The sequence below is a fragment of the Bacillus sp. AP8 genome (assembly GCF_000321185.1).
GTDB lineage: Bacteria > Bacillota > Bacilli > Bacillales > DSM-1321 > Bacillus_AD > Bacillus_AD massilioanorexius.
This window is the reverse complement of the sequence record NZ_CAPG01000034.1, coordinates 115,343-173,013: the sequence shown is the minus strand read 5'-3', so window position 1 is coordinate 173,013 and position 57,671 is coordinate 115,343. Positions and strand designations below refer to the sequence as shown.

52 protein-coding genes (2 of these 52 running past the window's edge) are annotated in these 57,671 nt (G+C 33.5%); 35 read left to right on the top strand and 17 right to left on the bottom strand.

Annotated features, from left to right (window positions below):
* On the top strand, nt 1-372 hold the end of the coding sequence (locus BN349_RS23680; protein ID WP_019241947.1) for a DUF2157 domain-containing protein. Its footprint begins 717 nt before the window's first position; the window shows 372 of its 1,089 coding nt (coding positions 718-1,089); its start codon lies off the left edge, out of view; the stop codon is at nt 370-372.
* Nucleotides 353-898 (top strand): GDYXXLXY domain-containing protein, encoded by a 546-nt coding sequence (locus BN349_RS08905; RefSeq protein ID WP_019241946.1) that lies wholly within the window; start codon nt 353-355, stop codon nt 896-898. Before BN349_RS23680 ends, BN349_RS08905 begins: the two co-directional genes overlap by 20 nt.
* A 128-nt stretch (nt 899-1,026) precedes the next feature.
* Here the strand turns inward: BN349_RS08905 and BN349_RS08900 are convergent, their stop codons facing one another.
* Nucleotides 1,027-1,476, bottom strand: coding sequence for a chemotaxis protein CheX (locus BN349_RS08900; RefSeq protein ID WP_019241945.1), 450 nt, complete (start codon nt 1,474-1,476; stop codon nt 1,027-1,029).
* Nucleotides 1,477-1,961: 485 nt separating this feature from the next.
* Here BN349_RS08900 and BN349_RS08890 point away from each other — a divergent pair, with 485 nt between their 5' ends.
* The 4 genes from BN349_RS08890 (at nt 1,962) to BN349_RS08875 (ending at nt 7,525) form a co-directional block, all read left to right on the top strand.
* Nucleotides 1,962-5,627, top strand: coding sequence for a dynamin family protein (locus BN349_RS08890; protein ID WP_019241943.1), 3,666 nt, complete (start codon nt 1,962-1,964; stop codon nt 5,625-5,627).
* Nucleotides 5,628-5,652: 25 nt separating this feature from the next.
* Nucleotides 5,653-6,486 (top strand): sulfurtransferase, encoded by an 834-nt coding sequence (locus BN349_RS08885; RefSeq protein ID WP_019241942.1) that lies wholly within the window; start codon nt 5,653-5,655, stop codon nt 6,484-6,486.
* A gap of 296 nt (nt 6,487-6,782) precedes the next feature.
* Entirely contained in the window at nt 6,783-7,244 is a 462-nt protein-coding gene (locus BN349_RS08880) for a hypothetical protein (protein WP_019241941.1), read from the top strand.
* Nucleotides 7,232-7,525, top strand: a complete 294-nt coding sequence (locus tag BN349_RS08875) for a DUF2653 family protein (protein WP_019241940.1) — start codon at nt 7,232-7,234, stop codon at nt 7,523-7,525. Before BN349_RS08880 ends, BN349_RS08875 begins: the two co-directional genes overlap by 13 nt.
* A gap of 433 nt (nt 7,526-7,958) precedes the next feature.
* On the opposite strand, the gene BN349_RS23675 is transcribed toward BN349_RS08875, so the two are convergent.
* A complete protein-coding gene (locus BN349_RS23675) occupies nt 7,959-8,708 on the bottom strand; it encodes an FTR1 family iron permease (RefSeq protein ID WP_269719696.1) in 750 nt (249 codons plus the stop codon).
* Between the two features lie 293 nt (nt 8,709-9,001).
* Between BN349_RS23675 and BN349_RS08865 the strand changes: the two genes are divergently transcribed.
* Nucleotides 9,002-9,874 carry a 5'-3' exonuclease gene (locus BN349_RS08865; protein WP_019241938.1) on the top strand — a complete coding sequence of 291 codons (873 nt, stop codon included), beginning with the start codon at nt 9,002-9,004 and terminating at the stop codon, nt 9,872-9,874.
* A 216-nt stretch (nt 9,875-10,090) separates the two neighbouring features.
* Here BN349_RS08865 and BN349_RS08860 read toward each other — a convergent pair whose 3' ends face one another.
* From BN349_RS08860 to BN349_RS23670, 3 genes are all read right to left on the bottom strand, one after another.
* A complete protein-coding gene (locus BN349_RS08860) occupies nt 10,091-10,807 on the bottom strand; it encodes a hypothetical protein (protein ID WP_019241937.1) in 717 nt (238 codons plus the stop codon).
* 88 nt (nt 10,808-10,895) lie between these two features.
* The gene (locus tag BN349_RS25875; protein ID WP_026089247.1) at nt 10,896-11,165 is read right to left on the bottom strand and encodes a DUF4176 domain-containing protein; all 270 of its coding nucleotides are present in this window, start codon (nt 11,163-11,165) and stop codon (nt 10,896-10,898) included.
* A 745-nt stretch (nt 11,166-11,910) separates the two neighbouring features.
* Nucleotides 11,911-12,525: a hypothetical protein gene (locus BN349_RS23670; protein WP_019241935.1), complete on the bottom strand. Its 615-nt coding sequence runs from the start codon at nt 12,523-12,525 to the stop codon at nt 11,911-11,913.
* Between the two features lie 569 nt (nt 12,526-13,094).
* Here BN349_RS23670 and BN349_RS08840 point away from each other — a divergent pair.
* The 4 genes from BN349_RS08840 to BN349_RS08825 all read left to right on the top strand — a co-directional run bounded on the left by BN349_RS08840 (nt 13,095) and on the right by BN349_RS08825 (nt 15,477).
* Entirely contained in the window at nt 13,095-13,328 is a 234-nt protein-coding gene (locus tag BN349_RS08840) for a glutaredoxin family protein (protein ID WP_019241933.1), read from the top strand.
* A 362-nt stretch (nt 13,329-13,690) separates the two neighbouring features.
* The gene (locus tag BN349_RS08835; protein ID WP_019241932.1) at nt 13,691-14,176 is read left to right on the top strand and encodes an NUDIX hydrolase; all 486 of its coding nucleotides are present in this window, start codon (nt 13,691-13,693) and stop codon (nt 14,174-14,176) included.
* 233 nt (nt 14,177-14,409) lie between these two features.
* Nucleotides 14,410-14,598, top strand: coding sequence for a hypothetical protein (locus BN349_RS08830; protein ID WP_019241931.1), 189 nt, complete (start codon nt 14,410-14,412; stop codon nt 14,596-14,598).
* Between the two features lie 228 nt (nt 14,599-14,826).
* The gene (locus tag BN349_RS08825; protein WP_019241930.1) at nt 14,827-15,477 is read left to right on the top strand and encodes a CPBP family intramembrane glutamic endopeptidase; all 651 of its coding nucleotides are present in this window, start codon (nt 14,827-14,829) and stop codon (nt 15,475-15,477) included.
* Nucleotides 15,478-15,821: 344 nt separating this feature from the next.
* Here BN349_RS08825 and BN349_RS08820 read toward each other — a convergent pair whose 3' ends face one another.
* The 4 genes from BN349_RS08820 to BN349_RS08805 form a co-directional block, all read right to left on the bottom strand.
* Nucleotides 15,822-16,265: a DUF6262 family protein gene (locus BN349_RS08820; protein ID WP_019241929.1), complete on the bottom strand. Its 444-nt coding sequence runs from the start codon at nt 16,263-16,265 to the stop codon at nt 15,822-15,824.
* Nucleotides 16,265-18,145 carry a tyrosine-type recombinase/integrase gene (locus BN349_RS08815; protein ID WP_019241928.1) on the bottom strand — a complete coding sequence of 627 codons (1,881 nt, stop codon included), beginning with the start codon at nt 18,143-18,145 and terminating at the stop codon, nt 16,265-16,267. Before BN349_RS08815 ends, BN349_RS08820 begins: the two co-directional genes overlap by 1 nt.
* The gene (locus BN349_RS08810; RefSeq protein WP_019241927.1) at nt 18,132-19,376 is read right to left on the bottom strand and encodes a tyrosine-type recombinase/integrase; all 1,245 of its coding nucleotides are present in this window, start codon (nt 19,374-19,376) and stop codon (nt 18,132-18,134) included. Before BN349_RS08810 ends, BN349_RS08815 begins: the two co-directional genes overlap by 14 nt.
* Nucleotides 19,377-19,694: 318 nt before the next feature.
* On the bottom strand, nt 19,695-21,605 hold the full coding sequence (locus BN349_RS08805; RefSeq protein WP_019241926.1) for a heavy metal translocating P-type ATPase: 1,911 nt from the start codon (nt 21,603-21,605) through the stop codon (nt 19,695-19,697).
* 443 nt (nt 21,606-22,048) lie between these two features.
* Here BN349_RS08805 and BN349_RS08800 point away from each other — a divergent pair, with 443 nt between their 5' ends.
* Nucleotides 22,049-22,318: a DUF6123 family protein gene (locus tag BN349_RS08800; protein WP_019241925.1), complete on the top strand. Its 270-nt coding sequence runs from the start codon at nt 22,049-22,051 to the stop codon at nt 22,316-22,318.
* Between the two features lie 53 nt (nt 22,319-22,371).
* On the opposite strand, the gene BN349_RS08795 is transcribed toward BN349_RS08800, so the two are convergent.
* From BN349_RS08795 to BN349_RS08785, 3 genes are all read right to left on the bottom strand, one after another.
* Nucleotides 22,372-23,295, bottom strand: a complete 924-nt coding sequence (locus tag BN349_RS08795; protein ID WP_019241924.1) for a DMT family transporter — start codon at nt 23,293-23,295, stop codon at nt 22,372-22,374.
* Complete coding sequence (locus tag BN349_RS08790) at nt 23,288-23,698, bottom strand: reverse transcriptase-like protein (protein ID WP_019241923.1); 411 nt, start codon at nt 23,696-23,698, stop codon at nt 23,288-23,290. The genes BN349_RS08795 and BN349_RS08790 overlap by 8 nt, the downstream gene beginning before the upstream one ends.
* A gap of 257 nt (nt 23,699-23,955) precedes the next feature.
* Complete coding sequence (locus BN349_RS08785; RefSeq protein WP_019241922.1) at nt 23,956-24,648, bottom strand: queuosine precursor transporter; 693 nt, start codon at nt 24,646-24,648, stop codon at nt 23,956-23,958.
* A 567-nt stretch (nt 24,649-25,215) separates the two neighbouring features.
* Here BN349_RS08785 and BN349_RS08780 point away from each other — a divergent pair.
* From BN349_RS08780 to BN349_RS08770, 3 genes are all read left to right on the top strand, one after another.
* Nucleotides 25,216-25,887: a ribonuclease H family protein gene (locus BN349_RS08780; protein ID WP_019241921.1), complete on the top strand. Its 672-nt coding sequence runs from the start codon at nt 25,216-25,218 to the stop codon at nt 25,885-25,887.
* Nucleotides 25,884-26,087, top strand: coding sequence for a zinc-finger domain-containing protein (locus BN349_RS08775; RefSeq protein WP_019241920.1), 204 nt, complete (start codon nt 25,884-25,886; stop codon nt 26,085-26,087). Before BN349_RS08780 ends, BN349_RS08775 begins: the two co-directional genes overlap by 4 nt.
* Before the next feature lie 77 nt (nt 26,088-26,164).
* Complete coding sequence (locus BN349_RS08770; RefSeq protein ID WP_019241919.1) at nt 26,165-27,172, top strand: HD-GYP domain-containing protein; 1,008 nt, start codon at nt 26,165-26,167, stop codon at nt 27,170-27,172.
* Nucleotides 27,173-27,443: 271 nt separating this feature from the next.
* Here the strand turns inward: BN349_RS08770 and BN349_RS08765 are convergent, their stop codons facing one another.
* Nucleotides 27,444-27,704, bottom strand: a complete 261-nt coding sequence (locus BN349_RS08765) for a DUF2573 family protein (RefSeq protein ID WP_019241918.1) — start codon at nt 27,702-27,704, stop codon at nt 27,444-27,446.
* 115 nt (nt 27,705-27,819) lie between these two features.
* Between BN349_RS08765 and BN349_RS08760 the strand changes: the two genes are divergently transcribed.
* Both BN349_RS08760 and BN349_RS08755 read left to right on the top strand, forming a co-directional pair.
* Nucleotides 27,820-28,623 carry an aminoglycoside N(3)-acetyltransferase gene (locus tag BN349_RS08760; RefSeq protein WP_019241917.1) on the top strand — a complete coding sequence of 268 codons (804 nt, stop codon included), beginning with the start codon at nt 27,820-27,822 and terminating at the stop codon, nt 28,621-28,623.
* Nucleotides 28,624-28,767: 144 nt separating this feature from the next.
* On the top strand, nt 28,768-30,927 hold the full coding sequence (locus tag BN349_RS08755; RefSeq protein ID WP_019241916.1) for a type IA DNA topoisomerase: 2,160 nt from the start codon (nt 28,768-28,770) through the stop codon (nt 30,925-30,927).
* Between the two features lie 281 nt (nt 30,928-31,208).
* Here the strand turns inward: BN349_RS08755 and BN349_RS08750 are convergent, their stop codons facing one another.
* Nucleotides 31,209-31,745 carry an NADPH-dependent FMN reductase gene (locus BN349_RS08750; protein WP_019241915.1) on the bottom strand — a complete coding sequence of 179 codons (537 nt, stop codon included), beginning with the start codon at nt 31,743-31,745 and terminating at the stop codon, nt 31,209-31,211.
* A gap of 411 nt (nt 31,746-32,156) precedes the next feature.
* Between BN349_RS08750 and trhO the strand changes: the two genes are divergently transcribed.
* A complete protein-coding gene (gene trhO / locus BN349_RS08745) occupies nt 32,157-33,107 on the top strand; it encodes an oxygen-dependent tRNA uridine(34) hydroxylase TrhO (RefSeq protein ID WP_019241914.1) in 951 nt (316 codons plus the stop codon).
* 222 nt (nt 33,108-33,329) lie between these two features.
* Complete coding sequence (gene mntR / locus BN349_RS08740) at nt 33,330-33,758, top strand: transcriptional regulator MntR (protein WP_019241913.1); 429 nt, start codon at nt 33,330-33,332, stop codon at nt 33,756-33,758.
* 107 nt (nt 33,759-33,865) lie between these two features.
* Here mntR and BN349_RS24825 read toward each other — a convergent pair whose 3' ends face one another.
* Together BN349_RS24825 and metA are read right to left on the bottom strand one after the other, a co-directional pair.
* Nucleotides 33,866-34,708, bottom strand: coding sequence for a hypothetical protein (locus BN349_RS24825; protein WP_019241912.1), 843 nt, complete (start codon nt 34,706-34,708; stop codon nt 33,866-33,868).
* A gap of 172 nt (nt 34,709-34,880) precedes the next feature.
* Nucleotides 34,881-35,789, bottom strand: coding sequence for a homoserine O-acetyltransferase MetA (gene metA / locus BN349_RS08730; protein WP_019241911.1), 909 nt, complete (start codon nt 35,787-35,789; stop codon nt 34,881-34,883).
* 195 nt (nt 35,790-35,984) lie between these two features.
* On the opposite strand from metA, the gene BN349_RS08725 reads away from it, so the two are divergent.
* The 16 genes from BN349_RS08725 (at nt 35,985) to BN349_RS08655 (ending at nt 56,003) form a co-directional block, all read left to right on the top strand.
* Nucleotides 35,985-37,679 (top strand): formate--tetrahydrofolate ligase, encoded by a 1,695-nt coding sequence (locus BN349_RS08725; RefSeq protein WP_019241910.1) that lies wholly within the window; start codon nt 35,985-35,987, stop codon nt 37,677-37,679.
* Between the two features lie 13 nt (nt 37,680-37,692).
* Nucleotides 37,693-38,217, top strand: a complete 525-nt coding sequence (locus tag BN349_RS08720; RefSeq protein ID WP_019241909.1) for a hypothetical protein — start codon at nt 37,693-37,695, stop codon at nt 38,215-38,217.
* Nucleotides 38,218-38,308: 91 nt separating this feature from the next.
* The gene (locus BN349_RS08715) at nt 38,309-38,791 is read left to right on the top strand and encodes a glutathione peroxidase (protein ID WP_019241908.1); all 483 of its coding nucleotides are present in this window, start codon (nt 38,309-38,311) and stop codon (nt 38,789-38,791) included.
* Between the two features lie 253 nt (nt 38,792-39,044).
* Nucleotides 39,045-40,004 carry a methyl-accepting chemotaxis protein gene (locus BN349_RS08710; protein ID WP_026089245.1) on the top strand — a complete coding sequence of 320 codons (960 nt, stop codon included), beginning with the start codon at nt 39,045-39,047 and terminating at the stop codon, nt 40,002-40,004.
* The gene (locus BN349_RS26875) at nt 39,907-40,188 is read left to right on the top strand and encodes a CZB domain-containing protein (RefSeq protein ID WP_081591208.1); all 282 of its coding nucleotides are present in this window, start codon (nt 39,907-39,909) and stop codon (nt 40,186-40,188) included. Before BN349_RS08710 ends, BN349_RS26875 begins: the two co-directional genes overlap by 98 nt.
* 1,137 nt (nt 40,189-41,325) lie before the next feature.
* The gene (gene allB, locus BN349_RS08705; protein WP_019241907.1) at nt 41,326-42,708 is read left to right on the top strand and encodes an allantoinase AllB; all 1,383 of its coding nucleotides are present in this window, start codon (nt 41,326-41,328) and stop codon (nt 42,706-42,708) included.
* A gap of 190 nt (nt 42,709-42,898) precedes the next feature.
* Nucleotides 42,899-44,311 (top strand): NCS1 family transporter, encoded by a 1,413-nt coding sequence (locus BN349_RS08700; RefSeq protein ID WP_019241906.1) that lies wholly within the window; start codon nt 42,899-42,901, stop codon nt 44,309-44,311.
* Nucleotides 44,312-44,617: 306 nt separating this feature from the next.
* On the top strand, nt 44,618-45,388 hold the full coding sequence (locus tag BN349_RS08695) for an IclR family transcriptional regulator (RefSeq protein WP_019241905.1): 771 nt from the start codon (nt 44,618-44,620) through the stop codon (nt 45,386-45,388).
* Between the two features lie 652 nt (nt 45,389-46,040).
* Nucleotides 46,041-46,865, top strand: a complete 825-nt coding sequence (locus BN349_RS08690) for a transketolase (RefSeq protein WP_019241904.1) — start codon at nt 46,041-46,043, stop codon at nt 46,863-46,865.
* A 1-nt stretch (nt 46,866) separates the two neighbouring features.
* Complete coding sequence (locus BN349_RS08685) at nt 46,867-47,814, top strand: transketolase family protein (RefSeq protein WP_019241903.1); 948 nt, start codon at nt 46,867-46,869, stop codon at nt 47,812-47,814.
* Nucleotides 47,815-47,858: 44 nt separating this feature from the next.
* Nucleotides 47,859-49,292, top strand: coding sequence for a four-carbon acid sugar kinase family protein (locus BN349_RS08680; protein WP_019241902.1), 1,434 nt, complete (start codon nt 47,859-47,861; stop codon nt 49,290-49,292).
* Between the two features lie 22 nt (nt 49,293-49,314).
* The gene (locus tag BN349_RS08675; protein ID WP_019241901.1) at nt 49,315-51,048 is read left to right on the top strand and encodes a thiamine pyrophosphate-binding protein; all 1,734 of its coding nucleotides are present in this window, start codon (nt 49,315-49,317) and stop codon (nt 51,046-51,048) included.
* 88 nt (nt 51,049-51,136) lie between these two features.
* Nucleotides 51,137-52,027, top strand: coding sequence for a TIM barrel protein (locus tag BN349_RS08670; protein ID WP_232423537.1), 891 nt, complete (start codon nt 51,137-51,139; stop codon nt 52,025-52,027).
* Between the two features lie 293 nt (nt 52,028-52,320).
* Nucleotides 52,321-53,565, top strand: a complete 1,245-nt coding sequence (locus BN349_RS08665) for an allantoate amidohydrolase (protein ID WP_019241899.1) — start codon at nt 52,321-52,323, stop codon at nt 53,563-53,565.
* Nucleotides 53,566-53,580: 15 nt separating this feature from the next.
* A complete protein-coding gene (locus tag BN349_RS08660) occupies nt 53,581-54,837 on the top strand; it encodes an ArgE/DapE family deacylase (RefSeq protein WP_019241898.1) in 1,257 nt (418 codons plus the stop codon).
* Nucleotides 54,838-55,133: 296 nt separating this feature from the next.
* The gene (locus BN349_RS08655; protein ID WP_019241897.1) at nt 55,134-56,003 is read left to right on the top strand and encodes a class II fructose-bisphosphate aldolase; all 870 of its coding nucleotides are present in this window, start codon (nt 55,134-55,136) and stop codon (nt 56,001-56,003) included.
* A 998-nt stretch (nt 56,004-57,001) separates the two neighbouring features.
* Here the strand turns inward: BN349_RS08655 and BN349_RS08650 are convergent.
* Nucleotides 57,002-57,671, bottom strand: partial view of a nucleobase:cation symporter-2 family protein gene (locus BN349_RS08650; RefSeq protein ID WP_019241896.1) — the 3' portion only. Its footprint extends 677 nt past the window's final position; 670 of the gene's 1,347 nt are visible here — the last part of the coding sequence; its start codon lies beyond the right edge, outside the window; its stop codon occupies nt 57,002-57,004.

Sequence of the window (57,671 nt, the reverse complement as noted above, 5' to 3'; positions counted from 1 at the left end):
TTAGCAGGAACGGGAGCCTATATACGTAGTTTTAAAGTGTTTGGCCACCTTCTGCACGGTGTTTATGGAATATCTCTTACGTTTGCAGGTGTTTGGAATTTAGTGTTCTTACATGATACTGCAGAAGTAATAGCTATTACATTTGCTATATTGTATGGACTGTTTATTATTTGGCTAGTAAGGCAAGGAAATATAATATCTATCTTACTTTTATGCTCGTTAATATTTAGATTTTATATTGATTTTTCATATGATTTCTTACCGAAGAGTCTTTTTTTCATAGTAGGTGGAATTATATTGCTATTATTCGGATTTTGGTTTGAAAGAAGTAGGAGAGGAGAGGGACATAACCATGAAATCAAGCCTTTTTAAATTTTTGATTACTTTATTCGTTCCTCTTCTCATTCTATTAGGAATGATCGTTAAACCTATTTTTTCCTCATTGTACGGTGAAACAATTGTTTTAAAGACATTACCGCTTGATCCTACTGATCTTTTTTATGGAGATTATGTTACTTTAAATTTGGAAATTAGCGAAGTTTCTGCTGAAAAAGTCAGCAGTGAAGTAGTACATGAGTTGAGGAAAAATCAAGATGACCATTTTTGGGGACCAACCAAGCAGATAAAAGTTTATACATTATTAACGAAAAAAGAAGATGTTTATGAGGTTGATCAAGTATTATTAAAAAAACCAGAAAAGGGATTGTATATTAAAGGAAAGATACCAGCTTATCATTATAGTACTGAACTCCCCTATTATCACATAGATTATGGAATAGATCGTTATTATATTGAAGAAAATACGGGTGAAAAGATTGAAAAGCAATCGCAAACAGGGGATGTAAAGGTGGTTATTAAGCTAGCTAATGGATATGGCTTAATTAAGGAATTGCAGTAGAATCATGTCATGGTTCTTAAATAGCATACGATAAGTGAAACGGATCTTACGTTTCACTTTTTTTGATGTCAATTGCCAATGCACGAGATTTAACTTAGAAAAAGATGTCTATACAGAACGATTGAAAGTTATTCTAACATTAAAATAATCGTAAAGCTTCCAACGGTCGCAAAATACAGAGGAACTGACAAAGCTGAGTTAAAGTGAAATTTGTGTGAGTAATTATTGAGTAAAGCTGGAGGTGTTATATCCATTTGAATCCCTTCAATTGCGGCTATGGTTGCTAAATTACCTGCAATCATATTACCAAGCTCACCAGTAAAGGACTCTAACAGTTCTCCTTGTAGGCTCATTCCATACATGACTTCTCCAATATTGCTAAAGGTACTTTCATTACCATCAATAATGATGCGACCATTTATCGTACCTGATAACTCAATTAAAACACCAAGTTTTACAAGTAGCAAAGATTGTTGAATAATAGATGGTTTCATAATATCAAGTGAATCCGGAATAATGGATTTAACTGACTCTATAGTTCCTTTTAATAAAGTAGCGGAATAAGTATTAATCGCCATAATTATGCCTCCGAATGTATTCTTATTCATATAATAGCAAAATATAAGACTAAACTACTAGATAAAAATAAAACAAATTACATTAAAACACAATTTTTTTAAAATTGTAAGTCTTTATAAACAAATCTGTCATGATTTGTTTCGAATTGTTTAAAAAATATTTTCAAAATTGTCATTGATAATGATTCTCGTTTTTGATAGTATAAAGATAACGATAATCGTTCTCAACGGAGACGTATGGAAGGGTGATTGCAATGGTTTCACTTTTTGTAATTGGTACGGTTTCAGTATACTCATTCGTAATGGTACATGTTTTAAGAAATGTTGCTAAATCAACACATGTTGTAAAATAAAAATCAAACAAAGCATTAACTACTAATCTAGGCCAGGTAAATTCTTACCTGGTTTTTTGCATTATTGTAGGAAAGAAAGCAAAAATGTTTTACAATAATAGAAAATAATAGGGAAACAAGGGGAATGGTTCAATGATTAAAACAGCAACGAATCATACAAGAATGTTAATGTCGTTAGCGGGATTGTATCAAACATTCGTACAAAATAAGGATGAAGAAAATAGTAATAAGATGAAGCAATTGATAAAAAAAGCTGAAGAACATGAAGTTCAGCTAGCTTTTTGTGGACATTTTTCTGCTGGAAAGTCGAGCATGATCAATTATCTAATGGGTAGTCAAATTTTACCCTCAAGTCCAGTGCCAACCAGCGCGAATATTGTAAAGGTTAAACAAGGAAAAGAAGCAGTTAAAGTGCATTTCTTTGATGGAACGTATACAGTATTCGAAGGCTCACATGATATGAAAGATATCAAAGCATATTGTAAAGAAGGAGAGCAAATAAGAGCGATAGATATTTACTCTGATCATTTTCCTTTACCAAAGGATTGTGCTGTTTTAGATACACCAGGTATTGATTCAACTGACGACGCTCATCGTGTATCAACAGAGTCTACATTACACTTAGCAGATATTGTTTTGTATGTAATGGATTATAATCATGTACAATCTCAAGAAAATTTTTTATTTGCTAAAAAGATGAATGAGGCTGGAAAGAAATTATACTTAATTATTAATCAAATTGATAAACATGATGAAAGTGAACTAAGTTTTGGACAGTTCAAAGATTCGGTTGCAAATGCATTTGCACAATGGAATATTTCACCAGAAGGAATCTTCTATACTTCATTAAGAAATTTTGAAATAGAAGATAATGAAATTGAAGTAGTGAAACAATTTATACATGAAAAAATTGCTTTTGAAAGAGAACATTTACAGAAGTCGATTATAACTTCTGCAAAACAATTAGCCAATGATCATATACATTTTTTACAAGAAGAGTATGCTGAAGAAATTGATCATGCGCATACCACTTTATCACAGTATAAAGATGATGAATTATCAGAAATAATGAAAAAGTTAGAAGAATACACATTAAGTAAACAACAGATGTTATCATTCCCTGAAACTTTTTATTTAAAAAGAACAGATGACTTAGATGAGTTATTAAAAAATGCATACTTACTTTCGGCAGAAAGTCGAGATTTAATAAAATCGTACTTAGAATCTCAGCAGGAACAATTTAAAGTTGGACTTTTGTTTTCTAAAAACAAAACTGAAGCAGAAAAAGCAGCTCGTGAACAGGCATTAATGTCCGAATTAGAAAATAGAACGAAAACTCAATTAGAATGGCATATTAAAGAATTTGCTAGTCAAAGTGTAAAACAAGCAGGTGTGAGTGATTCGTCATTAGAATTTCTGGCTCAGGAAATGAGTATATCATTTACGAAAGACGATATTAAAAATATCATTTCTAAACAAAGTGATATTTCTGGAAAGTATGTCTTAATATTTAGTGAGAAAGTATCAGATTTTATAAAAAATATCGCAAAAAAACAAATGTTAGAATTCTTACAATCATTAAAAGAAGCAATAAAAATCGACCAGGATGAAAGATTGTCTAATCTTGAAAAAGAAACTGAAGAAATTAGACAAGTGGGAGAAGCACAAAGTCTTTTACAGAAAGTAGCAAAAGATCGAGAAGAAAGACAAATGAAGCTCGAAGCAATACTTTCATTAGAGAAGGAGCAAGATGAGGCAAAATATACAACAATTCTTTCCCAAATCCATCAGGACGAGAAGAATAAACAGATTACAGTTGAGATGAAAAAAACGATAGAATTAAATGACTCAAAAGATTTTATTGTTAATGATGATCAAAATGTAACGATAACTGAATTAGAAGGTAAAGATGGTCTTGAGAAATGGAGTAAGAAACTTCAAACGTCTGCTGAATTACTAAAGGAGGTTAATGGATTTACTAGTGTAGTTCAGGAATTGAAAGAAAAAGCCGAAAGAATGCAAAATCAAACATATACTATTGCTCTGTTTGGGGCTTTCAGTGCAGGGAAATCATCTTTTGCTAATGCTTTATTTGGTGAAAAAGTACTTCCAGTATCACCAAATCCTACTACAGCAGTTATTAATAAAGTTATGGCACCAGGTGCTTCTCAAGAGCACCGTACAGCAAAGATTCAATTGAAAACAGCAGAAATGTTGCTAGAAGATGTGAAAATTGCTTGTAAAGCATTGAATTTTTCACCGGACAGTCTAGAGGATGCTTATCGATTCGGTGAAAATGTTCAGGAAAAAGCTACTACAGTAGTAGGAAAAGAAAAAGCACATTTATCTTTCATTCTAGCTTTTTATAAGGGATATGAGTCATTAAAAAATCAATTAGGCCAAAGCTTTATTGTAGAATATGAAGAATTTACTCAATTTGCAGCCGATGAATCTAAATCATGCTTCGTCGATGAAATCTCTCTTTATTTTGATTGCGAATTAACTAGAAAAGGAATAGTTCTAGTTGATACACCAGGTGCGGATTCGATTAATGCTAGACATACAAACGCTGCTTTCCATTATATAAAAAATAGTGATGCTATTCTTTTTGTAACGTATTATAATCATCCTTTTGCTAAAGCAGACCGTGAATTTTTAATTCAATTAGGGCGTGTAAAAGATTCTTTCTCAATGGATAAAATGTTCTTTATTTGCAATGCGATTGATTTGGCTCAAAATGAAGATGAATTACTAGAGGTTACGACTTACATTAAAGGTCAATTAGAGGGCTTTGGAATTCGTTTCCCAAGACTTTTCCCATTATCAAGTAAAGAAGCACTTAATGAGCAAAAAGAAGATTATCTTTTTAAACATACATTTTTACAGGACAGTGGAATGAAAAATTTCCAACAAGCTTTCTCTTATTTCATACAGCATGAACTAGTAGATTTATCATGTACTTCTGCACAAGCTGCTATCCAAAGAGCGCTTAGCTTATTACGCGAAATAATAGCTGCAGCAACATCATCAAGTGAGGAAAAGAAAGAACGCTTGTTACAACTACAAAAAGAATATAAAGAATTAAAAGATCAAATAGGTAACAGTGCATTCACTGTAGAAGAACAAAGAATGAATAAAGAGGCTGATGAATTATTGCATTATATACATCAACGAGTCTTTTTACGATTTGCAGACTTTTTTAAAGAGTCATTTAACCCAGCGGTCATTAAAGATGATGGTAGAGATCTAAAAGGAGCATTGAAAAAGGCTCTACGAGAATTATTAGATGCTGTTGGATTTGATTTTGAACAGGAAATGCGAGCTACTTCACTTCGTCTTGATCGTTTCTTAAGAAGTGTTGTACTTGATAAAAAACAATTCTTTGGAAAATTAATTTCGAAAACATGGAATTCAGTAGAAATAGGCGATTATTCAATAGGTCAATATGAGGTTCCTGAATACAATAAGACTTTTCAAGAAATGGATAGTCAGGATTTCAAGAAGGAGCTTTCCTTATTTAAAAATACAAAATCATTCTTTGAAAAGAATGATAAACAAAAAATGGCAGAAGGGCTTCAAACGGCTCTTAAAACACCCGCTCAAGTATACCTAAATGCTGAAGGAGCAACAGCAAAACAATATTATGGCAAGCTTCTCTTAGATGAGTTAGATAGGATGAAAAAACATGTGGAGAAAGAATTAGATGATGTGTACGAAAGCTATATTTCTGTCCTTCAAGAAAATGTAGATGTGGATTATTATAAAGAAAAGGAACAATCATTACAGCAAATGTTTTAAATTTTCTATAGGAGAGTGTGCACACATGATCGTTGAAAAAGAGTGGTTATTGGAGCATTATAAGGAATCGGATGTTCGCGTTATTGACTGTCGTTTTCAATTACAAAACCCTAAGTTAGGAAGACAGCTTTATGATGAAAACCACATTCCAAATAGTCTTTATTTTCATTTAGAAGAAGATTTATCTTCTTCTGTTTTGGAACATGGGGGGAGACATCCACTTCCGAACCTTTCTGTTTTTAAAGAAAAGCTAGAGCTTGCAGGGATAACAAATACAAGTATTATTGTTGCTTATGATACTGGAGAAATGTCTTTTGCTTCTCGACTGTTATGGATGCTGAAATATATTGGACATGAAAAGGCTTATGTGTTAAATGGTGGATTTAATGGCTGGCAGAAAGAGGGCTATCCTCTTGATACAAAAGTGCCTGCTTTTACAAAGAGTGAATATACGCTTCATATACAACCAAACATATTAGCTTCCTATGAAGAAGTAAAAGCCGTTTCTGAGTCAAATGATAGCAAGACCGTTTTAATTGATTCAAGGGAGTATAAGCGATATGCCGGATTTGAGGAACCAATCGATAAAAAGCCAGGGCATATTCCTGGAGCAATTAATCGACCATGGACTGAGGGTATCAAAAACGGGCATTTTTTAGGGAAAGAACAACAATTATCTCGCTTTCAAGAGTTGAATCGTGAAAAAGAAATCATAGTATATTGTGGTTCAGGAGTAACTGCCACTCCAAACTATGTTGCTCTAAAGCAAGCGGGCTTTTCTAATGTTAAAGTGTATATAGGAAGCTATAGTGATTGGGTTTCGTATCCAAATAATCCAGTAGACAAAGTAATAGAATAAAAATGTATAGGATAATCGGTGGGAAAAGATATTTTTCACCGATTATTTGTTCCACCTTTCAAATTTTTTCAAGGGCAGTTTTGCTATTTTACTACTAAAAAATATGGGTTATAAGGAGAAGGGATGCCCTAATTGGAATATTTCTTTGATGATATAGATAAAGTAAGGAAAGAGTGGTTTCGAACTTTTTTATAAAAAAATGAAACCTTCTACTATTTCAATCGTAGAAATACGTGTTAGGATATAAAGTATATCATTTCAAAATAACTACTAAAGTTAATGGGGGAAAAGAAAGAATGATGAAAAAGATTTTGGCAGCAGTACTTACGCTTTCAATAGCGTTTACTTTTACACCGGTAGGGAATTTTGTATTTCAAGATCATGATCAATACGCTAGTGCAAAATCTTACAAATCCGGTAAAAGAGGTTTTGGTGGTAGCAACAAATCTAATTTTCAAAACACAAAGAAAAATGATACTCAAAATAACGCTGTAACAAATAAAAACACAACTGATAAAAAACAAACAAATACAGCTGCTACAAATAAAAAAGGTGGATTTATGAAAGGAATGCTATTTGGTGGACTAGCTGGTTTACTACTTGGCGGATTACTTTCAGGTATGGGACCTTTAGGAGCGGTTTTAGGTTTATTAATTAACGTAATCGCAATAGTTGCGGTCATTATGATTATTCGTAAAATTTACTTGTTAATTAAAAACAAGCGTAAAGATGAGGAAGACAGAGCATGGAGAAATTAATTATTTTTGAACAGGATATTATAGATTCAGTTTGCTTATATATGGCTGATCAAAAAAGTATGTCTCCTGAAGAAATTGAAGTAGAATTAATGTATGATGATGAAGCATATGGTTTTTCTGCAGAAGTTTACTTTAATGGACGTAGCCAGATTCTTGCTCATAGAGATTTAATTGAAGCGATCCGCTTCTATATCTCGCGTGAATTAAATGGAAATCCATATTCAGGAATTGAATTGGTTTTAGATGATGATGAAGGAATCATTGCCTACGTAAATCAATAATTTCGATAAAAAAGAAAGTCTACATCAAGTAGATTTTCTTTTTTTGTTCTATACTAAATGTTAGTGGCCACTAAAAAAGACCAAAAAAAGAACACAAACTCAACTTTTCTTATACTTGAATTGGAGAAACAAGATAGAAAAGGAGATGTGTACACATTTGCATTTTAACTGATTTTATCAGGACTTGAAGATAGAAAAGAACAAAGGAATTTATATGGAAGAACGTCCAATAGTTCTAATATATCGAAAAACAAATAATATTTGTTTTTGAGGCAAACGTTTTAAGCAAGAGTATTTTAAGAATCATACTTATGTATGTTTACCTAAACAGACATTATATTTTGATGTACATTATGTAGAAGAACGGATAAGAAGAATGAAAGGCGTCTAAAAAGTGTTAGTTAATTACTTTTTAGACGCCTAGTTCGTTCACTTATTTCTTTTTCAATTTTTGTTTTACAATCACAGTAATACAAATTAAGATTAATATCGACTGTCCCAAGAGGGTTTCAATAGTAGGATAGAAACCAATTTCACTTATCACTGGTAAATGATCCATGACATTCGTTGGCAAGACATTCGTAAGTTGCAATGTATGAATGCTTGTACCTATTATTTTGAACGTCAATAAATAGATAAAAATCGTAGCTACAAAGAAAAATTTATGAATAGGAATACGAATCGTCAATTTTATAAGTAGAACTGCCACAATAGAAAGAATCAATAGAGCAAGTATAATACCAAGTATAAAGTCAAATGTAGGCATATTTGGTGCAACCCCTACATAAAAAAGAATGGTTTTTGCACCTTCACGGAATACCGACAAGAAGGATATGAATGCCATTGCAAGAACAGATTGCTTGGAAATAGCATTTCCCATTTGCTTTGATAAATAAGCATTCCATGATGTAACACTAGACTTATTGTGAAGCCATAATCCAACACCAATCATCATTAGTGCAGCAGCTAGACCAACATATCCTTCTAGCATTTCGCGACTTGTGTTCATAGACAATGAATTGAAAAGTACTGATAAGGCAACTGCAGCGAAAATAGAAAAAAGAATTCCTATCCCGGCGCCTATATAAATCCAACGTGCCATTTGCTGTTGATTGGACTTTTTTAGAAAGGATACAAGTACCATAATAATAAGAAGTGCTTCTAATCCTTCACGTAATAAAATCAGAGCTGAATCCCAAAATGTATAATCACTGTCTTCTTAGCGGACCATATAGTAAATGTTTTGGAAGATAGAGACACAGTGGATACGATTAGAAAACAGATCATAGAAATGCGTAGAGGTTATCAAAAAATCCATTATTGCTTTGATTGATTATACAAATACGCCCCTTATTTGATAGAGGGGTGTTTTTTATGGCTATTTGTAAGATGTGTAGTTATTTTTCTATTAGAATAGGAGCTTATACATAAAGCTGTGTTACAATGGAAAAATAGTATTTTTCTGAGGTGAATATAGTGGATAATGATAAATCGAGTATTATGTTAGTAGATGGGATGGCTTTATTATTTCGTGCTTTTTATGCTACAGCGATGACTGGTCAGTTCATGATTAATTCAAAGGGTATTCCAACAAATGGTGTACAAGGCTTTTTAAAGCATTTATTAATGGCGTCTGATCATTTTGCACCGCAACATGTAGCCGTTTGTTGGGACATGGGGAGTAAAACTTTTCGTTCAGAAATGTTTGTAGATTATAAAAGCAATCGAAGTGCACCTCCTGTAGAGCTGTTACCCCAATTTGATTTAGTAAAAGAAGTGGTTACAGCTTTCGATATTCCTAATATCGGACTAGAAGGATATGAAGCAGATGATTGTATCGGTACGATTGCTAAAGAAATAGGTACTAGCTACAAGGTAAATATATTAACTGGAGATCAAGATATACTTCAATTAATTGATGAAAACATATCTGTTACCTTATTAAAGAAGGGTTATGGTAATTACGAAGTTCATAATGAACAATCATTATTTGAATGGAAGGGTATCTATCCTAATCAAATGATTGATTTAAAGGGCTTAATGGGAGATACAGCTGATAACTATCCAGGTGTAAAAGGGATTGGTGAGAAAACAGCTATTAAGCTTTTACAACAGCACCAAACGATTGATGGAATATTAGATAATTTATCATTACTGGCAGCTGGACAAAGAACAAAGATTAATGACTCATTAGAAATGCTACATCTTTCCAGACAATTAGCAACGATAAAATGCGATGTACCATTAATATTTAATATGGAAGATACATTATTTGAGTATAATGTGGAAAAAGTTATGGACATGCTAAAAGAGCATGAACTAAAGGGATTATATTCACGTTTTAAATAAATGACAATGAATATGGCATGAACGTCCGACATATTATATTCCAAAAGAAACCTCAGCACCACAAAAGTGCTGAGGCTTTTCTAATAATGTAGCATTAGGTTTAGGTTTAAAAAAGTATCACAATTAATCAATCATTTTTAAATACATTCTGAAAATCAGTTTCTACTTGAGTTTAACAAGATAATAGAGCCGTTTGGTTTTAAGTTCTCGTTTACTTTAAAGATCTGCCTTTTTTGATTTGTGTTTTTGATTTAGTTCTTTCTTTGTGAATACAACAAGATGGATGTTTTTTTTGATGAAAAAGTATTTGTGAAAAGCTCTCGCTAAAAGAAAAATAAAAGCCGCTGACATAATCCAAAAGAGAACTGACATTACGGAAAGAACAAGAAAAGACGATAAACTCATTAAATATTGTGCAAAAATATATCCAGCTCCTGGTGCAATTACCGCCACACTATAACGCCAAGCTGGTGTTTTTTTATGATTTTTTTGGAATAATGATGAATACTTCTTTAGTTCATTTCTTATAAAGTAATAAATAAATATTAAGTAAAGTAAGAACATAATTACGTAATAGATTGGTGAACTAATACCAATCATATAATTATATTTCATCGCAAGTACAAAATAGCATAAAGAACCCACAATACCTAAGCATCCTAAAAACAATAGTGACTCCATTTCTGTATCTTCTGGTTTTCTAATGAGAAGCCATAAAGCCCAAAGGCTAATAAAAGTCATTAAGGGTATAGTAATATATAACACCAATTTGATAGTTGGAAACAGAATTGGCATTAATATTAATAAATCCAGTAAGAAAAATGTAGGGAAACCAACTAAAAATTTTATTTGAAATATAGAGAAAGGTTGTAAACCTTCTTGAATATGATCAGGTAAATCTCTACGTTTCATGTTGTTACTTAATTTAAGCATAAAGAACCACCTTTTTTACGCTTATTAAAAATCCTCAGCTATACATTTAAAGCTAAGGATTTTTAGTAAATAAAAGTCTCACCATTCATCAAGCATTATTAAGTACATTCTGAAAATCATTTTCTTCTTCATTAATGTAGCCTGTAAAAATTATCTCAGCAATATCTTGATGGTTAAACACATATGTATATTCTGGAGAAATATAGCCTTCAGGATATGGCACAGCAAGATAATCATACATTTTCCCATTGCGCTCATCTTCTGTAATTAACGTTTGTTTTCTACCGTAAATCATCAGTTTGATATTTCCACCATTTAACAAGATAATAGAGCCATTTGGTAATAAGTACTCGTTCACATTAATGACCTGCCTTTTTTGATTTAGTTCTTTATTTGCAAAATATACAAGATGAATATTTTTTTTGATGAAAAAGTATTTATGAAAGCCCCTTGCCAACACGAAAATAAAGATAACTGAAATTCCCCAGAAAATTAATGACATAACTGATAGGACATGAAAGGAAGATTGTCTCATAAGGTACTGTGCAAAAACATAACCGGCGCCAGGTGCAATGACAGCTACACTATAATGCCAAGCCGGTGTTTTTTTCTTGGTTTCTCTTTCTAAAGATGAATATTTTTTTATTTCGTTTTTTATAAAAAGATAAATAATAGTTAAGTAAAGAAAGAACATTAAAACATAATAGTAGGGTGATTGAATGCCAATCATATAATTATACTTCATGGCAAGTACAAAATAACAAAAGGAACCAACTACACCCAAATAACCTAAAAATAAAAGTGATTCCATTTCTGTATTTTCTGGTTTTCTAATCAGGATCCATAATGCCCAAAAACTTATAAATATCATTAAAGGAATGGTTATGTATAAAACTAATTTTATAGTTGGAAACAAAAGAGGCATTATAATCAATAAATCTAGTAAAAAAAATGTTGGAAAACCTACTAAAAATTTAATCTGAAATGTAGAAAAAGGTTGTAAACCTTCTTGAATATGATCAGGTAAGTTTCTTCGTTTTACCTCATCGCCTAATTTAAGCATAGTTAAACCGCCTTTAGTAGAATTTTTATCTGAGAAAACTTTATTTAAACCAGCCTGCCACCGTATTTACCCCTTTTTGAATTCCATCTTTTAGTGTTTCAGAAAGGTTCTTTTCGTTTTTTCCAGCTTTAAAGCCCTCTATAATATATACTGCAGCTGTAGATATCAAAAAGCCCGCGACAGCTGCACCAATTAATGGAGCACCTAAACTTGTAACAAATGCAACAGTAACAGCTCCACCTGCCAATGATACAGCCCCCAAACCAACATCTACGGCAGCATCTCCTAGAATTTTTGAAGTCGATGCATTAGATTGATAGTTTTTATAAGCATTTTCTCCAGCGGTTATACTAATACCAAGTATCCCTGTTTTCGTTTTAAAAGCACTTGTAACTGCAGCAGAAGGTTTTACATATGTTGCAATATTGGGATTATTACCGATGTTTAATTGGGATTTAATGTAATTGTCGTAATATTTTTCTCCTTTAAGGCCCAATACATGACCGTTTTTTACCAGGAAATGATCTTTTTTCCTAGTTATAGCGGCACAATGATTAAAAACTTTATTAGCTGTTTCAGTTAAAGCAATACCTTCAGATACCGTACCAAATGTATTCCCAACAGATGAAATTGGTGCTGTTGCGTCAATTTTCATAATTAGCCTCCAGTTTTCATTGATGAAGAAAGCAAATCGTCTGCTTCTTTCAAGGAAGAAATGGATTTTTGAGTAGAAATAATGTTGTCATTCAGAGTTTAAACCTTTTAGTTCGTCATATGTTTCGATGAGACGCCGAAGTTCTTCTTGTTTTTTTTCGAGTTCCTTTTTTAAAGCGGAAAGAGAAGAATGAAACACACTTTAACACCTCTTTAATATAAATCAAATATTTCCAATTGTTACAATTTTATCATGGGGATATTTTTTTATTAAAGAGAGGTAAGGGAAAATAGTAAAATAAGCATAAGAATTAAATAATGAATGATAAGTAATTTAGGATAAAAGTATGTCGTGAAATGTGTTTGATTAGGTATTTACATGATAAATAGGTATTCATACATATGCTCTTTTCACTTAAGTAATTCAAAAAATTCGATATGAATGTAGAAAAACAGATTTTTTGACGGATTATTTTTATTATATTAATATACCCATATAGGTATAAAGTGAATTCGTCACAAATCGGATATTTTCTTTAAATGATCTAAAGAGGAGAAGGAGGAGAGAGTTTGAATGATGTAACGGTGTATTCATCTAATAAGTGTGTGTATTGTGTCATATTGAAAAATTTTTTGCGTGATCAAAACATTGAATTTAAAGAGATAAATGTTGATGAAAAACCAGATATCGTACAGAAGCTAATTATGTCATCTGGCCAAATGGGAATACCTCAAACAGAAGTCAATGGAAAATGGGTAGTAGGGTATAAGCCAGATGCTATAATGAATGCGATAAATGATTAAAAAGAGAATCCAGTATCGGATTCTCTTTTTTTAGCTTCTTAAAAAATTGTGAATAATATCAATATATAAAGGTTCATGGGGGAACAAGAAGAAAGATTCCAGCTAAAACGGAGAGACAGGTGATTTCGCCAGAAGATTCTGGGCGTGTCTTGTGGAAAAAGAGTTTTAATAGCGAAAATCACAGCCTGTACTCAACTCCTTTTTTATGACAGAAAAGTTTACGAAAACCACCTTTATTTTTATAGATAATAAAAAGCGGTATTTATTAGATTTTACATATTATATTAAGAAATTGATGTTTTTTCACTTATCATAATGAAAACATCAAAAGAAAAGATTCATATAATCAAGGAGGGGTGTCATTGACGACAATATATGTAAATTGGAACGAAGCAAAGATTAAATTGACCTGGAAAAAGAGTAAACACCTTCCTCAAAACTTTCGTATCACAAGTGTACACGGACTGTGTTTTTACAATAAGCAACTACTGTTAGTGGATGTAAAGCATAGAGGTTGGGATTTACCAGGAGGCCATATTGAAAAAAATGAAACGCCAGAAGATTGCTTAACTAGGGAAGTATTCGAAGAATCATATGTAGAAGGTGATAGTGAATTATTGGGATATATCATTGTTGACCATAGTGAAAATCAATTGTGGAATACCAATGGTTGTTATCCTAAAATTGGAATTCAAGCATTCTATAAAAAGAATATAAAATTCCTTCACCCATTCGAGGCTAAATATGAATCTCATCAGCGTATGCTTATTAATCCTATAGATGTGTCCTTATATCATCATGAGTGGAATCATCTTTATCAAGAAATACTTGGTTTTGCGACACAATAACCTTACATAAAAAAGACCTCCAATATTCTTAAATATATATTGAGCCCGTGAGGGCTTGATAAAAAGAGCCTATATCTTTTATTACTTAGTAATCTAAGATACAGGCTCTTTTTTATGGATCTGTTCATAGATATTGTTACTTTTTCAAATATACTTCTTCCACTAACGAAGCAGGATAGTTCAATAAGAAATATGTTAAAATAAGGAAAAATATTCTATGAGGATGTGTTTTTGTGGGGCTATTAGCAACTCTAATTATTATTATTTTAGTAGTGATTGTTGATGTCTTTATGTTCGATAAAGATAGAAAAAGATGGGGCTGGATGAAAGGATGGACAAATATCCAAAAGTTAATCTTCTTCGCTATTTTCATTATCATATCTTGTGCAATCTACTTCGTAATTAGTGCAAAGTATATTTAGTTCTTATAGAGCTAACTGGGGCGTTGATCCAATAAGGATTGACGCTTTTATATTGATGTCCTTATTGGACAAACGGTGCAGGTTAGTGAAAGAAGGAATAGAAGTGTTTGTCATAGAATTATTAGGATAAACACTATAATTTTTTATTAAAATTAACGAACTATGTATTGAAGAATCAGAAATTATTTCTCGAATAAATGAAATATTGAAATGGGGTGATAAATCAATATGAGCTACCTTATTGCTTTGGTACTTGCTGTTTTATTGGCTTTTTCATATAAAATTGTTCATATTACAGTTAGAATTATTATTAGAAGAACGTTGTACCAAAAAATAGAAAATGAGATTTTTTATTTATGGGGAACATTTCTGACATTAATTATTTATTTTTATGAAGATAATTACGTTTTTCGTTTTCCTATTCACTACAAACCAATTTTTCTCTTATTCTTGATTGCCACGATAACGATTGTTTTCATTTCGCAATACTCAGGATATAAGCCAAGTGGGAAAAAGAATATCTTAAACTTTATAATTATGTATCCTGTTTTTGAAGAAATAATTTTCAGAGGAATGATTATACCAATTCTTAATAATTCATTCCCAAAATACTCTTATTTTGAAATATTAAACATACCCGTTACGGTACCCATCCTAATATCTTCCTTTTTATTCGCTATAGCTCACTTGCAATATTACAGTTTTAATCAGACTAGCATAAAATTTATGCTGTTCGCATTTTTTGGGGGAATCATATTTGGTATGATTGCAGATTATTCACTATCAATTGTTTTTTCTCTATTTTTACATATAGAGTTTAATTTACTTTCAGTCTATTACTCCAAAAAGGGTATAAAAAATATAGGAAATGTATCGTAATTTATCTTCAAAATCTTTTGTTTGGATTATCTGATGACCCTTATTCCCGTCAGTTCTTTATCCTACTTCAAGGGATTGTATTATTAGTCGGTGCAATTTATTCTTTTAGATTATATTGAAAAGGGTTTAAATAGTCGTGCACGAGGAATATGAATAGCTAATCAGTAATATAAAGGGAGTGATTCTTCATAATAAGGAATCACTTTTTTATTAATAAACTAAATTAAATTTGTGAATAAATACACTTAAACAAACGGGTGCGTTAGTTGAACAAAAGAGGCAGTGAAAGTTGCCTCTTTTTTATTGAGTTATTAACGACAATATATACGAACAGAACCTTTTTATTAGAATGGAAATTCATCGTCCGATATATTGATTTGTTCGTTTCTAAATCTATCATTTGCAAGTTTTCCAAGTAAGATAGCATTATCTTTTTTTAGTTTTTTGTTTTCTGCTTCTAATGCAACTAATCTTCGTTTTAGTGATTCAATGAGTTTGTCTTTTGAACTTTCACTGAAAGTCTGTTTTTTAGTGATAACTTTTAACTTTTGATTTTGTTTCTTAATTGCTTCGTCAATCGGCTTTATAAGTTCTTCCCGATAAGAGTATAAGAATGTTTTACTCACCCCGGCTTTACGGCATATTTCAGCCTTAGAAACAGGATTGTTTACGGGGTCATCAAGGAGCGTTAGCTCCTTTAAGGCTGCTAAAACAGCTTGTTTTTTCAATTCACTTTCTTGTTTCTTTGCTTCAACCATTTTCGCTGTGTTCGGATTCAAGTTAGCCATTAGTGAACACCACCCGTATAAAAATGTTTGGCCGCATCGAATGTCTCGCCTTTTTCAATGATTTCTAAAGCAGTTTCATAAAAATCAACCACTTTTTGAAACTCCTCTATCTTTTCAGAGAGTCCGATTTGTTTAGCTTGGTTTAAATGCGTTGAAAAGGCATCTATCGTGTCTTTTACAGCGTTTTTATGCCTTGGTAGTATCTTTTTCTTAATGCAGGTTTTACAAGCCACCTGATGAGGGCAGGAGGGCATTTTATATGGATGCTCACAACACCCATCACCTTGATCAAAGATGGCGATAATCGTATTTTTAACCCATTTATTATCACCGAATATTTCTTCTTGCTCCGGAAGGTTATCTTTGATTGCTTTCGCATCAGATTTAAGAAGTTTTTCTTTAAACTCTTTCTTTAAGCGTTGTTGGTAGACCTTAATATACTTTTCAGTCATTGCGACCGATGAGTGCCCTAAAAAGTTCTTCACTGCATAAATATCCACTCCGGCATCGATCATTTCGGTTGCTACTGTATGTCTGAACTGATGAGCTGTTATCTTATAAATATCTCCAGATTCAGCTCCAAAGTTTGCTAACGGAATTTGAGCACTTACTTTGGGTAAAATTCTGTTAATAAACTTTTTGTATTTTACTGTCTCTGTAATCGGCTTATTATCTTTATCATAGCCAACAATATTTCTGAAAAGATATTTTTGTTTATCCGATTTAGTAGAGGGCAAGTATTTAACTCGTTCCTTCTGACGCAAAATAGCTCTTTCGACAATATTTCTACCTTCCGAGTCTTTCATATGAGCACAGGGGACAATGATATCTTTTGGTATTTTTGCGATTCGATGGTCAACATAAAGTTGCGGATCACCATCCAAGTCGTATCTTAAACAATCGATATCACTGCCATCTGCAATCAAGTGAGCCATATCTTCAAACCGTCTTCCTGTGTTCCTTAAAATTAATATTAAGTCCCAATAGGTTGGCGGTATGATTGGTGTATCCTCTCCATCTTCTAATAAGGGGATAATCGTATTTTCTAAGTAATCATCCAATTGCACCTTAATATGAGGAGGAATGGGCCTTGGTAATGTCTCTTCTTTTTTAGGTGAATCGTAACTAATCAATAAAGCATCTGTTTTGGGTCCATCGGGCCATTTGTTAGCATACATATACTGAAGCATTGAACGGGTTGCTGATATAATCTGAATCGCTTGATGATTAGATAATTCGTATATATCCGGCAACACTTTTTCAATGTGATTTTGTCTATCTAACTCTTTAAGAGATTTAAGATTTGGGAACTTTTCGTGTAATCTTTTAAAAAAAGAAGACAAGTAGTCTAACCTACCCTGGAATGTTCTGGCACTCAGGTTTCCAAGCATATTTATAAAATACCTCTTTATTACTTGGCGTAGGTGAACATTCTCTATTTTCGTAAAATTAACAATAAAATAATTAGGCGAAATATGCTTTGGATAATCTTTAAACAATCTTCTCATATCCCAAACATCTCTAGTGAGATATTCTTCTCGTTCTTTAGGATTCTTGATATACTCAACCTCGTAGTGGGTAGGGTAGGCATCTTCAATGTGTTTTACTTGAACGCCCATATTTTCAAGTAATTGAATAAATCGTTCGTCTTTGATTGCTTTATACCAAGTAGCAGAGGATTTGTATCCTGCTAAGGCAGGCAATTCATCATACTTTTTATCTCGATTCTCAGGCTGTTTCAGCACTTCAAAGTATCTCTTTTGGGCCTTTGTCATCCAAGAGGTATCTACAACGTCAACTGGGAAGGGAGTGACGGTTGCCTTGCTCTTTAGATTCTCTATATTCGTTTGATCAACTTTAGCTGCATTACTTTTCGGCATTCTCTCTCTCCTTACGCTTTTCTTCTTTATAGTCGTTCATTCGGTTGTATTCTTTTTTATGGTCTTCTGCGTTTAAATGAGCGTATATTTGCATTGTAGTCGTCACATCTTTGTGTCCTATTCTTTCTTGAATGTACTTCCAATTGATAGGTTCACCTTTATTGATATATTCTTTTGCTAATTCAGTAACGTGTGTGTGTCTCAATTTATGAGTATTCAAACGAATTCCTGTTTTTTTGCTGTAATTACGAACGGTAGAAGAAAGCGTAGATTTCTTCATCGGCTTTCCGTTTTCCTGCGGTCTGTTACTGTTAACTACGACAAACAAGAAATCATTATCCGGGTCACTGTTTACCCAATCGCTGCTAATATATCTATCTATCAATACCATAAGATCAGTTGGGAGATGGACAAATCGATCTCTACCATAACCAGCTTTTGCTCTTGAATTATTTTCATTGTCAGGTCTAAAGCGTACCCAAATACCTTGTTCTCCATAGTCAATGTCTTCAAGCTTGATACCCAATAGTTCTCCTGACCTTAAACCACCTTCTTTTAGAACAAGGAGGATAATCTTATCTCGCAAGAGATTGACCGAATCCAAGAACTTCTTGAAATCTTTTTGATTTATCGTTTTAGGTATTTCCTGAGGGACCTTAGATTTAAGAATATTTTTCATAACAGTCCGACTTTTTCGAGTGTGAGCTAACATATCTTTATCTTTCATCGCACTTGTTCGCATAACACTGCGATAAACAACAGGATTATCGTTTATTTTTCCACTAGCTTTAAGCCATAAAAATAACGAACTTACCCTATCGATTATTGCGTTGACAGTTGTAGTTTTGATGTTATTATCCTCATACTCATCCTCTTCTTCAAATTCAAAATTAAACGATTCTACATTCTCATAAAATCTATAAGGATTCTTAAGCCATAGTTTAAAGTCTGTTAATATCTGCGGTCTCCCATCTAAATCCAAAATGTCTAATCGCTTAATTTTTAAAAATACAATGAAGTACCATAGATGATAACAGTATGTTTTAACTGTATTAGGAGATACTTCTTGCACAGCTCCTGCTTGTATCATATTGAGGTAGTCTTTTACCAATGGTATGAAGTTAAGGTCTTCATCCATTAAATAATACATAATCCCGTTGTCTGTTATTGCTTTCCTAATAGATATCTTTGCACGCCATTTATCTATTGGTGTTTGTTGTATCTTAGACATATAGATCACACCCTTTTACTAAGCTAAGCATTTATTTTTAGATAAGGTCCTCGAACTATCGTTCTGCGGTGTCCTACCTCGGACCGAGGCTATGTCCCCTAAAGAAACAATATTCAATATAGAACTAATGTTCTAATAATATAATATCATATATTAACTTAAATTACTATGTATAACTAATCTGTACATATACATAAAAAAAGGACAGTAGGAATATCATTCCTTACCATCCTTACCCCTATATCTAATATATCTTTAAATATGGTAGAGGTCTTTTACGTTACTATCTGGATCGTAGTTGTAAACAGGGTGTCAAAACTATTTTCTAGTTCTTAGTAGTCTCAAGCCATTTAAGATAACTAGAATCGTACTACCTTCGTGACCGATAACTCCATAAGGTAGGTTTAAAACTTGAAGAAAGTTAGAGCAAATTAACAAGATGATAACTGTAATGGAAAAGATAACATTTTGTTTAATTATTCTATTCATTCTTCGTGATAATACAACAGCGTCTGCGATTAGCGCTAAATTATTTTTCATTAAAACAACATCTGCTGTTTCAAGTGCTACGTCAGTTCCTTCACCCATCGCGATTCCAATCGATGCAGTGGCAAGGGCAGGAGCATCATTAATCCCATCACCAACCATAGCAACTGTACCATATTTCTCTCCTAGCTTTTTAATTTCTTCTACTTTTGTTTCAGGTAAGCATTCGGCAATGAAACCATCAATATGGCTTTCTTTTGCTATAGCTTGTGCGGTAGGTGTACTATCACCAGTCAACATGAAAGTATACACACCTTCAGATTTCAATTGATCAATAGCATCAACCGTTTCTTGACGGACAACATCTTTTAACGTTATTAATCCAACGATTCCTTTTTCATCGCTTGCATATACTGTTGTTTTTCCTTCGGAAGCTAATTTACTAGCGATTCCATTTTGAAATTCATATGCTTCCTCTCTGCCTACAAAATCTGCTTTTCCAACCTTCCACACATGACCGTGTAATACAGCTGTTGCTCCAAAGCCTGATATATCCTCAGAGGAATCAGGATGAATCAGAGGCAATGAGCTATTCTCACTAGCATATTTTACAATTGACTGAGCTAATGGGTGATTTGAATACTTTTCAACAGATGCTACATGCTGTAAAAATTGTTCCTTTGTACAGTCATCTCTAAATAACACATCCGTTACTTCAGGCTTACCTTTTGTTAATGTACCCGTTTTATCGAGCGCTATCGCTTTTAAATTACCCAAATTTTCGAGGTGGACGCCGCCTTTAAATAAGATTCCGTGTCTAGCACCATTTGAAATTGCTGAAAGAGTTGCTGGCATAATGGATGCAGCTAAAGCGCAAGGTGATGCTACAACAAGTAATACCATCGCACGATAAAAAGTCTCGTTCCAACTCCAATCTAATAAATAATGAGGGAGGAACATCATTAAGGCTACTGCTATTAATACAACCTTTACATAAGTACCTTCAAATTTTTCAATGAACTGCTGAGATGGTGACTTTTCACTTTGAGCAGACTGAACCAATAAAATGATTTTTTGAAATAAAGTTTCTTCTTGTGGCTTTGTTAATTGAACAATAATTGTTCCTCTTAAATTAACTGTACCAGCGAAAACTTCATCATTTACTTTCTTACCAACAGGAATAGATTCACCTGTAATAGCTGCCTCATCAATGTTAGTCGTACCTTTTATGATCATTCCATCTGATGGGACACGCTCACCAGCTTTAATTAATATATGATCCCCAATGTTTAAGTCAGCAACTGCTTTTATCATTTCATTCCCATTATCATCAATAACGGTAGCTTCCTCTGGTTGTAAGTCCATCAAAGCGGATATCTCTTTATGACTTTTATTCATGGTGTATGTTTCTAGAGCACCACTAAGTGCAAAAATAAAAATTAATATAGCACCTTCTGTCCAATACCCAATGATAGCAGATCCTAAAGCAGCTAAAATCATTAATATTTCAACATTCAGCTGTTTGTAGTGAATCGTCTCAGTGATCCCTTCCTTAGCTTTTGCATATCCTCCAATAATAAATGCAAGAATGTAAATAACTACGGAAGCTGTAGAATACTCATATTTGTCTAATAGCCATCCAGCTAAAATTAGAATACCACTGCAAATAGCAGCAATTAATTCAATATGAGGTTTCATTTTCAATATAAATGTATTAGTGTTACTTTGATGTTCGTTTGTCATTTTCTCTCCCGTCCTTCGTAGATTAGTGAATGCTTTTCATGCCACATTCTTCTTACTAGTAGACTATTAGCCAATGAACCATTGTAAAATGTTTAAAAAATATAATGAATAAATTAAGGCTAACAAACTACTATTTGAAAGTCAATCTAATTGATAATTTTTCTTTCTAATTGAGAATAGTTATTGTTTAAAATATGTAAATCGTGTATTGTTATTGATAATAATTATTAATAAGGTATAAAAGGAACTCCTATTATTACTTTAATACCTATTCTTTTCAAAAAGTAAACTATAAAATAATATCTATTTATGATAAGTGTAAGTTTGAAAAAATGACATAATAATAGAATGATTTTTAATCATTTTATTGGAAAAGCATAGAAATTTATTTGTCGATAGAGTAAGATATTTGTAGAAAATTGAAATGTACGGAAGGGTTGCCGATGGAAATGAAGGTTGAAGACTATATTGAACAACTAGAATTCAAAGGTTTTTCGTTTGGTGAAGATGCTCGAGGCTTTATCTTTTTTGGAAAAGAATATACAGGTGCTTCAGATACAATGGTAAACGCAGCTATAGAAATAACTCTAAAGGTACAAAAGAAATTTGACGGTAGTTTTTATGTTTCTTTTTTAGAAATGATGAAACAAAACCAAATTGATACACGAAAGAAGGCATTACAATTTGCTGAACAATATAATTTATTCGTCTAAAGAAAGATCGTAAACCCTCGTAAACTTATTTTACGAGGGTTTTTTAGTGATGATTAGCTAATTTTTTTTAAAGAGCGCTTTTCTAAGTTTCTTACGGCTTTTGATGGCCACTCTGCAAGAATAATACCCGCTAAGATTAATATGCAGCCAATAATCATGCTAATAGTAAATGTTTCGCCAATTAAAATATAGGAAGCTACTGCGGCAAAAACAGGCTCCATTGCGAATATTAAGGCAACTCTGGTGGCAGTAGTATAAGCTTGAAAATAAGTTTGAGCTAGAAATGCCAAAGCCGTAGCAAATATAGCTGTTATAAGAAGCCCTATAATGACTTCTTCTTTTAATAAAACTTCCAACTGATACATTTGTTTAGGGTTTTCAAGAATGAGACTACATATAAAAGACAAAAGTGATACAGTAAATATCTGAATAATTGTCAGTGGCATAGCATGAAAATGTTTAGCGAATCTTCCGGTAGTAATAATATGCATGGCAAAGCTTATCGCACCTAATAAGACAAAAAAGTCTCCTTTTCCAAAGGTGGAAGCTTGAAGCATGGTAATCATGTATAAACCAACTGTAGCGAAAATAATACCGAAAATCATATTGCGATTTAGCTTTTGTTTTAACAGAACAAAAGAAAGTAAAGGCACTAGTACAACGCTTAATCCAGTAATAAAACCGGCTTTTGCTGGAGTTGTATAGACAAGGCCTAAAGTTTGAAAGGCATAGCCTAGAAATAACCAAAAACCAATTAATGCGCCTGATTTAATAGTTGAAAAATGAAAATGTTCTTTTTCTTTTTTATTAAAAAGAATATAAATGCATAATAATACAAGGAAAGCTATAAAGAATCTTATTGCGTTAAAACTATGTGGTGTTAAAAATTCAATTGCATCTTGTACTACTACAAAGGTTGAACCCCAAACAAAGACAACTAGTAGTAGTGAAATATCAGCTATTAAAGACTTATTCATTGTTGATCCCTTCCTTACTCTGCTGTATTGCTTTACGAGCAAGTTCATCTGCTACCTTATTTTGTGAACTTGGTATCCACTTGATAAAAAATAGTGGCAAGTTTTTAGATAACGAAAGAGCTTGCTCTAACAAAGGTGAATATTTTTTGTTTTTTGCGAATTCTTTTTCCATTGCAGACCATATGGCTTGAGAGTCCGTACGGAAAGAAATAGTATGAGAAGTTGATTTCTGACAGCATATTTCTAATCCTTTAATTAAAGCCCAATATTCAGCTTCATGATTATCCATAATGCCTAATGGAATAGAGTAGCTTTCTACTTTTCCATCCTCTTTTAAAAATATTCCTGCGCCACTATGTCCTGGATTCCCAGCACTAGCTCCGTCAATATAGACTTCTATCATTTTTTGCCCCCTAAAGTATGTATTAATATTCATCTTATAGTAAATTTACTCATTTTAAAAGGGAAAGACAGGACCCAGGATATGAGTATGTGAAAAAATATCAGAAAGAATATAATATTGAAATAATATTTCTATCGAGCCTGCTCGTCAAGTCCTCCCAGGGATTGATTGTATCTATTCAATGAAGATAGTTCTCTAAGAAAGATTTGTATTTTGGGGATGAAAAAAATTTAACAAGAAAAACAAAAAGGAAGCTATTATGCTTCCTTCATTTCTTCTTTAAATTTAAAACGTTTTGCTATATATCCAAAAGGAGTATCTAGTACAGAAACGATAAATTTCAATATATATGTCGTAATGAAGATCTCAACCCATATTTCGAAAGGATAAACACCAATAAATGCGATACTTGTAAATACTAAAGTATCAATAAATTGACTGATTAATGTGCTACCGTTGTTACGAATCCAAAATTGTGCATCAGTTGGGAATTTAGAGCGTATCCATGAAAATAAGTGAACATCTACATGCTGACTAATAATAAAAGCAGCGAGACTACCTAGAGCAACTCGTGGTAATAAACCAAAAATGCCTTCTAAATGGGGCTGTGCAAAGTCGTCTGGAGCTGGATTAAACATGAGTACCATCTGCATAATAACAGTCATTGTTAAAAGAGTAAAGAAACCTAGCCACACTGCCTTCTTGGCTTCTTCTTTTCCATAACGTTCATTTATAATGTCTGTTACAAGAAAAGCACTTCCATACATAACGTTTCCTAATGTTGCAGTTAATCCAAAGATTTCTATTGTTTTGACAACCTGAAGATTGGCCATAACTGTTGAAAAGCCAATCCATACAAATAGTCCTGTCTTTCCGAAAATACGGTAAATGAGAAGGACAAGGACAAAATTTACTACCAAAAATCCTAAACCAAAAAATTCATTAAACATGATTTCCTCCTAGTTTTGATAACGCGGGAGTTTTCGAACCGCGGTAATGATGTTGTTGTGAAAAGTCATGACCAGTATTACTGCATACTTGAAGAACTACAAATCATTCCTTATAAATACCTATGTTTGGCCATTTAATAAAAGCCATCCTTTTTTAAACAACATTAATAATAATATTGTAGTTTAAGAAAGAATACAACAATTATATGAATAAGTAATTTAAGGATATAACGAAATTTATTCTTGTTTTGTATGATGTCCTTTTTAATTCATTTTATAGTTCTTTTCGATGTTTCTATTGAATTTGGGTGCTTTTAGAAATTGGTGAGCATACAATTTGTTCATTAAAGGGTCTCATCACTTATACGCAGTGAATACAGGTGATAGGAAAATCATTAATAATTGTATTTAAGCATTCCTTCAAAATACGCTATTATTAAATGTATTCATGAAGATTTTAGCTACCAAAGTTAATGATGGTTTTTAAATAATCTTATTGGTAAACATATGTAATAAGTCAGTAATGTTAGTGAAGATTAATGAATTGAATAATGGGGGTCTATCTCGATGGAAGTATATATTGTATGGAAATATAAATCACCCAAAAAACCAATGTGTACTTTTCATTCTTCAAGGATGAATGCGAAAGAAGCGATAGTAATTTGTGAGGATTTAGAAAGAACAGGAAGGGTATCAGCGATAGAATTTTTTGATGAACGTGAGGTTACATGGAGCAAAAAAGAACTAACGAAGCTATTAAAAGAAATAGAAGATGAACCTCAGGATATTACGATTTATTTTGACGGTGGATTTGATCGGGATGAAGGGATATCAGGGTTAGGCATTGTTGTATACTATTCGAAGAATGGAAAGTTATTTCGTAATCGAGTAAATAAGCAGCTTATACAGCTAGAATCAAATAATGAAGCGGAATATGCAGCTATGTATGAGAGTATATGTATACTAGAAGAACTGGGAGTTCATCATCAAACATGTGAATTTAAAGGAGATTCTCATGTTGTATTAAATCAGCTATCCGGTGAATGGGCTTGCTTTGATGATGTGCTAAACCGTTGGTTGGATCGAATTGAAGATAAGATAAAGAAAATGGGTATAAAAGCTGTTTATAGTCCAATTACAAGAAAAGAAAATAAAGAAGCGGATAGTTTAGCTACGCAAGCTTTAGATGGAAAGCTAGTAAATAGTACGATTCAATTGGAAAAAAAGGAGGAGCTATGACAAATAATAATGAACGTAAAGAATTATTAGAGCAAGTCGAAGAAACATTAACCATGTATTGTACAGATTGTTTTTTATATCGATATCACAGAAAGGAATTTGGAAGAAATAAAGCACATCAGTTTTGTTTATCTTCATGTACAGTTGGAGAAAAACTTAGGACATTTGGCATATCTTTAAATCAAAAAAATAGTAAATAATGATTATTTTGACAAATTAAATGGATTTGCTTTCTTGAAATTGGTAAAATAGAGAGAAAAAGGGATGGCGTGATTGTATGCCTATTAATAATGAGAAGCCATATAAGAGAGAATTGATTCCTTTAACATTAGATGAAATTGATCAATTATTAATAGACTTTAAAGATATTGAAGTTGATGTTTCAACAGAAAAAACGAGTCGATATTATGATAATTATATAAATCCAAAGGTCAAAATAGAGGAAATCTCAAAAAAAGTAGAAGAAGCATCAGGGCAAATTTCAGAAATGTTTCAATATATCAAGTCGAATGACGAGGTACCGATTAAAGAGATTCAGAATGACATTATTCCTATTATAAATGAAGCTACAGAAATTCCACATGTTTTTCATTTGTTTGAGACACTACATAAAAAGGATGAATATACGTATCGACATAATATTTGTGTCGGTGTGATTTCTGGTCTTATCGGCAAATGGTTAGGGCTAAATGAAGAAGTATTACGCGAAGTTGAGTTAGCAGGTTTACTCCATGATATAGGAAAGACAAAGGTTCCTACTCAGATTTTGCAAAAAGCAAGCAAGCTAACGGAAACGGAATATAAGAAGATGAAACAGCATACCATTTATGGTTATGAATTATTAAAAAAGACGCCTAATTTATCTGAATCGATTGCAGTAACAGCACTACAGCATCATGAACGAGAAGATGGAATGGGATACCCTTTTCGCCTGAAAGGTTCTCAAATACATCCATATGCAAAAATCGTTGCTGTTGCTGATGTTTTTCATGCGATGTCATCTGACCGTGTTTATCGAAAGGCAACACCGTTTTATCAGGTAATAAAAGAAATGAACAATAATGTTTATGGAAAATTCGATCCGAATATACTTGTTGTGTTTCTGCGACGAATAATGGAAACATTGGTTGGAAAACAAGTTAGATTAACGGACGGAAGAATTGGTAATATTATTATGAATCATCCATATAATCCTGTGTATTCAATCGTTCAATTGGAAAACAAAGAATTTATTGATTTACGAAATGAAATGGATGTACGTATAGAGAAAGTCTTTAGAATGTAACATAATATGGTGGTAGCAATGCTTATCATATAAACATATAGAGGGTGTCCAAAAACTAAAAAGTGAAGGACATCCTCTTTAATTTTATGTTATTTTTTATAGTACTTCTTAAATTAATCAAAGAGTAAATGAAAGAAAAGCATATGTTTTTTTAGAAAGTAAGAACACACTCACACTAAATTCATCTGAAAAATGTAAAGAACAAAAAGTAGAGGGGCAGTTTGAAAAAAGATTTTTTCAGACTGCCCCTTATTTATTTTGGATATTCCTGTTATTCCAATTTCTTATTAGATTGATTTCGGTGCTGTGCATTTAGTTCTTTAATTTCCATCATCATATTCTTTATGTCGCTTTTGGCAGAAGGAAATTCCGCATTCCAATGATTGATTAAGGCAGGCATTGATTTAGCAATATGACTGTAAAGAGCCCATTTTGTTACTTTAGCTTGTAAATCATCAGTCGATTCTCCTACTAGAAGTTCGGTGTACTTACTAATTAGAGCTTGGAATTGATCATCAAATTGACTATTCATCTTTTATCGCCCTCTCCTTTGTGAATGATGTAAAAGTTTACCATATTTATATCATAATAAACAAATACCTTATAATTAAAGATAGGTCAACAGTGTTTAAGGAGATGGAGAAAAAATGGTATATAAAGATCAGAAACATCCAAATACAATTGATAGCTTAAAGAAAGATTTTAATAAATTAGGTTTGGAGAATGGTATGACAATCATAGTACATTCCTCTTTAAAATCACTTGGGTATGTTTGTGGAGGACCAGTCGCAGTAATTGAAGCATTAATGGCTACTGTTGGCTCTGAAGGAACAATCGTAATGCCAACTCAATCTGGTGATTTAAGCGATCCGGCTTTTTGGGAAAACCCTCCTGTACCTAAAGAGTGGTGGGAAATCATTCGAAATGAAATGCCAGCTTATGACCCAAGGACGACTCCAACAATGGCTATGGGGAAAATTGTTGAATGTTTTCGGACTTATGACGGTGTAATAAGGTCTTCTCATCCAACGGTGAGCTTCGCTGCTTGGGGAAATAATAAACAGTATATTATCGAAGAACATTCTTTAGATTTTTCACTTTGCGAAAAGTCACCACTACAAAAATTATATGATATAGGAGCCTATATATTATTAATCGGAGTAGATTATGAGAATAATACTTCCCTACATTTGTCAGAGTGCCGTGCTAATGCCTGTTTTACTATCCATCAAGGTTCTCCTGTTTTAGAAAATGGGGTTAGGGTGTGGAAGGAATATGAGGATTTTATTTACGATTCAGATCGATTTAATGAAATTGGATGTGATTTTGAAAAGCAATATTCTATTAGTGTGGGGAAAGTTGGTAAAGCAGAATGTAGACTGATTCCAATGAGGCAATTAGTGGATTTCGGAACGGTATGGCTAGAAAGTTGGAAGAATAGCCAAAAATGAAATCACTTTGGTCATAATTTTTATTATTATCTTCTTTTATTTTAGTATATCATTTGAATAGGAATGTTTCTTTACACCTATTTGAACAATAATATGATTATGTATACTAGACTAGGTGAAAGATAGATAGTGGAGGTACAGTGAATGAAAGCAGTAATAATAGCAGAAAAGCCTTCCGTTGCGAAAAATATTGCGGATGCATTAAACATAAAAAAGAGAAGTGACGGCTATTATGAGGGAGAACAATATATTGTTACTTGGGCTTTCGGTCATCTACTTCAGTTATATGATGCTAAAGATTATGATGAGAAAATGGCGAGATGGCAAATGGATCATTTTCCGTTTATTCCAGAAAAGTTTCAATACAAAATTAAAAGTAGCCCCAAAAATAGAGATAAACCCGACAGCGGAGCCCAGAAACAGTATTCTATTATTAAATCATTATTATTTCGAAATGATGTAGATTCCATTATTTCTGCATGTGATTTTGATAGAGAAGGACAAGTAATTGGAGATAGTATTATTTATCATATTAAAGCTCCAAAACAGGTGTATCGACTGCTATTAAATGAATGGACACCTGATGAAGTAAATGCAGGATTACAAAAAATACGACCAAATACGGAATTACGTTCCTTACAAGATGCTGGGGTAAGTAGACAATGGGCAGATTGGTTAATTGGAATTAATTTAACCTCAGTTGCAACCTTGAAGTATCAAAAAGGAAGAGGAAAAGTTTTAAACATTGGTCGAGTCATAATGCCCACTTTGAAAATCATTTATGATCGTGATAAAGAGATTGAAAATTTTGTGCCCGAAAAATATTTTAAATTAGCTGCAACTTTTAAAACAGCTAAAGGTGAAGAGCTCGTTGCTACATATGAGGAAGACAAAGAAGAGAAATTTACATGTAAGGATACATTAGAAGAAGTACATCGTGAAATTATGAATTCACAAGGTATGGTCTTACAAAAGCAGGTTGAACGAAAAAAAGAATATCCACCTTTCTTATTCAATTTGTCGAATTTACAAGGTTATATTACAAATAAATATAAAGGGTGGACAGCAGACAAGGTATTGAAGGTAGCTCAATCTATATATGAAAAAAAGTACATTACCTATCCTCGTACTGCAAGTACAGCGCTTGAAGAAAGCTTGGTCGATCGAGCAGCCAAAGTATTGAATGCTGTAAAACGGGGTTTACCATATGAAAACGAAATAAAATTTGCTGTAACAAAGCGATTATTCAATAACAAAAAGGTTGAAAGTCATAGTGCCATCATTCCAACATATCTTGTCCCAAAATCGCTATCTTCTGATGAACAAATCGTCTATAATGCTGTGAAAAATCGCTTTGTCATGCAGTTTATGCCAATTGCTGAGCACGAAGAAACAAGAGTTAATATCAAAATGAAGAATGATCATGTGAAAGGGATGTTTACAGCAAAAGGGCGAGTTCAAATTGTTGAAGGTTGGCGACAAGTAGAGAAAATTGAATCAAAAGAAAATGTCCTTCCATTTGTTGAAGAAAATGAACTCCTTGACATTATAAAAGCAGACGTTAGTTCCCATGAAACGAAGCCACCTAAACATCATACTGAAAAAACGCTATTACGTATCATGGAGACATGTGGAAAAAACTACGATGAGGAAGAAGCCGTGTTAAGCGGTTTTAGTATTGGAACTGCAGCAACCAGAGCAGAAACAATCAAAAAGTTAAAAGATATTGGTTATATATACTCTCAAGATAAAAGTTTAATTTGTAGTGATCTTGGAATTAAAATGGTTGAAACGTTTCCAGTAAAAGAACTTTTTGATTTGGAATTTACAGGTAAGTTAGAAAAAGCTCTATATGATATGGAAAAAAAGCAAGTGAGTAGAGGAGTGTTTATCAATTTTATTTGTGATTTCACACAAAAATCTGTTCAAATGATTAAAAGTGATGCAGATGTTGTTTTACAAACCGTTACATCTAAGCCTAGTGAAGCAAGTAAAGCTGATTTTCTTGGAAAGTGTCCACTATGTTCGAATCCAGTTATGGAAGGGAAGAAAGGCTTTGGCTGCACAAATTGGAAAAACGGATGTAAATATGTTATTTGGAAAAATGATAAATTCTTAGCATCGATGAAAAAGAAACCAACAAAAACGATGGTTAAGCATTTATTAAAGGACGGAAAAGTATTAGTAAAAGGTTTAACCAGTAAAAAAGGAAATAAATTTGATGCGATAATGAAGTATGAAAAGAACACGGATAACGACTACTTTGGTTGGAAAATGGAGTTTTTAGATAAACAGCCTGAATAATAAATCGCAATTTTATTAAATGCTTATATAAAAAAGTAGCTCTGTTAAACTTTTTGGTTGATTTTGATACAAAGGTGGCGAAAATAGCGAGATACCTGCGGGAAATCAGTTTCACATTGAGTTGTAGCGAACGAGGAAGATCACGAACTGTCCTTGGAAAGCGATTGTTTTTCCCTAGATTGACAGTGAGTTTTAACTGAGCAAAAAAATGAAGAAGGCGTTTCAAATATATTGGAACGCCTTCTTCATTTTACTTTGAAATAATATGTGTATAGAGTTTACTAGCAGTGTAATTTCGTTTGCATAAATACTAGTTCTTCAGCTAAAAGCTCTATCCGATTTTTTACATCTTCGTTAATAATTTCATTTTCTTTATTAAAGCAGCTATTATGAACAAATACATTATTAGCGGCAATATTTGCTTTGAAAAAAGAAAGAATGGGTTTTAATTGTGTATCTAATACAAGGAAATGCTTTTCTGATCCAGCAGTTGTTAAAAGCCCTGTAACCTTTGATTGAAGTGCGTCTGTTGGTAAGTGATCAAATAGATTTTTTAATACACCGGTAATAGATGCTTGATAGATTGGTGTTCCTATTACTAAGATATCTGCGTTTATAATTTTATTTACTACCGTTTGTGTGTCTCCGTTGTAATTTAGAAAAGGTTTACCAACGACAAGTTCTACGTTATAGTCGCGTAAATCCACTAATTCTATTTCAATTTCTGGATGCTGTTTCTGCGCTGCCAATAGTACTTCATTAACAGCTAATGCTGTTTTTGCTCCAATGACTGATCCTGATAGTCCTACAATTTTCAATGAAATCTCCTCCTAAAATCATTTAGCTTATCTGTTAAAGTCTAATAAACATCTAAAATGAACGATGCATATCGTATAGTTGTCATTATTTTGCTAAAACATTTCTAAAAGGGATTTATAGTAATTATTAAATCTATAATGAATAATTACAGTCAATCGATTAAAGAAATATAATAGTCTGGATAAATGTAACAAGTTCCAAATGAATTATACATGCTACTTTCGAAATTGTCAGTTTATTGAACTTGAAGAAGCATTTTTATGGATTCTATCACACTTGAATCGGATGATTTGCAATTATCCTATTAAACCTTTAATATTTTGAGGTGCTTTCCGATTGTTAATAATTTTCCCATAGTTGAAATAGTAGTAAATTAAAGTGTAACAGTTATGAATTAAAGGGGTAGAATAATGATTGAAATAAAAGAATATAGAGTATTATTGTATTATTTATATGTGCCGATTGAAAATCCTGAAGAATTGGCGGCGGAGCATTTGCAATTCTGTAAAAATCTTGGTTTAAAAGGAAGAATACTTATAGGTAGCGAAGGAATTAATGGAACGGTTTCGGGAACAGTGAGTCAAACAAACCAATACATGGACATGATGAAAAAACATCCTCTTTTTAACAAAATTGTGTTTAAGATTGATGAAGCAGATTGTCATGCCTTTAAGAAAATGCATGTTCGACCAAGAAAAGAAATTGTGACTCTTAAATTAGAAGATGATATAAATCCAAATGAAATAACAGGGCAATATTTAAGCCCGCTGGAATTTTATGAAGCGATGAAGCAAGAGGATACGGTTGTAATTGATGCAAGAAATGATTATGAATATGATTTAGGACACTTTAAAGGTGCTATAAGACCAGATATTCGTAATTTTAGAGATTTGCCACAATGGGTGAGAGAAAATAAAGAAATGTTTATGGATAAGAAAATCCTAACCTATTGTACGGGCGGTATTCGTTGTGAAAAATTTTCAGGTTGGTTACTAAAAGAAGGTTTTAAAGATGTTAGCCAATTGCACGGTGGTATTGTTGTATATGGTAAAGACTCTGTAGTGCAAGGAGAAAATTGGGATGGTAAACTGTATGTATTTGATGAGCGTATCAGTGTACCTGTCAATCGTAAGGAGCACGTTATTATTGGGAGAGACCATTTTACAAATGAGCCATGTGAGAGATACGTGAATTGTGGTAATCCAGAGTGTAATAGACAAATCCTTTGTTCAGAAGAAAATGAACATAAACATTTAAGAGGATGTACTATTGAATGTAGTGCTCATCCAAGGAATAGATATGTTGCTGAACATCAATTATCTAAAGAGGAAGTCCTTGAAAGATTAAACAAATTATCATAATTTATAATGGATTAATAAGGGTGATCTAAAATGAGTTACAATTAACTTTTTAGATGCCCTTTATTTTTTAGCATATATAACCTAATTTAGTAGTAAGAATGAAAAAGTAGATAGGTATTTCTTTATCGAGGGTGTAAGTAAGTGATTATCTTGTCCTTCCTTGAGATTAAACCATATTTATAGTAAAATTTATTTGATAGTTTTTGAATGGGAGGATACAGGATGGCTACACCTAGTATGGAAGATTATATTGAACAAATATATATATTGATTGAAGAGAAAGGATATGCCAGAGTATCAGATATTGCTGAAAATCTGAATGTTCATCCATCCTCTGTTACAAAAATGGTGCAAAAGCTAGATCATGAAGATTATTTAATTTATGAAAAATATCGCGGACTTATATTAACTACTAAAGGTAAAAAGATTGGAAAAAGACTCGTATATAGACATGAATTATTAGAAAAACTTCTTCGTATCATTGGCGTGAAGGAAGAGAATATATACCAAGATGTTGAAGGGATTGAACATCATCTAAGCTGGGACTCAATCGATCGAGTGGGAGATCTTGTGCAGTATTTTGAGGAAGATTTAAGTAGAGTGAGAGAGCTTGAAAAAATACAAAAAATGAATGAACAATCGAATGAATAAATGAAAACTTCATGAAAATTCCTTATGTAAAACATCTTTCTTTAGAAATGATTTTTTTATTTCTAAAGAAAGATGTTTTTTGTCTAACGTTTTATTGAATTTTCTAATTATCTTCCACCAGGCATTGGTCCGCTGCCAAGATTCCATCCACCGCCAGCCATCGATCCACCACCAGGGTTCCACCCACCACTAGGCATCGGTTCACCACCAGGCATCATTCCACCACCAGGCATCATTCCACTACCAGGCATCATTCCACCACCAGGCATCATTCCACCACCAGGCATCATTCCACCACCAGGCATCGGTCCACCACTAGGCATCGGTCCACCACTAGGCATCGGCATCGGTTCACCACCAGGCATCATTCCACCACCAGGCATCATTCCACTACCAGGCATCATTCCACCACCAGGCATCATTCCACCACTAGGCATCATTCCACCACCAGGCATCGGTCCACCACCAGGCATCATTCCACCACCAGGCATCATTCCACCACCAGGCATCATTCCACTACCAGGCATCATTCCACCACCAGGCATCGATCCACCACTAGGCATCATTCCACCACCAGGCATCGGTCCACCACTAGGCATCATTCCACTACCAGGCATCATTCCACCACCAGGCATCGATCCACCACTAGGCATCATTCCACCACCAGGCATCATTCCACCACCAGGCATCGGTCCACCACCAGGCATTGGTCCACCGCCAGGCATCGATCCACCACTAGGATTCCATCCTCCAGCAGGTTGCCAGCCAATTTCTATAATAGGAGAGGGTGGATAGCGATGTGGATCTAATTGTTGCTGATGTGGATTTGAATAAATGTATGGATGGGGTTCATTGTAAGGGAATGATCCCTCACCATATGTCTCAGAAGTTGCGTATTGAGATAAATCATTAGTATAAGCATAGTTTTCCGTATTTTGATTAATATCCATAAAATCACCCTAATCGTTTTAGTTTATTGATATTCAAAATATGAAAATGTTTAAGATAGTGGAACTTGTTCTATTAATGTCAGTAAGGGGATAAAAAACGCCTGAAGACTCAGGCGTTCCATTTTAAAGTATTTTTATAGCGGTTAATAATTTTTTAAAAATTCTTATACTTTCAATCCCATTGATACGGTGTTTCTTGATAAACATAATAGTTTAGCCAGTTAGAAAATAATAAGCTTGCATGGCTGCGCCACTTATGAGCCGGTTTTTTTAACGGATCATTGTTAGGAAAGTAATGCTCTGGTATTTCTACGTCCATTCCCTTTTTTTGATCTCTTTCATATTCTTGTAATAATGTATCTGACTCATATTCAGGATGTCCTGTAATCATGATATGTTTTCCGTCTCTGGATGCTATCATATAAATGCCAGCTTCTTCAGATGTTGCTAGAATTAATAAATCTGGATGCGCAGCCACTTCGTTAGAGAATACATCGGTATATCGAGAGTGAGGTGCAAAGAAAACATCATCAAAGCCTCGTACTAATTTTTCATTACTTTTAAGGACTTCATGTAAATATACTCCATTACATTTTTTCGGTAATTCTATTTTGTCAATTTGATAATGATGATACAGAGCGGCTTGGGCTCCCCAACAAAGATGTAAAGACGAAGTAACATTTCGTTTAGACCAATCCATAATTTTACTAAGCTCAGCCCAATAGTTTACATCCTGAAAAGCGAGCTTTTCTACCGGTGCACCAGTAACAATCATTCCATCAAATTTTCTATGCTTGACTTCATCGAAGGTTTGATAAAATTGGTCTAGATGATACTTACTTGTGTTCTTGGACTCGTGTGTCTCCATTTTTAAAAATGTTATATTTACTTGTAACGGTGTATTACCTAGTAATCGTAATAATTGAGCCTCTGTTTTTTCTTTCTCAGGCATTATATTTACGATTAATATATTTAATGGACGAATATCTTGGGTACTAGCCCGATCATCCCCCATAACAAATATATTTTCACTTTCTAATATATCTTTTGCCGGTAATGCTTGTGGAATTTTTATTGGCATTTAAAAGCCTCCTCATTACTTATCATTGAAGATTAAACATTATAGACATTATAAAGAAGTATTTACCAAAGTTTCAACCATTATATTTTGATTTTTTTGAATATATAAATCTTTGTTTGTTCAATAATATAATAAGCAATAATCATTTGTCGTGGTACAATTATGGTGAAAAGGGTAAATGTATAGGAGGCTATTATGAGTAAATCAACAACGAAAACGTACAAAAGTGATTTAGAAATTGCAAATGAATCCCAAATGGAACATATTTCACATATAGCTGAGGCGTTACATTTGGATGTTGAAGAATACGATATGTATGGGAAGTACAAAGCAAAGGTTTCACTAGATGTATTAAGTAAGCCAAGTACCAAAGCAGAAGGAAAACTGATCCTTGTAACAGCCATTAATCCAACAAGCGCGGGTGAAGGGAAATCGACTGTAACTGTTGGACTTGGAGATGCGTTGAATCAGCTTGGTAAAAAAGCTGTGATTGCCATGCGTGAGCCTTCTTTAGGTCCAGTAATGGGCATTAAAGGTGGAGCTTGTGGGGGAGGATATGCACAAGTACTTCCGATGGATGAGATTAACCTTCATTTCACTGGAGATTTACATGCTATTACAACTGCTAATAATGCTTTAGCTGCAATGATTGATAATCATATACATCAAGGAAATGAATTGCAAATTGATCAAAGAAGAATCGTTTGGAAAAGAGTTGTTGATTTAAATGACAGGGCACTTAGAAAAGTCGTAATTGGTTTAGGTGGACCCGTTCAAGGGGTTCCACGTGAAGATGGTTTTGATATTACGGTTGCTTCTGAAATTATGGCAATCTTATGCTTAGCAGAAAACATAGAAGATTTAAGAAGAAGATTAGCACGTATAGTAATTGGTTATACATATCAAAGAAAACCAATTACAGTGGCAGATTTAGGTGTAGAAGGTGCTTTGACTCTTTTATTAAAAGACGCCATTCTTCCAAATTTAGTTCAAACTATTGAACATACACCTGCTTTTGTTCATGGAGGACCTTTTGCAAATATCGCTCATGGATGTAATAGTGTCATTGCTACAAAAATGGCTCGTAAATTGGGAGATTATGTTGTAACAGAAGCTGGGTTTGGTGCAGATTTAGGTGCGGAAAAGTTTTTACATATTAAATCTAGAAGTGCAAATATGAAACCGGATGCTGTGGTCATTGTTGCAACAATTCGTGCATTAAAAATGCATGGTGGAGTTGGTAAGAAAGATTTAGCTAAGGAAAATGTTGAAGCACTGCAAAATGGTTTTAAAAACCTTCAAAAGCATTGTGAAAATATTGCCTCTTTTGGATTACCATTTGTTGTTGCGTTAAATCGATTTGTTACAGATAGCTCTGAAGAAATTGCAGCTTTCAATGAGCTGTGCCAACAACATGGTATTCAATATGAACTTACCGAGGTATGGGAAAAAGGTGGGGCAGGTGGAGTACGTTTAGCTGAAACACTTGTTTCTTTAATTGAAAAAAATGAAAATGAATTTACTTACTTATATGATGTAAGTGATACAATTGAAAATAAAATTAAAGCCATTGCTCAGAAAATTTACGGTGCAAAAGATGTGGAATTTTCACTATCCGCTAAAAAACAATTAGTTGATATCGAAGCAAATGGATGGAGTAATTTGCCGATATGTATGGCAAAAACACAATACTCACTTTCAGATGATCCACAAAAACTAGGAATGCCTACAGATTTCACGATTACCGTGAGAGAGTTAAAACCATGTATTGGAGCTGGATTCATTGTCGCATTGACTGGTGATGTGATGACGATGCCGGGTTTACCAAAGTCTCCAGCTGCCTTAAATATGGATGTTGGTGAGAATGGCCAAGCTGTTGGGCTATTTTAAGTGAGGAAAAAATATGTTTGATCCCACAGCATATGAAAATTTTAAAATTATTGTAGAAGGCTCGGTTTATGATGCTGATTTTACTGGAGATATAAAAGTTGTTAATCGAGCGGAAATAGTGGATCTTTCCATCCTTTCGAGGAACTTTGAAATTCAGTTTCAACTAGTGAATAATGCCGAAATAACAGCTGGTATAGTTGTTAGCTCCAACATTGAACTTCTAGCAGGAGAAATAATGTTAGAAGATGAAAAGGCTGCCGGTGCGTATATTGAGATTCAATTTTTTTCACAGCAAAAAGAAGAAGTACTTTCAGGTAAAGTCGAAAATATTACTTCCGAATTGCTAGAAATATGGGGGAAAGATCGTAGAGTTGAAACAAAAACGTCCCTCCACTATGTAAATGGAGAGATAACCCATTATTCATGGAAAAGCATCGTTTCATTCCAAAGAATTGTAACAGAAGATCAAGCGGAAAATTTATACGAACTGATTGATTATAGTATTCAATCGCTAAAGATGTTAACTCATGTAAAGTAAGAATCAACCACGTTAAAAAGGTGCTTTATTATGTAAAATGATATCTTTACTTTATAATAATTAAGTAGATCAATGTCAGGGGCGATTAATTATGACAGTTTTTGATTTTGAAGCTTCTCTTATTAACGGGGAAAAAATATCGTTAGAACAATATAAGGGTAACGTTATTGTTATCGTAAATACGGCTAGTAAGTGTGGATTTACACCCCAATATGAACAATTGCAAACATTGTATGAACGCTATAAAGAAAAGGGATTCATTATTTTAGGCTTTCCATGTAACCAATTTATGAATCAAGAGCCTGGAGACGAGCTGGAAATTGATAGTTTCTGTCGACTAAATTATGGCGTTACATTTCCTATGTTTTCGAGAATTGCTGTAAAAGGAGAGAATGCTCATCCGCTATTTCGTTATTTAGCAACTGAAGCACCTGGAGTTATGGGTTCTAAAGGTATAAAATGGAATTTCACCAAATTTCTAATTGATCGAGAAGGAAATGTTGTGAAAAGATTTTCTCCTCAAACAAAACCGTTTGATTTTGAAGAGGAAATAAAAAAACTACTAAATACATGATTTCTACATCTAAGAAAATGCTATTTTACACAAAGAAGGATTCCTGGTTTTCCTATCCAGGAATCCTCTTTTTGGTATTTTTTAACTATTTAGAATCTTTATTGTTGTTATTGTAGAATATCAAGTAAAATATAGTGATAGAGGGAAAATAGGGGGGTTTACAAATGTTTTGGAGAAAGACTGAAAGCATAGATATACAGCCAGATCAAAATGAAAATGCAAATTTGCAAACCTTTTAAATGAGCAAAAACGAATGGAAAGTAAATTGTTACAAATAGAAGCTGAAAGGGAAACTGTTAAAGCTTTTTTATCCTTTACATTAGCTCATACAGAATTGATTTGCTTTGAATCACAGCTTAAAAATGAAATGGCAACCCGGTTAACATCCATAAGTGATGAAACATTTGCATCGTCTGAAGAAATTACCGCTGCGATAAATCATATTAGTAATACAATGGATCAGCTATCACTAAGTAACGATGATAATTTAAATAAACTTTCTGATTTAAACAATTTGAAAAATGATTTTCAAATGTCTATTTCAAGTGTTTTAGAAAATTCTACACAGTTACATAATAGAATTTCACAAATAGATTCCATAACAAATGACATAGCGGACATAGCAGCACAAACAAATTTATTATCATTAAATGCTTCAATTGAAGCTGCTCGAGCAGGTGAGAGTGGTAAAGGCTTTGCTGTAGTAGCTGATGAAGTTCGTAAACTTTCCTCGCAGACAAAAGATTCAGTAGTTAAAGTATCTGAAGTAGCAAGAAATGTTGAAAAGAGCTCTAATAATACGGATCATTCTCTAACTTCATTGCAGAATAATGTAACTAAATTTATTAATCAAACAGCTGTATTAAATAAAGCACTAGAAGAAAATATCGATCAAATCCAATTATCCAATTCAGCCATTCATGAGTTAAATGCTGCGATCGAAAATCAAAACGAAGCTTCAGCATCTATTATGGAAATAACACATGAGCTTCATGAGTCCTCTGAATTTAGTGAGAAGTTACGTTTACATATGAAGGACCTGTATCAAACCATGGAATCACATATTCAAATAGATGAAAAGCAAAATGATAAGATCATTTTAGCAGCTCGTTTAAATGATCATGCAGACTTTTTGCGCAATATTGTTCAAAATGCTGAACAGATCAAAAAAAGTGTCATCACATACCGATTGTCAATTTGGAAAATGGTGTGAGGAAGATAAAGAAAAATATGGTCATTTGTCATCATTTAAGCAAATTTACCAAGATCATATAGCATTTCATGAAGATGCTGAGAGCTTCGTTCACCAATGTACTGTCGTTAATACGAGAAAATTGCTAGATTCATCTGGTAGGATTTTGCATTCTTTTTTAGAATTAATAAATGAATGTAAGTAAAAGTCGAATACAAATAAAGGGCTTATTCTTATAGAATAGGCTTTTTTTATCATGCATAAGAACCTATTGTCTTGTAGTGTTTTGATGTTTGAATAAAAAATAATATAGAAGCATTAGAATAATATTGCTAGTTATACAAAATTCTGATAAAATCAGTTTAACTTAATTAACCTATTGTTTAATTAAGGAACGATGTTGTTTATTAAACAACATTAGTGTGGTATTTACTTCGTTAAAGGAGGATTTTTTGACATATTAAAATAAAAGAAGAGTGATTTTGTCTTTTTTTGTTTGTTAACACTTTCGTAGCTTGTCAACTTTATGAAGAAGGGGGTATTAAAGGAAAGCTTTTAAATGATTAAACATAAACTATTTTTCTATAAGGACAAGAGATAGTTTCCTATTTAACTTCTATTATTTAGAAGTTAAAGAACAAGATTATATAAATGTAACCTCCTTATGTTATGGCTAAATATACCTATACTATAAACAAACTAACAGAATTGACTACTATTTTAAGGACCATTGTTGGTGTAATTCAACTACCTCGTTAGGTTGACATAATATCTACCCTTATACTCTCGTAACATCCATCACCGATTCCTTCATCAAGAACATAATCATACCAGTTTAAAAGCAAGTTTACTTTTCTTCAGAGACTTTGTTATTGTTCCTATTGTAAAAATAATAAAGCGTTGCAAATACGTGAGGCTCCCGTTAGAGAATCAAGTAAGAAGATCAGGCACTCGCCGACGGAAAGTATATGGATTGCAGCCATTATCATCAATAAACATTAACATAGCGTTTTCAAATGCAATTTACGAAAATATAACCTTCTTACAATTCTTCATCGATTATTTCAAAAATCATAAATAATAACACAATCAAATCGAAGGCCAATTGGACATAACGTGTTTATTGGATTTTAGTAAATCCTAAGAGAACTTCACTTATTATGTTTTATCAATGAATTGGTACATGATAGGATTTTCAATGTTTGGGACTTATTCTTTTATATTCACAATTTTAAAAAAATCAAACATAATTAGCATACTCACATTTTTAGGAAGAAGAAACAAAATATTTTTGTATTGAAAATTCAGAATAATTAAAAAATAATAAAAGGAGAGAGAGGAAATGAAGTTTGATTTGATTATTAAAAATGGAGATGTTGTATTAAAAGATAAGGTAGAACAGCTCGATATTGGTATTAAAGACGGTAAAATTGTCGAGATTGCTTATAATATTCAGGCAAATGCAAATCAAATAATAGATGCATCCTATCAATACGTTATGCCAGGTATGGTGGATGCACATGTTCATATTTGTGAACCAGGTAGTAGAAAATGGGAAGGATTTTTAACAGGTACTCAAGCACTCGCTGCTGGCGGCACAACTTCATTTATTGATATGCCATTAAATACTCTTCCAGCAACAACTAACAAAGAATCCTTACAGTTAAAATTAGAAGCTGCCAAAGGAAAAACTTATGTAGATTATGCTTTATATGGAGGCTTAGTTCCTGGAAACATAGATGATTTAGAGGATCTTTCTGATGAAGGTGTTGTAGCTTATAAATGTTTTATGGCTACTTGTGGAACAGAGGAAGTCGGTGATTTTAAGAATGTCGATGACTATACTCTTTATCAAGGAATGAAGAAACTAGCTGATTTAGGGCATATTTTATCCATTCATGCTGAGAACGCAGAAATTACGGATCAGCTAGCACTAGAAAAAATCAAACAAGGAAAACTGACAGCAACAGATTATGTGGAATCTCGTCCTGTTTTTACAGAGGTAGATGCGGTAAAACGTGCTTTACTCTTTGGAAAAGAAACAGGATGTAAATTGCATTTTGTTCACATTAGTAGTGCGGAAGCTGTTGAGGTTATTCTTCGTGCAAGAGAGGAAGGTCAAGAGGTAACAATAGAATCATGTCCTCATTACTTTACGATAGACACTGATCTTTTTGAAGAAATTGGACCTCTTGCGAAATGCTCACCACCTTTACGAAATAAGGAAGAACAAAATAAATTATGGAAGGCATTAGAGGAAGGGAAAGTTGATATTTTAACATCTGACCACTCACCATGTCCTCCAAATATGAAGGAAAGTGTAACAAACAACATATTTGAAGTTTGGGGAGGAATTAGTGGCTGTCAAAATAATGTCGATTTAATGTTCGATGAGGCAGTTAAGAAACGAAATATATCTGTGGTGGATTTTGTAAGTATGATTGCAACAAAACCTGCAGAAATTTTTCATTTGGATGCAAAAGGAAGTATCGAGCTTTCAAAAGATGCTGATATCATCCTTTTAGATCCGAATGAAACATATACCGTACAAGCGGAAAATTTATATTATCGTCATAAGCATAGTCCATATGTAGGAAGAACTATAAATTGTCGTGTGACTAAAACATTTGTCAGAGGTCATTTAGTATTCGATTCAGTTGAAGGTATTGTAGATAAGCCTGTTGGCCAATTTATATCATCAAAGAATCGATTGATTGAAGTTTAATTCATGATTTTGAGTTCATTTTGATTACGTGGCCTTACTTTGGCAATAAAAGTGACTAATATCTAACATCTAGTAGAAGTAACACATCCTTTGAGCACCAACGGTTATGTCAATTGTTTAAAAGCCTATTAGTATATTAGTAAGTTTAAAGCAAAAATGTGGCAAACCAATAAAAGGAGTTGGGTGTACAATGTCTACAAATTTAGAAAGTTACGTTCCTAAAGATACACAGGTTCATCAAGAAGCTTACATCGATTTTGAGGTGAGTGTGGATGAATCGTTAAAGCCGAAACCCAGGGAAACGCGAACAGTTGGACCAATCCCTTATATGTTTATGTGGATAGGAGATGGAGTTAACCTAGGAAATATGACGTTGGGTGCTAGTTTGATTGTGGCAGGAGTTGCTACACTAAATATTTTTCAAACATTTGTTGCGGCTGCTATAGCCATTGCAATCATTTCCACGATTTTTGCTCTTAATGACAGATTGGGTTACAAAACTGGTATACCCTATGTTGTACAATTACGTATGTCATTTGGAATAAAAGGTTCTATTATTTCATCTCTTATGCGTGGTATACCTGCCATCGTTTGGTATGGATTTCAAAGCTGGATAGGGGGAACTGCTTTAAATGAAATTGCAAAGATTATTACAGGAGGTTCATTTGATAGTGTAGTCATTTGCTTTGTTGTCATACAGCTGATACAAATTGTATTATCCATGTATGGCTTTCATGCGGTAGCATGGGTAGAAACTCTTGCTTCTCTTATCATTATGCTAGCGCTAGTTTATGTATTTGGAATTTTACTAACTTCATACAGCGATGTTATTGCTGATAATTGGGTTCATACGAAAGGCTCATGGGGTCTACCGTTCTTTGGATTTATTATGATGTTCTTAGGGAATTATGCAGCAATTTTTTTAAGTGCTGCCGATTATTCAAGAGAGTTGAAAACAGGTATTAGCGATTCTAAACGTGGATTTTTATACTTTTCACCAATTGTTATAGCATACGGTTTCGTTCTTACAATTGGAGCAATGCTTGCTTCTGCTACGGGTATTTCAAATCCAGTAAAGGCTTTTGCTATTGTTGTAGATAATCCTTACATTACAGCAGGGGTATCCGCATTTATTGTTATAGGGGCAATTGCTGTTAACATGGTTGCTAACATTATTCCACCGGCGTATGTAATTACCCTACTTACAAAACTTAAATATAAACCAGCTGTTATTATAACAGGATTACTAGCTCTTGGTTCTTTTCCATGGGTACTTGTTCAAGACTCATCGGCAAAAGGGCTTGGAATGTTCATTCTTATTTATTCTGCGTTTTTAGGACCGATTGTTTCTATACTATTAGTTGAATACTATATTTTAAGAAAGAAAAAAGTAGATATTGCAGAATTATATAAAGAAGATGGTCAATTTGCTGGTTTCAATCCATGTGCTTTAATTGCTATGCTTATTGGAGCTGGAGCTGCATTTATTCAAGTAGAATTAGCATGGATCGTTGGTTTTATCGTGGCAGGTATTTCTTATATGGTTCTGATGAAGTTTGCCTTCAAAGATTCAAAATTTAAAAAGGGCACGATTTTTGAGTAACCTATTGATAATCAAATCTATAAGCTAGAGATTAAGAAGAGGAAGCCCTAAGTAACCTTGGGTATTCCTTTTTATTTGATAAAAGAGTATATGATAAATCTCGAACATGATAAGATTAATCTAATAAGGTTTATTGATTGCTAAGGAGAAACCCTTGAATTTTAGTAGAATAATTCAAGGGTTTTACTCATTTATCTATGATGTGTATAGAAAATAGTATTATCTATTGAATGATTTTTTTCTGAACATTTATATAACTGTGTTATAATGGTTTATCATATAGTCTATTATTATTGGAGGATAAAAATGGTTAAATCTGTTGACAGAGCTTTGACAATTATAACTTTAGTGAGTCAAAGTAAAGAAGGTTTAGGTGTTACAGAGTTAGCATCTCACCTTGAATTAAATAAAAGTTCCATTTTTAGATTACTAAGTACCCTCGTTAGCCATGGTTTTATAGAACAAGACGTTGAAACCAAAAAATATAAACTTGGTTATAAGTATTTAGAGTTAAGCTCTATGCTATTGGAGTCTATTGACTTACGTTCACAAGCAAAGCCTTTCCTTGAGGAGTTAGAAGCATTAACGAATGAAGTAATCCATTTAGTTGTTTTTGATCAAGGCGAAGTAGTATATATTGAGAAGTTAGAGGGAAATGAAACGCTTCGTACTCATTCTAAAGTAGGAAGAAGAGCTCCTGTTCACTGTACGAGTGTGGGGAAAGTCATTTTAGCTTATTTACCTACTCAAGAAGTAATATCTATTCTTGAGAAAACAGGTTTGCCAAAGCATACGGAGAATACGATCGTAGATAAAGAAAGTTTTTTAATTGAATTGAGAAAAATAAGAAACCAAGGCTATGGAGTCGAAATAGAAGAAAATGAGCCAGGCATCACTTGTATAGCTGCTCCAGTATTCGATAATAGAGGTAGTATAACTGCAGCAGTTAGTATTTCAGGACCGTCTTTTAGGATGACTGATAAGCGCTTAATTGAATTAAGTCCATTAATTAAAGAAATCGGTGAAAAAATTTCAAATCGAATGGGATATAGAGATACAAAGAAAGAAACTTTTTAGAACAGGTTAGCCATTAGCTAGCTTGTTCTTTTTTAATAAGTTTTATTAATTCGATGTAAAGTCGAGTAGGAGAGAATTCTGTATGTCATAGAACCGAATTACAATTAAATATTGAATACGACAGCAATAATTTTTTAAGAGGCTATTTTCTAAAAGATTGTTGTTTTTAAATAAGTTATCTGAATAAATATAGTATAAATAGTCGAATGGAGCGAAAGGTGAGAGAAACCTGCGATCTCACCGCCGTCCCACAGAAAGCGAGCATCTTGGAACTGAATTCAACTCAGCCTATATTCATTACTTGTCCATAGGGCACAAAAGTATGCAAAATAGCCTTTTAATTAAGACTAGTTTTAAAAAATACATTTTATGGAAAAATATCGAAAAAGGTATTGAAATTTTCTGATAATGATGCTAATCTTTAAATTAAGGAACGAGGTTTCTTAATAAACAACTTAAAGGCTTTTATTTACTGTTTTTTTAACATAATCTATTAGTTGTTCATCATACAACACGAAATACATTTCTTTTTACTATTTAATAAAAAGAAACAATGTTGCGTATTGAGGAATTAGTAAAATACTTTCTCTTTTTTTAAACTAAAAAAGAAACATAGTTGCTTATTAAACAACTAAAAGAAGGAGTGAAAAGAATGTCATTATTAACTAAAAAGAAAAAAGATCTAGCTGAATTAACTAAAAAAATTCGTCGTAACATTGTAAAAATGACTCACCATGCAGGAAGTGGTCATCCTGGTGGTTCGCTATCTGCAACTGAACTATTAACGGTTCTCTACAATGAACATATGAAGGTTGATCCTAATAATCCTGATTGGGAAGATCGTGATTGTTTCTTCTTATCTAAAGGTCATTGTACACCTGTATACTACTCCGTTTTAGCAGAGAAGGGGTTTTTTCCTGTAGAAGAACTCATGACGTTTAGAGATGTTGATGGAAGACTTCATGGTCATCCATGTGGTGAGCACATACCTGGTGTTGATGTTTCTTCAGGTTCTTTAGGTCAAGGGCTATCAGTAGCGAATGGAGTAGCACTCGCAGCAAAGCATGATAAGAACTCTAGAAGATCTTATGTCATGATCGGAGATGGAGAATTACAAGAAGGGCAAGTTTGGGAAGCAGCAATGACAACAGCTCATTATAATTTGGATAATGTATGTGCCATTATTGATTGGAATAAAATTCAGCTCGATGATTTTGTTGAAAATGTTAAAGGTGTAAAAAATCTTGGAGATAAGTTCAGAGCATTTGGTTGGCATGTAGTTGAAATAGATGGACATGATTTAGATCAAGTAGATGAAGCTTTTAGAGAAGCTAAACGAACAAAAGGAAAGCCTACAGCTATTTTAGCTCACACTGTTAAAGGTAAAGGAATTTCATTTATGGAAGACACCCATGATTGGCATGGTTTAGCACCTAATGATGAACAATTAGAACTTGCATTAAAGGAGTTGAATTAAGATGGAAAAAATGATCGCACCACGTCAAGGATATAGTGAAGCATTAATTAGACTTGGAGAGAAACATAAAGATTTGGTAGTGTTGGATGCTGATTGTGCAAAATCGAATATGACAAATCTATTTAAAAACCAATTTCCAGAACGTTTTTTTAATATTGGTATATCAGAGTGTGATTTAGTTGGTACGGCTGCAGGTCTAGCGATTGCAGGCAAAGTACCATTTGCTAACGCATATGCAAACTTTTTAACAGGACGCGCATTTGATCAAATGAGAATCTCTGTATGTTACTCGAATAACAATGTGAAAATTATCGGGCATAATGCTGGAACTTCAGCTGCTCAGGAGGGTGCTACACATCTTCCGCTTGAGGATATTTCATTAATGCGTACTTTACCACGAATGACTGTAGTTGTTCCGGCAGACTCTCTTGAAATGGAAAAAGCTGTTGAAGCTGCTTACCATTTTGATGGTCCATTATATTTACGTGTAGGTAAATTACCAGTTCCAATTGTAACAAAAAAAGAAGATCCATTTGTAATTGGAAAAGCAACTCTCTATCGTGAGGGATCAGATGTAACGATTATAAGTACCGGTATTATGCTTGATGAAGTATTTAAAGCAGCGTCAGAATTAGAAAAACAAGGTATAAGCGCTGAAGTGCTTCATGTTCATACTATCAAACCAATTGATAAAGAAGCCATTGTAAAATCTGTATCAAAAACAAAACATGTAGTGACAGTAGAAGAGCATTCGATTATTGGTGGATTAGGAAGTGCTGTGTCAGAAGTACTTTCTGAAAATTATCCTGTTCCTTTAAAAAGAATTGGTACAAATGATCGCTTTGGTGTATCTGGTAAAATGCCTGAGTTATTGGATTTCTTTGAATTAAGAGCGCATAAAATTGTATCTACTGTTTATGAGTTATTAGAATCAAAAGTTGTTAACTAAATGATCATTAGCATTTAAATAACTTTAAGGAAGGAGGTTATATCTTGAATCAAATAGTAGATTATCAGCCAATTGATAAGGTTCTCGCGGACTTATCCCCCGTTAAGAAGATTGAAAAAGCAAGAGAAAAAATAAGAAAAACGCTTCAAAACTCTAATTATAAGCTGATTGTTTTAGATGATGATCCAACAGGTGTTCAAACTGTACATGATATATACGTGGTTACAGATTGGAGTAAAGAATGGATTAAAAAAGGTCTCAGTGATAATAGAAATGTTCTTTACATTTTAACGAATACACGAAGTTATTCAGCAGAGAAAACAAAACGAATAAATCAAGAGATTGTGCGAAATCTTTGTGAAGTTTCTAAGGAACTTCAGATAAAATTTTCGTTGATAAGCAGAAGTGATTCTACCCTTCGAGGACATTATCCATTAGAAATTAATGTCTTAGAAAGTGAATTATTAAATGGTGCTGATATTGAAGTATCTGGACATTTACTTGTACCTGCTTTCTTTGAGGCACATCGTTATACAATCCAAGATACGCACTATCTTGCTGAAAGTGGGAAGCTTGTCCCTGTATCCTCTACTGAGTTTTCGAATGATGCTGTTTTTGGATTTTCAACTGCTTTTCTACCAAATTGGATTGAAGAAAAAACAAATGGGAAGATTTCGGCGAATGAAGTGTTGAATATTTCGATTGAGGATATTCGAAGTGGAGGTACTGATAAAGTTTATGAAATTCTTCTTAAAGCCAAACAAAATGCTCCTATTATTGTGAACGCAGTGTCCTATGATGATTTAGATATTGTATCACTGGCAGTATTAAGAGCTATTGATGTAGGGAAGCACTTTTTATTTAGAACGGCGGCGTCTTGGATTAAATCTTTTGGTGGAATAGAAAGCCGTCCTTATCTAACTGCACAAGATATGACTGCCTTAGATGAAAATTATGGTGGACTAATTATAGTTGGTTCACATACACAGAAAACGACTGAGCAAATTGAGGTCATTATGGATCAGTATCCTATTCAGGTTATCGAGGTAAATGTTCCTAAAATATTGAATGAACGGTTGAGAGATACAGAACTTCATAGCGTAATAAAGAAACTAGAAGAAAATTTATTGTTGAAGAAAGATACGATTATTTATACAAGTAGAAAGGTAATTACAGTTGAAGGAAAGGATGACAATTTAATAATTAGTCAATCTATATCCAGTGCCTTGGTTGAAATTGTTCGAGCTTTAGAAATTAAACCTCGCTTTATCATTGCGAAAGGTGGCATTACTTCTAGTGACATTGCAACTAAAGGTTTAGAAATTAAACATGCCAAAATCTTAGGGCAAGTTATAGCAGGTGTACCGGTCTGGTTAACTGGAAAGGAGGCTCGTTTCATAGATACGCCTTATATTGTTTTTCCAGGAAATGTAGGAGATAGAGATGCAATTCTAAAAGTTGTAGAAAATTTTAGATAAAGAAAAGGGAGTGTGTGTTAGTATGGCGAAGCAAAAAATGCCAGCAGGAGAAGCGATTGCTCTTTACTTAGAAAAAAGAGGAGTAAAGCATATTTATGGAGTACCGGGAGCAGCTATTTTACCGGTTTATGATGCCATTCGAGAAAAAACTAATATTCAATCATATGTTGTTCGGCATGAACAAACAGGCGCTTTTATGGCAGATGGTTATTCGAGAGCAACTGGGGAAGTAGGAGTCTGTGCAGCAACATCTGGTCCAGGAGGAACTAACTTCTTAACAGGCTTATATGGCGCATGGATGGATTCTATCCCAATGATCGCTTTAACTGGTCAACAAAAATCTACTCTTATTGGAACTATGCAATTTCAAGAAGCACCAATCGTTGAAATGGCGAAACCGGTAACAAAGGCTTCGTACATTTTAACAGATGGCACAAAAGCTGCAGAATTAATTCATGAGGCTTGGGAGACAGCCACTACTGGAAGAAAAGGCCCTGTTTTAATAGACCTTCCTCTTGATCAACAGAAAGTTGAAATTGAAGTTGATTTAGATGAACTAATAGCATCTAGTCAATCCGATGTTCATCCACAAGCAACCGATGAAGATATTGAAAAAGTTCTTGGACTTGTGAAGGAAGCGAAAAAGCCTGTCTTTATTTCAGGTGGTGGGATTAATCTTTCTAATTCTACAGCAGAATTAAAGGACCTAGCTGAAACACTTCAAATTCCAGTAGTAACAACATGTATGGGTATTGATACATTCCCGAATGATCATCCATTATTTGCAGGTCGTATGGGAACTATGCTCGATACGCCATTTGGAAACAAAACAATTCTTGAAGCGGATTTAATTATTAATTTAGGTGGAAGATTTGCTGATCGTAGTACAGGTAATGTTGAAATATTTAAACATGATGCAAAAATCATTCATGTAAATATTGAAAAGAAGGAAATTGGGAAAGTAGTGTCAACGGAATTGGGCGTTGTGTCTGATGTTAAAACTTTTATGGCTAAATTAGCGAAAGCTTATAAAGAGTTAGGTATTGATGTCGCAGCAACAGCTGAAACTGATACAAAAATAGATTTAACGGAAGAAAGAACAAAACATGCTCGTAAAACAGATTATGAAGATCTTCCGATTAGACCAGAACGTGCTTTACGCGAGCTTCGAGAATATCTAGATCGTGATGCTTTTGTTTCACATGACTGCGGTCTAAGTCAAATTTGGTCTTGTCAGTTGTTTGAAACATACGTTCCACGCACGTACCTTATCACAGGTGGAGCTGGAACAATGGGTTGGGGTCTTGGTGCAGCAATGGCAGCAAAACTTGCATTTCCAGAAAGACAAAGTGTCAACATTGTTGGAGATGGAAGTTTAGGAATGTCCTTACAAGACTTAGCAACAGCTGCGAAGCATAATATTCCTGTAATTGTATTTGTGATGAATAACAGTCTATTGGGGTTAATCCGTCAACAGCAAAATTGGTTCTATGATGAGCGTGATATCTCGACGGATTTAATTTATAAAAATGAGTTATGTGACAATGAAGAACGTGGGATTGACTTTGTTAAGACAGCAGAAGGAATGGGTGTAAGAGGTGAACTTGTGACTCATTATAATGGTATTAAACCAGCATTAAAACGTGCTGTTGAGAGTGGAAAGCCTTATTTAATAGAAGTTCTTGTTGCGCCGGACGCAGTTTGTGGATTCTCGAATGATGGTACATTAACAGGTTTTGAATATTCTAAAAAATAAGAAAACAATAAAGGAGGGAAGCCGCTTTATCGGCGTTAATATGACATCAAATCTTCATAATTATATGAAAGTAGGAATCGTTCATTTTATGGCATATCCTCAAACGATGGGAGGAGATGGTCCAACAGTTGAAACGATTAAAAAAATTGTAACAGATGACTTTTTTTCTGGAATTGAAATCACATCTATTAATAATACAGAAGATCGTAAGGAAGTAGCACAACTTTTATCTTCTGGTCGGATGTCAGTTGGCTTTGGAGCACAACCTATACTTTTACGAAATAAAGGGAATTTAAACTCTTTCAATGAAGAAGAACGTCAAGTAGCTATTAATCTTGTAAAAGGAGCTATTGACCAAGCATATGAGATGAAAGCATCTAAAATAGGCTTTTTAAGTGGTTCCAAGCCTGAAAAACAGGAAGATCTAGCACTTCAATTATTAACGGATTCTATTAAAGAGTTATCTGAATATGCAAGATCTAAGGGAGATTTAGTTTTATCATTAGAGACTTTTGATGATGAAACGGATAAAAAATGCTTAATTGGTTCGAATAAACTAGCTGTTGAGGTAGCAAAGGAAGTAAGGAAAGTAGATCCTAGCTTTGGATTGATGATAGACTTAAGTCATTTACCAATGCAGCGTGAAACAACAAAAGATGCTTTAACGGTAACACGTGATTTTATTAACCATGCTCATATCGGTAACTGCTATATTAAAGATCCAAAGGATCCAGCTTATGGCGATCAACATCCTCGTTTTGGTTATCCAGGAAGCGAGAACGATGTAGAGGAATTAGCTAATTACTTACGTGCATTGTTAGAGATTGGATATATTGGTGAAGGAAATAAAAATATTGTTGCCTTTGAAGTAAAACCTGTTGGTTCGGAATCTTCTGATATTGTTATTGCCCAATCAAAACGTACATTGATAGATGCATGGAGCCTAGTTCATAGTCAAAAAAGCAGAGTATTAATATAGAAGTATTTTATTTGTTAAATTAGTACTTTGAATGTATATAAAACTTGGCGACAGGCATATAAGCTTGTCGCTAGTTTGTCTATTTATATCGTAAAATGATACCAACAAAAGGTAATCAATTCCTTAAATGACTAAATTAATCAATAAAGTAAATTTTCTGAAATTTCGTTGATTATAGATTTATAGAATGGTATGATTATATAAATTGAAAGAAACGAGGTTTCTTAATAAACAACAATGAAAATACTTACCTGTACAATAATTTTTAAGCTATGGCCAAGGAAGTGAAAGTATTGGAGAAGGTACAGCACAAAATTAGTGGTAAGAGAATTTTTGAAAGAGCTGAGGAGTTAGCATCCTGCTCATGTTCCTCCATTGGTGTCACTCGGTTACCTTTTACTGAAGAAAGTGCAAAGGCCGGAATTTTAATTGAAAAGTGGATGAATGAGGCCGGCATGACTGTTCGGAAGGACGGACTTAATAATATTATTGGTCGGTACGAAGGGGAAAATCCAGATGCACCAATTCTTATTATAGGTTCTCATTTGGATACCGTTATTGAAGGTGGAAAATACGACGGTATGCTAGGAGTAATCACTGGCATAGAAGTTGTTCAAAGCTTATTTGATAGTGGTATCATACTAGACCATCCTATAGAGGTTGTAGGTTTCTGTGATGAAGAAGGTGTTCGTTTTCATTCTACTTTTTTGGGAAGTAGAGCAATTGCTGGAACCCTTACAGATGTTGACTTAGAAAGAAAAGATGAGGATGGAATTTCTATTGCAGAAGCGTTAAAAACGATCGGGATTAATCCATTAGACTATCTGATGTGTAGAAAGAAAAAAGAAGATGTTTTAGGTTATTTAGAATTACACATTGAACAAGGTCCTGTTCTTGAAAATGAGAATCAATCTGTAGGAGTAGTATCTGGTATTGCTGGTGCTACTAGGTTTTCTTTTGAGATAGAAGGTAAAGCAGGCCATGCGGGGACAGTTCCAATTGAACTGAGACAAGATGCATTGGTTGGGGCAGCTGAACTGATTCAATATATTGAATCGGTGATGTGGAAAAATAGACCTTTAGTTGCTACGGTTGGAAAGTTATTGGTACATCCAGGGGCTAGTAACGTTATTCCAAGTTTAGTAAAAGGAACATTGGATATCCGTGATATTGATAAAACAAGAAAAGAATCAGCTATTCATGAAATATTAATAGAAAGTAAGAAAATATGTAAATCTAGAGGGTTGCAAATTACATTTGAAAAGGTAATGGAGGCCGATCCTGTTGTTTGCAGCGATCGTTTCAATTCAATTATAGAAGCAGCCATAATCCAAAGTGGTGGAAATCCAATCAAATTATTTAGCGGTGCAGGTCATGATGCTATGGCAATGGCAGATATTACTGAGGTCGCGATGATTTTTGTAAGGTGCAAAGATGGGTTAAGTCACCATCCAGATGAATGTGTAACAGTTGAAGATGTAGAAGCTGGTGCTGAAGTATTATATTCAACCGTTTTAAAAATTGCTAATAAAACATAAAAAGGAGACAAAAAAATGAGTACAAAAACGTTAAGTGCTGAAAAACAGCAAATTGTACAATTTATTGAAAATAATAAGGATTCATTAATTCAATTTTTACAAGAGATTGTTGCTATACCATCGGATAATCCTCCGGGAGATTGCCAAGAACTAGCAGAGTTTCTTGATAAAAAGTTAAAAGATTTTGATTTTAAAGAAGTATTACTAAAGGAAGTGCCTGAAGAGGAAGTAAAAGCGGTAGGCATGATTAGAGCTTCAAATGTTATTGCTTATGAGCAATTCGGTGATAATACAGATTTCGAAATTACACTTAATTCACACGGTGATGTAGTTCCGCCAGGACTTGGTTGGACTCAAGATCCTTATGGTGGAAACATTGTAGATGGTAAGTTATACGGACGTGGAGCAGCTGTTTCAAAATCAGATATTGCTACTTATACGTTCGCTGTTTTGGCATTACGTCAATTAAATGAAAAGCTTTCTGGGAAAGTCTCACTTGCATTTACATTTGATGAGGAAACAGGTGGAGACATAGGTCCTAAGTGGGTTTTAGATCATGGATATGTAAAACCTAATCTTGCTATTTGTCCAGGATTTACGTATTCATTAGTAAATGCTCATAATGGTTGCCTTCATTTAGAGGTCAAAGTAAAAGGAAAATCAGCACATGCTGCAGAGCCACAAACAGGCTATGATGCCTTAGAAGCCACTACTCAAGTATTGCAAACACTTTATGAACATCGTAAGACCTTAGGAAGCACTGTATCAGCAATCCCAGGCATCGGTACTCCTAAATTAACAGTTGGTTTAATAAAAGGCGGAATAAATACAAATGTTGTGCCAGATGAATGTACAATTCGTTTAGATAGACGTATGATTCCAGAAGAAGATCCACGAGTAGTTGAAGATACGCTTCGCCAAACTTTAAGAGAAGCTATTACTGACTTTGAAGGAATTGAAATTGAGATTAAGAGAGTCTTATTAGCTAATAGTTTTGGACCTGTTTCAACAGATTCGCCATTAGTTCAATCTATTTCTTCTAATTGGCATGATATTATGGGTGGTGAGCTTGAAGTAACAGGTTCTCCTCTTTATACTGATGCACGTCATTTCTATGAGGCTGGTGTACCTGTAGTATTATTTGGTGCCGGTCCGCATTCTCTTATTGAGGCAAATGGTCATCGAGCAGACGAACATGTTCGAGTAGATGATGTTATTAAAGCTACTAAAATTGTTGCTCTAAGTTTATATGATTTATTATTAAAAAAATAATCAATCCTTATCTATTACTCCCCTTTACTAAATAGATATGATTATAGATAAGAGGGTGTCCAAAAAGAAACATTGATGGACACCCTCTTACATTTTATGTGATTTCATACTATTCCTTATTTCAGGGCAAAGGGTAAAAGTAAGCGATGCACAGGACAGAGCTCGTAGCACATTGTTTTTAGTAAGTAATAAGTCATTATAGCTTAAATTTCTGAATGAGAGATAAGTAATATTTACGTTGAATCATAGTCGTTTAAAATATTATGAGATGAAAACATATAAAGTGGGGGTGTCGTATGCTTGTCAATACGAAAGAAGTCCTATTAGACGCTGAGAGAAATAACTATGCTGTAGCGGCGTTTAGTGTTTATAATTGGGAAACCATAAAGGCTGCTATATCGGCTGCTGAAAAAATGAAATGTCCTGTTATTTTAGCGTTAGGTGAACGTTATTTGAATTATATAGAGATAGAGGTATTTGCAAATATCGTAAAAATGATGGTTGGAAAAGTAAAAGTTCCAATTTGTTTACATTTAGATCATGCCTATAACAAAACATCTATTATTTCGGCTATTAAACATGGATTTACCTCTGTTATGTATGATGGTTCACAATTTTCATTTGAAGAAAATGTACAAAAAACGAAAGAAATTGTTGAACTATCACATCAAACAGGGGTATCTGTAGAGGCTGAGTTAGGTTCTATTGCTAAAGGAGAGCACTCTGACGAAGAGGAAGGGGACAACATATTAACAGACCCGATGCAAGCAGTGAAGTTTATCGAATTGACGAACATCGACTTTCTCGCCCCAGCTATCGGTACTGTACATGGACTTTATGTAGGCGAACCAGAGATTGATTTACATCGTCTTCAAAGCATTCACAATCTTACTTCTTTGCCTCTCGTTTTACATGGCGGTTCAGGAACACCTGAGAAACTATTAATAGAAACAATAAATCGGGGAATCCGCAAAATTAATATAAACACTGAAATTTCCATAGCTGCTGTTACTAGTATTCAAAATCAGCTAGATTTTAGTGTGGAAGAGAAAAGAATTCCTCATCTTTCATTATTAAATGAGCGAATGCAAATGGAAATGATGAGTGTAATGGAGAAATATATTCAATTATTTTCAAACCAATCAAAGACAGTATTTGTATCATAAATAGTAACTGATATAATAATGGATAATAGATTTATTTAATAGTATTTTATAAAAATTAAAAGAATGATTCGATTATTGTACTCTTATTGCTTAGCGGAAATTTTTTCTGCTTTTTTGTATTTTAATAACATGATAGTGATTTGAAGAATGAACTATTTTTTACTTTCTTAAAGAATGTAGGAAGTAATGTCTAATTTTTTGTTGTACTTGTTCCTCAAACTTTTGAGAATTGTCGTTCTCAATTTTCAAGCAGTAGTCTTGCGGATTTCCTGATACATATTTCTTGTAGATCGCTATCTGATAGATGGTTCTTTTTTTATAAGATTGTGAATGAAAAAGCATATTAAGATTGAATGTAGTGAAAGCTATGAGACTCAAGTCGGGAGTAGTATAGGTGAGACCATACAGGTATACTATATGTCGATAAGGCTTCAGCTCCCTTCCTGGGGAAAGCTAATTCTTGAAGTGAGATACAGGCTCATCCTATACTCTCTGCTTGTTTAGAGCAAACAAAGTAATATCCTGTTAGAAAAAAATCCTCTGAGAAGGTCATGACTAATCAGAGGATTCCATATTAATCTTTGATGAAGGCTGTTTTCTAATAGATTTAGCAAGAAGTTTATATTCACTAATGCGTTCATAGGTAACAAAAAGCCTTATGAAATAATAAATTCACCTTGCTCTTCTTCATATCGGATATAAAGATAGATATCTTTATTCTGATATAAGTATTACACCGGAGAAACAGTTGCTTAATAAAATGAATTTAAATGAAGTTGTATTGATAGTTCAAAAGTATGAATAGTATGAAACTGTCAATCCTACCAATCCGTATCAATCTATCGTTTCATGTATAGAAAAAGGAGATGATATTATTTATATTTTCTTTTATTTTACAATTTTATGAATAAGGTTATAATAAGAGATGTTGAAAGACAAATTTGTTTATATGCCCTTAGAGAATTGCTTTGCCGGCTATTTTTTATAAGGGTATATACTCAATCTGCCTTAATGATTGGCTGCATTTCTGCTAAATTGGTCTGATCTTGGGGTTTTAGATGTATTTCCGTGTGGGTAGTTTTTGTTTTTCCATTTAAGATGGCGTTTAAAATAACAAGGGTTAAAGTACCCATAACCACTCCATTTCCACAAAGTAAATGAATAGTTTCAGGGAAGTTAACAAAAGCGTCTGGAACACCTTTTATTGCTAGTCCTACACCTACTCCAATGGCAATTGTAATTTGGTTGGTCGGTTTGCTTAGATCAGCTTTAGCTATCATACCTAAAGCGGCAGATAAGAGCATACCAAACATAGGAATCATAGCTCCACCAAGTACAGGTAATGGAATCATTGTTGTAACAGCTGCAACTTTGGGAACTAATCCTAGAACGATTAGAATACATCCAGCTGCGATAACAACGGAACGCTGTGTAACTTTTGTGAGCAGGACGAGACCAACATTTTGTGAAAAAGTAGAATGGTTAAAAGAATTGAATACGCCACTTATTAATGCTCCGATTCCTTCTGCACGTAATCCTTTTTCCACATCCTTTTCTGTTATTTCTTTTTTACAGACTTCTCCAAGTGTTAAGAATACTCCTATACTTTCGATTGCAATTATCAATGCGATAATCGTCATTGTGATGATAGATGATATATCAAAGGTT

Coding starts and splice junctions, on each gene's coding strand:
- BN349_RS08905 (WP_019241946.1), top strand. CDS start 353: ATGAAATCAAGCCTTTTTAAATTTTTGATTACTTTATTCGTTCCTCTT.
- BN349_RS08900 (WP_019241945.1), bottom strand. CDS start 1,476: ATGGCGATTAATACTTATTCCGCTACTTTATTAAAAGGAACTATAGAG.
- BN349_RS08890 (WP_019241943.1), top strand. CDS start 1,962: ATGATTAAAACAGCAACGAATCATACAAGAATGTTAATGTCGTTAGCG.
- BN349_RS08885 (WP_019241942.1), top strand. CDS start 5,653: ATGATCGTTGAAAAAGAGTGGTTATTGGAGCATTATAAGGAATCGGAT.
- BN349_RS08880 (WP_019241941.1), top strand. CDS start 6,783: ATGATGAAAAAGATTTTGGCAGCAGTACTTACGCTTTCAATAGCGTTT.
- BN349_RS08875 (WP_019241940.1), top strand. CDS start 7,232: ATGGAGAAATTAATTATTTTTGAACAGGATATTATAGATTCAGTTTGC.
- BN349_RS08860 (WP_019241937.1), bottom strand. CDS start 10,807: ATGCTTAAATTAAGTAACAACATGAAACGTAGAGATTTACCTGATCAT.
- BN349_RS23670 (WP_019241935.1), bottom strand. CDS start 12,525: ATGAAAATTGACGCAACAGCACCAATTTCATCTGTTGGGAATACATTT.
- BN349_RS08825 (WP_019241930.1), top strand. CDS start 14,827: ATGAGCTACCTTATTGCTTTGGTACTTGCTGTTTTATTGGCTTTTTCA.
- BN349_RS08820 (WP_019241929.1), bottom strand. CDS start 16,265: ATGGCTAACTTGAATCCGAACACAGCGAAAATGGTTGAAGCAAAGAAA.
- BN349_RS08815 (WP_019241928.1), bottom strand. CDS start 18,145: ATGCCGAAAAGTAATGCAGCTAAAGTTGATCAAACGAATATAGAGAAT.
- BN349_RS08810 (WP_019241927.1), bottom strand. CDS start 19,376: ATGTCTAAGATACAACAAACACCAATAGATAAATGGCGTGCAAAGATA.
- BN349_RS08805 (WP_019241926.1), bottom strand. CDS start 21,605: ATGACAAACGAACATCAAAGTAACACTAATACATTTATATTGAAAATG.
- BN349_RS08800 (WP_019241925.1), top strand. CDS start 22,049: ATGGAAATGAAGGTTGAAGACTATATTGAACAACTAGAATTCAAAGGT.
- BN349_RS08795 (WP_019241924.1), bottom strand. CDS start 23,295: ATGAATAAGTCTTTAATAGCTGATATTTCACTACTACTAGTTGTCTTT.
- BN349_RS08790 (WP_019241923.1), bottom strand. CDS start 23,698: ATGATAGAAGTCTATATTGACGGAGCTAGTGCTGGGAATCCAGGACAT.
- BN349_RS08785 (WP_019241922.1), bottom strand. CDS start 24,648: ATGTTTAATGAATTTTTTGGTTTAGGATTTTTGGTAGTAAATTTTGTC.
- BN349_RS08780 (WP_019241921.1), top strand. CDS start 25,216: ATGGAAGTATATATTGTATGGAAATATAAATCACCCAAAAAACCAATG.
- BN349_RS08775 (WP_019241920.1), top strand. CDS start 25,884: ATGACAAATAATAATGAACGTAAAGAATTATTAGAGCAAGTCGAAGAA.
- BN349_RS08770 (WP_019241919.1), top strand. CDS start 26,165: ATGCCTATTAATAATGAGAAGCCATATAAGAGAGAATTGATTCCTTTA.
- BN349_RS08765 (WP_019241918.1), bottom strand. CDS start 27,704: ATGAATAGTCAATTTGATGATCAATTCCAAGCTCTAATTAGTAAGTAC.
- BN349_RS08760 (WP_019241917.1), top strand. CDS start 27,820: ATGGTATATAAAGATCAGAAACATCCAAATACAATTGATAGCTTAAAG.
- BN349_RS08755 (WP_019241916.1), top strand. CDS start 28,768: ATGAAAGCAGTAATAATAGCAGAAAAGCCTTCCGTTGCGAAAAATATT.
- trhO (WP_019241914.1), top strand. CDS start 32,157: ATGATTGAAATAAAAGAATATAGAGTATTATTGTATTATTTATATGTG.
- mntR (WP_019241913.1), top strand. CDS start 33,330: ATGGCTACACCTAGTATGGAAGATTATATTGAACAAATATATATATTG.
- BN349_RS24825 (WP_019241912.1), bottom strand. CDS start 34,708: ATGGATATTAATCAAAATACGGAAAACTATGCTTATACTAATGATTTA.
- metA (WP_019241911.1), bottom strand. CDS start 35,789: ATGCCAATAAAAATTCCACAAGCATTACCGGCAAAAGATATATTAGAA.
- BN349_RS08725 (WP_019241910.1), top strand. CDS start 35,985: ATGAGTAAATCAACAACGAAAACGTACAAAAGTGATTTAGAAATTGCA.
- BN349_RS08720 (WP_019241909.1), top strand. CDS start 37,693: ATGTTTGATCCCACAGCATATGAAAATTTTAAAATTATTGTAGAAGGC.
- BN349_RS08715 (WP_019241908.1), top strand. CDS start 38,309: ATGACAGTTTTTGATTTTGAAGCTTCTCTTATTAACGGGGAAAAAATA.
- BN349_RS08710 (WP_026089245.1), top strand. CDS start 39,045: ATGGAAAGTAAATTGTTACAAATAGAAGCTGAAAGGGAAACTGTTAAA.
- BN349_RS26875 (WP_081591208.1), top strand. CDS start 39,907: ATGATCATGCAGACTTTTTGCGCAATATTGTTCAAAATGCTGAACAGA.
- allB (WP_019241907.1), top strand. CDS start 41,326: ATGAAGTTTGATTTGATTATTAAAAATGGAGATGTTGTATTAAAAGAT.
- BN349_RS08700 (WP_019241906.1), top strand. CDS start 42,899: ATGTCTACAAATTTAGAAAGTTACGTTCCTAAAGATACACAGGTTCAT.
- BN349_RS08695 (WP_019241905.1), top strand. CDS start 44,618: ATGGTTAAATCTGTTGACAGAGCTTTGACAATTATAACTTTAGTGAGT.
- BN349_RS08690 (WP_019241904.1), top strand. CDS start 46,041: ATGTCATTATTAACTAAAAAGAAAAAAGATCTAGCTGAATTAACTAAA.
- BN349_RS08685 (WP_019241903.1), top strand. CDS start 46,867: ATGGAAAAAATGATCGCACCACGTCAAGGATATAGTGAAGCATTAATT.
- BN349_RS08675 (WP_019241901.1), top strand. CDS start 49,315: ATGGCGAAGCAAAAAATGCCAGCAGGAGAAGCGATTGCTCTTTACTTA.
- BN349_RS08670 (WP_232423537.1), top strand. CDS start 51,137: ATGGCATATCCTCAAACGATGGGAGGAGATGGTCCAACAGTTGAAACG.
- BN349_RS08660 (WP_019241898.1), top strand. CDS start 53,581: ATGAGTACAAAAACGTTAAGTGCTGAAAAACAGCAAATTGTACAATTT.
- BN349_RS08655 (WP_019241897.1), top strand. CDS start 55,134: ATGCTTGTCAATACGAAAGAAGTCCTATTAGACGCTGAGAGAAATAAC.